This window comes from Nodosilinea sp. P-1105 (assembly GCF_012911975.1).
Taxonomy (GTDB): Bacteria; Cyanobacteriota; Cyanobacteriia; order Phormidesmidales; family Phormidesmidaceae; genus Nodosilinea.
In genome coordinates this window covers 1-57,671 of sequence record NZ_SMDQ01000033.1, presented here as the reverse complement: position 1 = coordinate 57,671, position 57,671 = coordinate 1, and the positions used below count along the sequence as shown (strand labels likewise).

The window sequence follows — 57,671 nt, the reverse complement described above, 5'->3', positions numbered from 1 at the left end:
TTCAGGCTGTTGTTCAGCAGGTGTATCATCACTTGCCGCAACCAGGCCTCGGGGCAACTCACCCGGGGTAAATCGTTGGGGATGGTGTAGGCCAGCATAATCCCCTTTTCTTGGGCCAGGGGCTGATAGGTGCTGACCAGAGGAGGGACCGCATCCGCTAAGCATAGGGGGGTAGGGGGCACCTGCCCCATGCTCGTTTCCATTTGCAGTAGGTTCAAGACACCGCTGATCAACGCACTCTGGCGATCGCATTCGAGGCTAATCATATCCATATACCGCTGCCGCTGGGGGGGCTTTAAGTGGGGCGAGTCGAGCAGGGTGAGGGCCGTTTTGATCGTGGTCAGAGGGGTGCGCAGCTCCTGGCCAACTGTGTTGAGAAAATCATCCTTCAGCCGCAGGGTACTTAGCAGCAGTTCATTTTGGGAGGACAGACTGGACATACTCATGGCCTGGCGTCGATAGCTGGAGGCCACCTGGCGCAGGTTTTCCTGTAGCCGAATCTGCCAGTTCAACCATTTATCGACTAAACCCAAAAAGCGCGGATCGGCGTTGACCCCTGGCAGGTCAAATTGCGACCAATCTAAGGGGGCGGTTGGGTGCTGTTGCTGGAGGGCTGCAAGCAAGGCGGCGATCGCCGTGAGGTTCACCGAGCAACTCACAGATAAATAGGTAGAACGCTGGGCGGGGGAGGTCTCTTCTGGGTCATCCTCCAGGTTTGCGATCGCTGACGAGGCCTGAATCCGATGGGCCACCACCATGGCTGCAAACCCCTCTCCACAGAGCACCACAAAGTAATCACCCCGCCAGGTGTCTGGCGTTTCGATCGGGACTGTGACAGCGGACAACCCGGGGCCCGGGGCCGACGGCCGACCCGGTCGACAAAACCATCCCAGCTGATGGGGTGGCGCTAGCCCCTGGCTATAGCGATAGACATCGTCAGTCCAGGCATCGCCAGTCGGCAGTTTAGCCAACAGACTAGCGGCAATTTGGTGGGTTTCTAAAAAATCCACCGTGGACTGCAGAATGGTTTTAAATCCCTTGGGCTTAACCTGAAGATAGTCAGGGGCAGCACCGCTGCCCTGCAACAGCGGATACAGGGAAGCGGTCTTGTTCCTGGAAGACGGCATGGTGCTCTTTCATGCGGAATAGCAGATAGTTTGGCTGGATACAGTTGCAATCCTCTGACATACTCCCAGAGTATCGGTATCTGCAAAGCGAATGCCACCCATGGTTGGGTGTGCTCACATCATATGGCAAAGCCGAAATCTTGGGTCATGGCTGATAGCGTTTCACCAAACCGTAACGAGCCTGCTCTCGGTCGTCGAAGTGGATCTTTTCAGTCCCCAGAATTTGATAGTCTTCATGGCCTTTACCGGCAATTAGCACCCCGTCTCCGGGTTGGGCCATGGCAATGGCGGCGGCAATGGCGGTCGCCCGATCGCCAATCACCTGGTCAGCTCCTAGCTCAGCCGGAATTCCTGCCACAATATCTTGCAGAATTTGGTCGGGGTCTTCGGTGCGCGGGTTATCGGAGGTGACCACCACCACATCGGCCAGGTCATAGGCAATGCCACCCATCTGGGGCCGCTTGGTGCGATCGCGATCGCCCCCGCAGCCAAACACACAGATCAACCGCCCCGGCACAAAGGGACGCGCTGCCTGGAGGGAGTTTTTCAAGCTGTCGGGGGTGTGGGCATAGTCCACAATCACACTGATGTCTTGGTTGGGGACCACGGTCACCTGTTCCATCCGGCCTGGTACTCCGCCAAACTGAGGCAGGGCTGTCGCCACCGTGTCCAGCGAAATCCCCAGGTGGAGTGCCGCCCCCACCGCTGCCAACAGATTTTCCAGGTTAAATTGCCCCACCAAGGGCGAGGTAAAGGCGATCGCCCCCAGCGGTGTGTGCAGGGTACCGCTCACCCCCGTCGCCTGGTAAGTCAAATCTCCGGTGTACAGGTCGGCATTGGGGTCTGCGGTGCTGTAGCGCCAGACCCGCTCGGGGGGCAGCTGCGCCACCAGCCGTTGCCCGTAGGGGTTGTCCCCATTCACCACGGCCCGCCCCACCAAATAGGTATCGCTGAATAGCAACGCCTTGGCCTGGAAATAGTCCTCCATATCCCGGTGATAATCCAAGTGATCTTGGGTCAGGTTGGTAAATACCCCCACTGCAAAGGGGCAGCCCCACACCCGCTGCTGGGCTAACGCATGGGAACTTACCTCCATCACCCCGTATCGGCAGCCAGCGGCCACCGCCTCTGCTAAATCCCGCTGCAAATCCACCGCAAAGGGGGTGGTGTACAGGGCCGTCTGTTGGTGCCCTGGCCAGCGGCGATAGAGGGTGCCCAAGAGGGCGGTCGGTTGATTAGCGGCCCTCAGCAAATGCTCGATCAGGTGGGTGGTGGTGGTTTTACCATTGGTGCCCGTCACCCCCACCAACCCCAGTTGCCGGGCCGGATAGCCGTAGAAGCGGGCTGCCACTTCGGCACAGGCGATCGCCATGTTAGCGGCCGGAATCACCCAGGGGGCACCATCGGCGGCGGGTCGCTGCTGCAGGGCCTGGGGAGATACTAAGGCTGCGATCGCCCCAGACTCCAGGGCACTGGGCCAAAATTCTCCGCCATCCACCCGCGTCCCGGGCATCCCGATAAACACATCCCCCGGCTGGCAAGCATGGGAATTGGTACACAGCCCCTTAACCTCCGTGTCTCCCCCCTGGGCGGGCAGGCTAAACCCAGCGCTGATGATCCCTGCAGGCAAGCCATCAAGCAGTTGGTGCAGTTTCATGTCAGCAACTCCTTACATCACTGAAAGTTGCCTTATTCTGCCTTACCTTGGCCCAAATAAGTCTGTATCAATTGCTCCACCTTGGCCTGAGGAGCCCGGGGAGATAGCCGAGGCAACGCGATTTCCTCAGGCCCTGAGGCGGTTTGGCGCACCTGGCACAGCACTGGAATATCGTATTGGTAGCGCTGAAACCAGTCGTCTCGGGTGGTGATATCGCGGACTTCTAAGTCAAAGGGCAAATGGCTGGCCGCCGCCAACTTTTCCGCTAGACCTTCACACAGGTGACAGCCGGGCTTGCTATACAACACAAATTTCATGATATCCGGGTTGAGGATTCTTCGGAGGGCGGTTGGGAGGCCGGGGGTAAAGACAGCGGGTCCAACCCTGACAACTGAGATTGCTCTGGGGGGCGTTCGAGCACATCCACAATCCAGGCCTCTTCAATCCAGACTTTAGAAATCACCGCCAGGGGCAGGGCTAACACCAACCCCAGGGGACCTAAGAAGGTGGCAAAAAAGATTTGGGAAATCAGGGTGGCCGCTGGCAGTAGAGACACCTTTTTCTGCATAATCATCGGCGCAAACCAATAACTCTCCAAGTTTTGGATCACCACATAAAGCAGAATCACCGCCAGAGCTTGTTGGGGCGACTGTAAGAGGGCCACAAAGACAGGGAAGACGGCACTGAGAGCCGGACCCAGATTGGGGATAAAGTTAAATAGCCCCGCCAGGACCGCATGGGCAAAGGCAAAGGGAACCCCCAGCACCACCAGCCCAGTAAAGCTGAGGGTGGCCACAAACATGGAATTCAGGGCCACTCCCCCCAGCCAAAATATCAGCACCTGCTCGCATTTAGTCAAAATTTCGTCAGCCCGACGGCGATACCCGGAGGGGAACATGCGCATCAACAGCTGCCGATAGGCCGGGGGATCCGCCAACATCATTAAGGTCAGCACCAGCAGCAGCAACACTTGCAGCAGAATCGCCACCGAACTCGAGAAAAAAGCTAAAAAGTTGCCAAAGACGGTGCTGCTAATTGTTGCCACCTGACCCAGCAAATCGGTCAGGGCCGGTAAGAACTGTAAGTCCTGCTCGGGGAACCAGGCGGGCGGGTTGGCCCGAAACGCTTCAAACCAAATGGTGAGCTGATCAAACCCCTTAGGAATGAGGGTGATTAACTCTTGAAACTGGCTAATAAACAGCGGTAGCACCAGGCCTAGGAAAATTACCCCGCCCAGTAACACCAGCGAAGCGGTCACCAAAACCGAGCGACTACGAGGCCAGCCATAGATCTGACAAAACCGACGCACCAAACTATTGAGGGCGATCGTAATCACCACAGCGGCAAAAATCAGCAGCAAAATCTGCCGAAATTGCCACAGAATTACTAAGACGATGCCGAGTAAGACTAAATTGACCCAGTCGATGAACTTCACAGCGACCTCACCCCATTGCACCTGATTTGGTCGTTTAGATTCGTCCCCTAACAGCCTGATATGCTGGAAGTTTATTGTACCTGGTTAAACCCCTATGGTAGCTCCTTCGTCTTCGTCAATTCGGGATCAACAACACCCAATGATTCGTTCCTTGGCTGATGGGATCGAAGCGACTTGGCAGCAATACCTTGACCTTTCGCCGTACCACCTGCCGGAGGATCTAGGCTATGTGGAGGGGCGCCTGGAGGGGGAGCGGCTGGTGATTGAAAACCAGTGTTACCAAACGCCCCAATTTCGTAAGCTGCACTTGGAACTCGCCCGCGTCGGCGGCAGCCTCGATATCTTGCACTGCGTGATGTTTCCCCGGCCAGACTACCCACTGCCGATGTTTGGCTGCGACCTGGTGGGCGGTCGGGGTCAAATTAGTGCGGCCATTGTTGATCTGTCACCGGTGATGGAGACTCTGCCACCGGCCTATCAAACCGGTTTGGAGGCCCTGCCCTCTCGCCAGTTTGGCCAAGAGCGAGGGTTACCAGAGTGGGGCACGATTTTCTCCCCCTACTGTCGGTTTATTCGCCCCGACGGCGCCGACGAAGAGGCGGCTTTTATCCAGCTCATTACCGACTACTTGAGGGTGCACTGTCAGCAGGCCCAGGCGGCCGCCCCCGATGCCCAGGCGGCGGCGACCATTTTGGCTGGCCAGCAGCACTACTGCCAACAACAGCAAAAAAACGACAAAACCCGCCGGGTCCTGGAAAAAGCCTTTGGCCAAGATTGGGCCGATCGCTACATGACCACTGTTCTATTTGATTTACCGACATAGCGGTTGTGGTGTAGGTCGCTCTAAGGTGATTAGAATAAAAATCTCTAATTGACTCATTGACCGATTGACCCCATTGTTGGCAGCGGTCATTTTTCCGTATCTAGTTTTTCGTTCCATTTATCGCGTTATCTGACTGGGGCACCGCCATGGCTGTAAGCTATCCTTCCACACCAACCCGCGCTGATTACACTTCCCTAACGCAGGCTGATCAGCCAGCCTCTACCCAGCCTCGTACAGGGCGGCTGATTGTGTTTACCGGCCCCAGTGGCGTCGGCAAAGGTACTTTGTTAAAAGCGCTGCGCGATCGTTATCCAGCCCTGCGGCTGTCGATCTCAGCCACTACCCGCTCACCCCGACCAGGGGAGGTGGATGGCAAGGATTATTACTTTGTTAGCCGCTGCGAATTTCAAGCCATGATCGATCGCGGCGACCTGCTGGAGTGGGCAGAATTTGCTGGTAACCTATACGGCACGCCCCGGCAGGCTGTGTTTCAGCAGGTGGAAGCCGGTGAATGGGTGATTTTGGAAATCGAACTGGAAGGGGCCCGGCAAGTCAGAGAAAGTTTTCCCAAAGCCCTGCAAGTGTTTGTGCTCCCCCCCTCCCTAGAGGAGCTAGAGCAACGGATTCGTAGCCGGGGCAAAGATGCTGACGAGGCCATTCAGCGGCGGCTCGACCGGGCCCAGGTAGAAATTGAAGCGGCCCCTGAGTTTGATCGTCAGATTGTGAATGACGACTTAGAGGTCGCCCTAGAACAACTGGAGCAGGCCATTTTTGATTAGGGCTAGGGGACAGACTCTAGGGCGGTGGGGGGTAGACCTTCTAGCACCACCAGGGACTCTGTCACTTCTTTGACCAAGGGGGCCGCCACCGTGGAACCGAAGGCGTTGGTGCCCTGGGGTTCGTCGATAATGGCCACGACCACATAGCGGGGGGCCTCCACGGGCAAAATACCGACAAAGCTCGTAATCCGTCCCCGGCCATAGCCGCCGCCTGCAGCTTTTTGGGCGGTGCCAGTTTTACCCCCAACGCGGTAGCCTGCCATCTGGGCGGCTTCGGTGCCGTCGGCTACCACGGTCTCTAGCATGGCCATCACTTGCTGGCTGGTTTGGGGTGAGAAAACTGGCTGGGGGGTGGGGCGCTTCGGTTCCCAGAGGGTATGACCATCGTTGTCCACCAGTCCTTGAATCACATGGGGCGTCACTAGCTTACCTCCATTGGCGAGGAGGGCTTGAAGCTGCAGTAGCTTCACCGGGCTGAGGGAAAATCCTTGGCCAAAAGAGGTGGTGGCCGGCTCAATCCGGCTGCGAATGAACTGCTCTCGATCTTTCATGTGGCCTGTGGCTTCGGCCGGTAGATCAATTCCAGAGGGCTGGTCCAGGGTGATTTTTTCCAGCCAATTGAGATAGGTTTCGGGGGGCATCTTTTCCATGATCCGCACCATACCGATGTTGCTGGAGTATTTCAGTACATCGGTAATGGAAATCACCCCTCGCCCTCCCCGTTGGGCAAAGTCGTGGTTACGGATGGTCCAGGGACCAATGCGCAGGCTACCGCTGTCGTTGACCTGTTCATCGGGGGCGATAACCCCCTCTTCCAGCGCGATCGCAATGTTGATTGACTTAAAGGTGGACCCTGGTTCGTAGAGGTCGCTAACGGCCCAGTTTCTAAAGGCACTGAGGTCAGCGTCGTAGTAGCGGTTGGGGTCATAGGTGGGAACGGTCGCCAGGGCTAGAATCTCCCCACTGTGGGCATCCATTGCCATCACCGTACCCCGTTTAGCCCCATGGTGCTGTACTGCCGCTTGTAGCTCCTGCTGGGCAATGCGCTGTAGGCGACTATCCAAGGTTAACTGCAACCCGGCTGTAGCGGTCTGCGTCGCGTCGTCTGGGGTATCTGCCTCAGCGATTACCGCTGGGGCCTGGGCCGACAGCAGCAGTTCGTCTTGGTAGGCCAGTTCTAGGCCAGCCTGGGCCTCCCCATCCAGGTTGACAAAACCGACAATGGGGGCAAACAGCTGCTGCTGGGGATAAAATCGCTGCTGCTGGGGAATCAGCTCTAGCCCATCAATCTGTAGCCGCTGAATTCGATTGGCGATGGATTCAGGCAGATCATTGAGGACTCGAATGCCCGTTGGCTGTTGGCCAAACTGAGCTACCAGATCTCGCTCCGGGGTTTCCAGCACAGGGCTCAGGCGAGCCGCCACCTCGCTGGGGGGCAGCTTGAACAGATCGGGGTGGGCATACAGGGTGTAGACGATCCGATCCACCGCTAAAATATTGCCCTGGCGATCGATGATCGGATGGCGCAACTGTCGCTGTACCGTCGGTATGTACCGCTGTCGCTCAGCTCGCTGGGCTAGATCGTCCCCTTGCAGCAGTTGCAACCAAGTCAATCGACCGGCGATCGCCCCCATAGCCAGCATTAACAGCACCCACACCAATAGAATTCGCAGGCGATTAGCCGCCAGGGGACGAGGGGTGGCTACAGGGGTTGATCGCTGACGTTTACGGCGACGACGGGCGCGGGCCGAAAGGGCAGAACTAGCCATGGGCAGTCAACCAATAGATCGATAATTTCAGCCTGGTTCCAGCGGCAGAGGAGGCCATGACTCAATACCCCAAGGGAGCATCTACCTGGGGCCAGATGAACCGTTCGGGGGTGGCCGTAGGCAGAGGAGGCTGGCCCCGCTGGGGGGAAGGCTGTAAAAAAATAACATGGTCAGGGCGGGGGCGCTGTAGCCCGTTTGCACCAGCTTCCACCTGCTGAGCCAAGTGGTTCTTGAGCACCTCCTGGGCCGTGGTCAATTGCTCGGATTGACGCTGCAGGTGGTGCAGCCGCCGAGTCGATTGGGTTAGCTGCCTGTCCACATACACTGAGGTGCCATACCCGACTAAGGCCAAACTAACCAAGGCCCCGGCCATCACCGCCGACACCACCTGCACCTGAGACAGCAGCTTCACTAGCGGACTCGGAGAGCGCAAAGGCACTTGCCGCACATTGGTGGAGGGCGCCGTGGGCACCACCCTGGAGGCGCTCAATCGCTGCGATCGCCGCCTTTCCCGAGCACTACCATCGGCTGCCCCAGACCCTTGGGGTACTGGACGAGGCACGTAGGATTTTAGAGCAGCAGACATAGGCAACCCACACCACACACAGAACTGAGGCTAGGATACTCCATTCTGCTAATTTTGAACGCTAGGGGGTAAAATCCGCTATAGCTTAGTGCCACAGGCGGAGCAAAAGTTACTAGTGGCGGCATTTTGATGCCCACAGCTAGCACATTCGGCATATTCTAGGCCGCTCCCTTGAACCTCGGGTAACCCTAACATTTGATGGTTGCCCTTACCCGGGGCCACCATTGGGTAACAATTTTCATCGCGGCGCACATGCACATCCATCAGCACGGGGCCGTCGTGGGCTAGCATGGCGGCAACCGCTGGTTCCAGTTGATGCCGCTGGTCAATCACGATACCTTTCAGGCCATAGGCCTGGGCCAGGATCTCGAAATCAGGCATGCCCGCCTGCATATTCGACGATGAGTACCGCTCTCCATAAAAAGCTTGCTGCCACTGACGCACCATCCCCTGCCAACCGTTATTGATGATCACGGTTTTGACTGGAATACCGTACTGCACTAGCGTACCCAGTTCTTGCAGGTTCATCTGGAAGCTGGCGTCACCGCTAATGCAAATCACGGTGTCGTCAGGCAGGGCCACCTGGACCCCCATCGCCGCTGGCATGCCAAACCCCATGGTGCCTAGGCCAGCGCTAGAAATCCAACGGCGAGGACCATTCTTCAGGAACTGGGCGGCCCACATCTGATGCTGACCCACATCTGTGGTGTAATACGCCCTTGGTGCTTGACGGTTGAGTTCAGAGATAACTTCCTGGGGAGACAGCACGTCGGCATAGGTGGGCACCACCAGGGGATAGTCACGGCGCCAGCGGTTAATGCGATCGCGCCACGCTTGGGTCTGTTTAGCCGGAGGCTGTTGGTTCTCAGTGTCGAGGCGCTGCAGCAAGTTAATCAACACCTGCTTCACATCCCCCACAATGGGCACTTGCGGGGTACGATTTTTGCCCACCTCGGCCGGATCAATGTCAATGTGAATCACCTGGGCCCGGGAGGCAAACTCATCCAGCTTGCCAGTCACCCGGTCGTCAAAGCGAGCCCCCACGGCAATCAGCAGGTCACATTCGCTCACGGCAAAGTTGGCATAGGCCGTACCATGCATGCCCAACATGCCTACTGCCAGGGGATGGTGCTCGTCAAAAGCCCCTTTCCCCATCAGGGTGGTGGTCACCGGAATTTGAAAATACTCTGCTAGCTGCAATATTTGCTGATGGGCATTGGCCGTAATCGCACCGCCCCCCACATACAGCAGGGGTCGCTCACTCTGGCGAATTAGCCGCAGGGCATGGCTAATCTGCCGAGGGTTCCCCTTGATGGTGGGCCGATAGCCGGGCAGGTTAATTTGCCCTGGTTCAACCGGATGATAGTCGAACTCCTCCAGGCCCACATCTTTAGGGATGTCGATCAGCACCGGACCAGGCCGTCCGGTGCTAGCAATGTAAAACGCTTCCGCCACAATCTGAGGAATGTGTTGGGGCTCACGGGCCACGTAGGAATGCTTCACGATGGGCAAGGTAATGCCATAGATATCCGTTTCTTGGAAGGCATCACTACCAATGGCATGGCTCGGCACTTGCCCCGTGATCACCACCATCGGGATTGAATCCATCTGAGCTGTGGCAATGCCCGTGACCAGGTTCGTTGCCCCTGGGCCGGAAGTGCCAAAGCAGACCCCCACCTTGCCAGTAGCCCGAGCATAGCCATCAGCCGCGTGGGCGGCCCCCTGTTCGTGGCGTACTAACACATGGGAAATCCCCCCGGCCGCCTCCGCTCGGTAGAGCTCGTCATAGATTGGCAGGATGGCCCCACCGGGATAGCCAAAAATATGCTCGACCCCGTGGCGGCGTAGACTGTCAATCAGGGCAAAGGCCCCGGAAGCACGGCGAACAAGCACATCACTCTGAGCGGCAACTGGAGTAGTCATGGCAACGGTGGCTTGGGTTTGGCTAGGGCTAAATGACATTAAGCAGAGGTTTGAACGATGACAGGAAGGCCTCACCGAGAGTGATTAACAGGCGCCGGGACAAAGCGCTCACCCCAATGACGTGGCCAAAGATACTGGCGTGGCCAAAGACACTGATGTGACTCAAGACACTTAATACTGTTAAATATCGTACATTTCCATCCCTTAATCTTAGCAGCAGAGTCCTGGATGTTTAATTGCTCAGGGGAAGCATTTTTGGGTTGTGGGTTATGAGCTGTTGATATGGGTCCAGCGGTCGTTGGCCATAATAGCGGGACCAACTGATTAAAACGTCGGCGGCATTCACGGCTAAGCTAGCCTCCCCCGGCGGCCCCACCTGCCACCCCGATACCTGGTGGGGGGACCGCCACAACTGTCGATGGGGCACCCCAGGATCCGCATAAAAATGGGCCGTCGGAGCGCCCCAACCGGGGGAGGTGACATGGGTGAACCAATCATGGCTGAGGCGGTGTACCGGCACCACTGGGGGGCAGGGCACCCCCCAACCATCCACCATAAACAAGGCGCGCACGGTTCCCCGGTAGCGCTGCCAATAATTTACCAGGCCAGCCGCCCCCACGCAGCCAGCGCTAAAGGCCCACACCAGCACGTCTGGGTAGGGGGGGTGGGGGGCAGAGGCTCGCTCTGTGGGGGCGGTATCTAATGGAACCAATTGAGCCAGGCTTGGGGCTAACCATTGCCTCAGGGCCTGGGCAGACAGAATCTCTGACGATGGGGTTGGTGCAAACACCAGCACCCGCTCCGGCTGAATGTCTATCTGGGGAGTAAGGGTTGCTACCATCTGGTGTGTCTCCTGGGGATCATGAAAACCGCCACACACCACTAGGGCCATATCCACCATCGGGATCATCCAACGCAACATAGAGGAGACCATCACTCAACCAATCAATTACGCTCAGTTGAGAAACGCTGCACTTTGCATCGATTCTAATTTCTCTGATGGCAGAAAAAAGCTTTTATTTGAAACTTTAGGTAGAGCTGTGCCCTAGATAGGGCCATCCCCACGTCTTGTGCGCATCTAGGCTCTTGACCACCCCAGGAGAAGTCTGAAGATGTCTCAAACCATTGTCAATCTTACGTTACCCATAGTCACGGAAAAAATCGATGCAATTCTGGCAATCTACCTCGCCCAGGGCTATTTTGTGGGCGTGGAGCACCAGGATCTGCGCCAAAAGCTAGCGGCCTATGTTCTCAGTCGACTACCCGTGGTCTATGTGGCCATGGATAGCACTGCCGCTTGCAGCTTAGAATCTCCGGCTGGGTGCTATTCCCCCGCCCAGCACGAGCAAATTAGTCGATTGATCCACCAGGGCATTGAGGTGCTGCTAGGGATGGTTACGGCCAGCTATGACCACCGCGATCGCGAGCTGGCTGATGTGGGGGCTAGCCCCTCCAGTTGGTTCGGTTGAGGATATTGCTCAGCACCCGTTCGGTTCTACCCATAGCTCAATCGCTGTTAAGGTCGTAGTCTCTATATAGATAGTCTCTATAGACGATGACTAGGACAGACAGTGATTAGGACGACAGTGACTCGGGATGTCGCCAGGGTGGCCTCTGGTCAGCTGGAGTCCATAGCAATGCAGCGGTAGGTCAACTCCTTGGTGCAACAACCCTGTTCTTTAACTCAACTGCTGGCAGAGTACAGCCCTTTGGTAGACGGGGGCTGCGGGGTTGGGCCGCAGCATGGCCCAGAAAAGACTGAGACGGAGGGCCAGACGGAGGCTTACTCCGCTGCAGCGGAACAGGAGTGGCTAGCGGCAATTGGGGCGCTGGTGAAGTTGGTGGTGCAGCGATTACCCGAGCCCCCCAGCCCCCAGGTGCAACTCCAAGCGCCCCTGGGGGTTGTCCTGTCTGGTCCGTTTCCAGTGCTGCCCGACCAACTGATGGGTCAGCGGTTGATCCATTGGCTGCTGGTGCCCGAACCCCTAGAGCGCATTTTAGCGGTGGCCCGCCCCTTATTACCGGGGGAAGGGGGGAGCAGCACCCAGTCCCTGAAGGGGGATTTACAGATGATTCCGGTGGGGACCGATGATCCCCTGACGCGGGAGCGATTTTGCCTGGTGTTGACCCAAGACTTCAGTCTGGTACTGCTGCTGGGGCAGCATCAACCGTTTCAGTTTTCGTTTGACCCTGGGGTGGCTCAGGCGGTATGGGGCCAGTTGCGCCATCGAATTGCGGCCGTGCGGCCTCCCCTGTTGCCCCTGGTCGACCAAGCGATCAGCCAGTTTCCACCTGTGGTACCCGACTACCGGCTGGTTACCCGGTACAGTCATTTGCTGATGCAGCAACTGCGCCAAATCCCGCCGCCCAGTCTATCGTCGGCGATGTCGCCAGTGCAGTTTGCCCAGTTAGACCTGCCCGATCGGCCGGCGTTGGCCGCCTTCCAACATCCAGAGCCCGAGAGATTTTCCGCCGCCGAGCGGCGGCCTTTGATGTCGGCTACAGCCAGTAGCTCGCCTGAGCTCGGTAGCGATACCGAGTTGCTGAAGGCCATGGCCCATGAAATTCGCACCCCTTTGACCACCATCCGCACCCTGACCCGATCGCTGTTGAAACGCCGGGATGTGGGCGAAGATGTGGCTAAACGACTGCGGTTGATCGATCGGGAATGTACCCAGCAAATCGATCGGTTTAACTTGATTTTTCGAGCGGTAGAGCTGGAAACCGACACCGTCAAGCGGCCTAAATCTCCCCTGTCCGCGATTTCCCTCAACCAGTTGTTTGAGGATGCGATTCCCCGCTGGCAACAGCAGGCTAGCCAGCGCAATCTGACGTTGACCGTGAATGTGCCTGCCCAGCTGCCGATGGTCCATAGCGACCCAACGATGCTGACCCAGGTCCTGACGGGCCTGATTGATCGCTTTACCCACAGCTTGCCCCCTTACAGCCACATCAAACTAGCGGTGACCTTGGCCGGACACCAACTCAAGTTGCAATTTCAGTCGCAGCCCCCTGCCGATACCCCTAGTGATACCGATGAGCTGCTGTCGTCGCCCTTTAAGGCCCTAGGGCAGCTGCTGATGTTTCAGCCCGAAACCGGTGGCCTCAGTTTGAATTTACATGCCACCAAAAACCTGTTTCAGGCCCTAGGGGGCAAGCTAATTGTGCGCCAGCGGCCCCAAACCGGGGAAGTGTTGACTGTATTTTTGCCCTTAGAAACCCGGACCCTGTAGCGTCTTGCCAGATTTTCCCTGAATCCTGACGCCTGGATTCTTTATATTAAGGGCGGTACCGTTAACCCCTGGGGCAATGGCGCTGAGTCGGGTACGGCTTTGCCCTGGACCAACACCATAAAATTGCCTAACCCCATGGGACTAATCAGCTGGTGGAGGCGATCGCGCTGTTGAATCGCCCGCTGCACCGTCACTGGATCGGTCTCCTGGGTGGCGGCCAGGGCATTGAGCCGATCGCCCAATCCTAGGGCCATCAAAAACATTCCCTGCTGAGTCACCCCCACCGTCTGCAGGCCGCATTGCTGCCCCTGCCGTTCTAGGGCCGTGAAGTTAACGTGGGCGGTAATGTCTTGGTGGCCAATGTGACTGTAGGGATCGTTGTGGTGGGCGTGCTGATAGTAGCACTGGAGGGTGCCCTGGGACCGACCCCGGCTGTAGTAGCGGCTGGCGGGATAGCCATAGTCGATGGTGATCACATAGCCCCGATGCAATTTCACGGCAATGGTTTTCATCCAGTCTAGGGCCGCCAGGTGGACTTCGGTACGGTACCCTTCCCCGTACTGGGGATCGGCCAGATCGACGCCGATAAAGTCGAAGTAGTCGGCCAGCCGTGGGTTTGAGAGATCCCCCACCACCTCCTGCAGGGGAGCAGGTTCCCCTGCCCCTAAGGTCACATACACTTCCTGGAGGCCAGCGGCGGTGAGCACCACCTGATGGACAGGCAAGGCATCCACCAGTTCATTGGAGAAGATACAGCCCGTAAGACTGTCATCGGCCAGATCCTCGAGGTTGACCCAGGTGACGCGATCGCCCCAAGTTCCCAAGTTTTGCCGCTGTACCGCTCGTAGAACCGGGGATTTTTCGACAATGGTGTAGGCGATCGCCTGGTAGCAGGCGGGGTAATGCTGGGCCAGGTAGGCCAAACCATCGGCAGCCACCAGCCCCTGACCGGCCCCCAGTTCCACCACATCGAAGCAGGTTGGGCCGCCCAACAGCTGCCACAAGTCAGCGAGCTGTACCGCCAAGAGTTCCCCAAAGTCGTGGCCCAGGTGGGCCGAGGTGACAAAGTCCCCGTCGGGGCCGAGGCCGGACCCTTTGGCGGTGTAATACCCTGCCTGGGGATGGTACAACACCAGATCCATAAAGCCGGCAAAGGGTAGCCGCTGGTGGGGCGACTGACGAATGCGATCGCAGAGCAGGTTGTAAAGCACTGGGTTATGGGCCATACCCTTATTCTGGCAGACTGTTGGGACCCTCTGGGGGATGAAAGCGAGGATGTAGCCGCGATCGCAATCGTTGCCCCTGGCCCAAATGTTGTGCCACAATTTGGGGCACGTCCTCGGGGGTAACCTGGCAATACCAGGTGTCATCGGGCATGATCCGCACGGTGGGGCCAGAACTGCACTGCCCCAAGCAACCCGTTTCCGCCACCAAAATCCACCGGGACTGATGCTGCCGAAATGCAGCCAGTACCTGCACCGAGCCATGCCGCTGACAGGAGCGGTGCCGACACACCTGGACCAACCAGCGGCGACAGGGGGCAGTGTCGGTCATAACCATTTACTGTTCTATTTAGCTAGCCATTCTTGGGTTCAGTTCACAGAACCATTAACCATAGTTCTTTCAAATGAGGATGGAGCTAAGCGGATTCGAACCGCTGACCCCTTGAATGCCATTCAAGTGCTCTACCAACTGAGCTATAGCCCCCTGCGCGCCAAGCGCGTCATTAATAATCGCCTAAAGGGTGCATAGGCGTCAACCCCAAACTTTCCCCTTTTATGGTGATGAAGGTCAGCCATCCACGCTAGAGTCAGGGAAGGGCACATTCGCATTTGTAGTTAAGCTATGACCATGGTTACCCCCGGTTCATCCCCTTCCCCTGACCCAGACCTGGTGCAGACGATTCTATTGAGCCTGCGGCGCAAGCAAGGCACTTGGGTAGCCTGGGCCCAGGGCTGCCAAACCTTGCAACAGGCAAAGCTGACACCCCAGCAGATCTTTGAAGAAACTGGGTTCGAGCCCATCCAGCAGAACCAAATTGTGGTGGCCGAGCAGGTGTATCAGTCCATCCTCAAGGCGGGGCTCAGCGACAAAGCCCAGGCCCACTTTGACCAGCGGGGCAGTGATTTGCTCTACGAGCTGCGGGTATTGTCCCAGGCGGATCGGGCTAGGGTCGCTGAGTTTACCCTGAAACATGGACTAGAGGCCGATGAGGTACGGGAGTTGGTGAAGCCAGTTAAGGAATATTCCTACCGTAAAGAAAACCCGCCGGGGTTTGGGGATGGACCGGGAGATGCGATCGCGTTTCACTTCTGGAAGTTAGCCCGCCAAAAAGACGACCTGCAAGACCGCTCACGCTTGATTGCCCAGGGGCTACGATTCGCTGACAGTGATGGGGCTCGCCAGCAGATTGAAACGTTGCTAACTGACTTTACCGTGGTCAAAGAACAACCTGCCCCCACCCTGCCCCTTTATCGTCTAGAAACCGAAACCGACCTGCCCCGGATTATTCCAGTAGTGGGGCAGATGCCGCTGACCATTGATGACCTCAAAGCGGTGCCGGTGGCTGTGCCCGAAAACCCCTTTGGCATGGTCACCTTTAGTGGGACTGGGGCCTGGATTGCGGTGCCCGGTTGGCAGGTGATTTTCCAGTCGGAAGATCCGGTGGGATTGCTGACCCGCGCGCGGCAGCTACCAAACTACCCCGCCGAAGCCGCCGATGAACCGGTCCTGGTGATTGTGGACCGGGCCAACCGGGAGTGGCAGGACGATGGCTATTTCCTGGTGGCCCAGGCAGAACAGCTGACGATGCACTGGTCACCCAGCCCCATAGACGCTCCAATTTTGGGCAAAGTGGTGCTAATTTTACGACCCAAGCGGATTTTAGACGAAGACTATAACCGTCAGCCCTGGCAGCTAGATGAATAGGAGACCCCCATGGCCTTGGAAAGACGCCTGTCTAGATCGATGTTTTTGGAAACTGAAGTGGTTGAGTTGCGGCAGATGTGCTTTACCCCCGGGCGGGTGTTTGAACCCGGCAAGTATTTAGCCGGAGAACTGCCCGACACCGCCTTTAATATGGGCCTGGTGGAAAAACTGCCCCCCGTGCGAGGCAACAGCGAAGAGGTGGGTGACCCCCCTGGGACGTAGGCATTCTCGGCGATATCTAGGGAGGCATCAGCTTCAAACTTTTAAGACAACGTGCCCTAAGCTACAGCAATCAGCACCCCTCAGCGTTGACAACAAGGGTAGCACTCTCGCAATTGCTGGCTATGGCCATGATGTCTTTAGATGATCCTCTGGTGGTGCCCCAGCCCGATCAGCCCCAGATTATTATCTGCGGCCTGGGGCGTACCGGATTACGTATCTTTACCTTGCTGCGTCAACAAGGGGCTCGCGTGGTGGGCATCAGCTACCACCCCCTGCCAGACTCGGGCGGGGAGATTGTGGTGGGGGAACTGCGATCGCCAGCGACCCTGATCCAGGCTGGCATTCACCAGGCCCACACCCTGGTATTGGCCACCTCCGACGATGCCCTGAATCTGGCCATCCTAACCCAGGCCAGGGTGTTGAATCCCCAGATTCGGATTATCAACCGGCTGTTCAACATCACCCTGGGGGAACGCCTGGACCATACCCTGCCCCACCATGTCAGCCTCAGTGCTGCCGCCCTGGCGGCGCCTTTATTTGCCTTTGCGGCCAAGGGTAATCGGGCCATTGGCCAACTGCGGCTGTTTGACCTCACCTGGCCCATGTACGAAGAAGTGATTGACACTGCCCATCCCTGGAATGGCAAGCCCCTCAAAGCCCTCTGGAATAACCGCTCTCAACTGCTCATTCACTACCATTCGCCGCAGCAGCCCCTGGATTTGGTGACGGCGGTGGTCACAGGACAGGTGCTGCAACCCGGCGATCGCCTGGTGTTAGCCACTCGTCCGCAGCAGCCGGTATTGCAAGCTCGCCAGGTGGCCCAGTTTTGGCAACGCCTGCGGGACACTTTCAACCATGGACGGCGGCGGGGGCAGGCTACCCTGCTGGTGATTTTGGCCCTGCTGATTACCATTGGCTTGGCCACCATCACCTACCTCTGGTATAGCCTCGATACCACCTGGGTGGATGCCCTCTACTTTTCGGTGGGGATGATTACCGGGGCGGGGGGCCAGGAACAGGTGGCCGAGCAATCCTCTGCCCCGGTGAAAGTGTTTACAGCGGTGATGATGCTGGTGGGGGCCGGGGTAATAGGCATTTGCTATGCCCTGCTCAATGACTTTATTTTGGGCTCCCATTTTCAGAGTCTGCTGAGCGTGGCCCGCATGCCCCGCCAACATCACTTTGTGATTTGTGGTTTAGGGGGGGTAGGCTACCGGATTGCCACCCACTTGCACAACACCGGTCACCAGGTGGTGATTGTCGAGCGCGACCCCCACAATCGGTTTTTGCCGTCGGTGCATGGTCTCAGCATTCCGGTGATTATTGCTGACGCCAGCATGACCTCTACCCTGGAGACGGTGAACGCCGCTGCGGCTGAGGCGATCTTGGTGGTAACCAGCGATGACACCGTCAACCTGGAAATTGCCCTGACTGCCCGCACGGTCAACCCCAAGGTACTGGCTGTGGTGCGCACCTACGACGCTGACTTTGCTCACCAGGTGCAGCAGGTGTTTGGCTTTGAGCAGGTGCTGAGCCCCATGGACTTGGCGGCCCCTACCTTTGCCGCCGCTGCCCTGGGAGGACGAATTTTGGGCCATGGTCTAGCGGGGGATACCCTCTGGGTGGCCCTAGCCACGTTGATTACCCCTAACCATCCGTTCCATAACCAGTCGATTCAAGCGGTAGCTCAGTCCGCCGACCTGGTGCCGTTGTACATCGAAAGCCAGCAGCGCACCCTGCATGGCTATGATCTGCTGGACGGGGTCCTGCTGGACGGGGATGTGCTTTACCTGACTATGCCCGCTAACCGGTTAGATCAGCTCAAGTCTTTTGCTACCCCGGTGGTGGAAGGCGTCAGGTAATCGGCCACGGCCTGGTTAACGGCGGCGGGCTGGACTAAATGGGGCCAGTGGTTGCCGGGAATTCTCTGAATTTGCAGGTTGGACAGGTGGGTGCGATAGGGTTTCAGCTGCCAGGCCAGGCGGTTCAGGCCTTGCTCGGGCAATAGCAACAGGGTCGGTACATCCAGGTCAGTGGTGAGCCCAGCCCGGTCCAGAATATCGTTGAACACCCCATTGCGGGCTGCGATCGCAAACTTACTACCCCAGCGGCCATCGGGCTTTTGCTCCATCGCCCCCTGGAAGACCGCTTGTTGGTGGGGGCTCCAGCCCCGATACTGCTTCAGGGAACGGGCCACTGCGGCGGCCGTCTCGTAGCTGTCAAACGGCCCCATCACCTGCAAAAACGGCAGGGTCCGATACAGCAGCGGCAAGGTGGGCCGAAACAGCCCCGGCAATTGGTTAACGAAAAAGGGATCCACCAGGATCAATTGCCGCAGCCGTTGGGGATAGTGCTGGGCCCACAGTAGGGCCAGCTTCGCCGCCCAGGAATGGGCTACCACCGCGATCGCCCCATTGTCCCCTTGGTCGTTCACCGCCAGCGCCTCTAAATCCTGCACCAGGGTGAGAGCATCGTAGGCGTCGGGGTCGTCAGGTTTGTCACTGTCCCCATGGCCGCGCAGGTCCGGGGCCAGGCAACGGTAGTGGCTCCCTAAGGCCTCCGCCAGCGGCTGCCACACCAACCCATGATCGGCCAGTCCATGCAGCAACATGACCGTTGGCCCCTGCCCCCAGGTGAGGTAGGACAGGGACACTGTCGGGGTTTGCAAGCGATGACGGCAGGGTTCCATAGGCCAGCTAGGGTTCAGTCAACACAATCACGACGGCAGATGTGACTTGGGGTTCACGGTTCACGGTAAACGGTTTAAGGCGAGCCGTTTACCGTGAACCGTAGCCCCTGTTGCCCCATCACGTCTAGTTTGACAGACCTCTAGTGGTGATGGTGGTGATGCCCGTGGTCGTGGCTGTGGCCATGGAGGTGGTGGTCATGGCTGTGACCGTGGTGGCTGTGCACCGCTGCGGCCTGGCTGGCGGCCAGGGTAGGATTCACCACCAGGGCATCTGCCTCTAGCAGGTCCGCAATCTGCGGGTCGGCCCAGCGGGCGGCCATGGCCAGGAAGGCTGGATCATCGTTGACGCAGGGCATTTGCACATAGGTGACATCCGGGCGCTTACGCCGCAGGGATTCGATGATGTGCTCCACGTCCAGTAGGGTCTCGTGGTTTTCGGTGGCAAAGCCAATGGGCATAAACACCAGGGCAGTGGCCCCCAGGTCGATCAGGTTGCGGGCCGCCAGGTGGGTATTGGGCTGGGTCCACTTGATTAGCGGCGTGTCGTGGTTCAGCCAGCCCACAGAAATCAACGGATACTTGTGGATCAGTTTGTCCCGTACTCGGTCATACAATTTCTGGCTTTCGTCAATGCCCGAGGTAAAGCCTTTGGCTTCGTGGGGGCAGCCGTGGTTCATCAGCACGATGCCGGTTTGGGAGGGCAGGTGGGCCACCGCCAGGTGATCGTTGATCTTGGCCTCCACCATGTGGGCCAGATGGTCAATATAGTCGGGCTGATCAAAAAAGGACGGAATGTAGCGGGTACCCTGCACCCAGTGCTCGCGGCCATCGGCCAACTGAGCCAGAGCCTGGTTCACCTGCTCGATGGCAATGCCGCTGGTAAAGATCGAGTCCACCACCAGCAGCGGGTAGATCAGTAGCTTATCGAACCCTTCTGCTTTGACTTGCTCGAGCACCTGGTCGGGCAGGAAGGGCTTGCAAAAATTGAAGGCTTTGAACACCTTGACGCGATCGCCCCAGCGCTCCTGTAAATTAGCCTCAATGCCAGCCCGCTGGGCCTCGAAAATGGCATTGTGGGGGGAAATAAAGTTACCGTGCTGGTGGCTCCACTCGTGCAGGTCAAAGGCAGCTAGTAATTTGGCCAGGGGGGGATACACCCAGGTGGGCACCGGGGCAAACTTGGCCGTCAGCAGGTTCAGAGCCTGCTCGTTGTAGTTGGCGAAGTCGTCGTAGCTCTCGACTTCGCCATAGCCCATCAACAGTACGGCCACCCGGCTAGCGCCAGCGGGGGAAGAGGGGGAATTCGATGCGGACGTCTGAAGGACGTCGGGAGTTGCAACCATAGTGCCTGCTTTTTGGAGATGTCAGTTGTTATAGGCTAACATCCCCTCCCTGGGGATGGTATTCCCCCGACTATCGGCTCGTGATCTGTCAAGGCTAAAAATTAGGGTAAGTGCTTTGCAAAAGCCTTTTATCGTCAGGGAGGTTGCTTCAACACATCAGAACCTTTCATCCCCTCCCACGGAGGGGTGCCCGGAGGGCGGGGTGGGTTCCCCGGGCTTGCTTGACCCACCCCTACCCACTTCGACACGCTCAGCGCAGGCCTCCAAAGGAGGGGATTTCGGACCTTGATGCCACCAAATCTCGACATCTGCTAACCCTCAGTTTAAGACTTGACGCTGCACTAGTGATCTAAGTGATCTATGGTGGCCAGGCTATGGGTGACTGAGTTGGTCTTGCAGGGTGGCGATCGCCTCATACTCCTCTGCAAACACCGTCACCAGCCGCTCAAACACGGGCAGCACCTGTTGGTAAATCGCCTGAGCCTCCGGGTTGGGGGCATGGCGATGGGTCTCACCAATCATTGTCGTCACCGCCGCCAGGTCTGAAATCTGCCCTAGGGCATACAGGCCCAGCACCGCGGCTCCCAGGCAGGAACTTTCATAATGTTCTGGAATCGTCACCTCACGGTTAAAAATATCCGCCATCATTTGTCGCCACAGGGCCGATTCTGCAAAGCCCCCGGTGGCCCGCACTTGTTGGGAGGGGCCGGCAAAATCTTCCAGAGCCTTGAGCACCAGGTAGAGGTTGTACACAATCCCCTCCAGTACTGCCCGCACCATATGGGACTTGGTGTGTTTCAGACTGAGGCCAAAGAACGAGGCCCGAGCCTGGGCATCCCACAGGGGCGATCGCTCTCCCATCAGGTACGGGTGAAACAGCAACCCCTCGGCGCCGGGGGGCACGGCCTGAGCCATCATCGTCAGCAGGGTATACACATCCTGGCCCAGGCGTTTGGCGGTGGCCACCTCTGCATCCGCCAGTTGGTCTCGCACCCAGCGCAGGGCAATGCCACCGTTATTCACCGCTCCGCCAATCACCCACTGGTGCTCGGTCAACGGGTAGCAAAACAGCCGTTCCTGGGGATCGGTCATGGGGCGATCGACCACCGCCCGCACCGCCCCGCTGGTGCCCACGGTCACCGCCACCAACCCCGGTGAAATGGCCCCCACCCCCAGATTTGACAGCACCCCATCGCTGGCCCCAATCACCAGGGGGGTATCCACCGCCAGGCCCATGGCGCTGGCCAGGGACGGTTTTAGCCCCCGCAGCACCGTCGTGGTGGGCACCAGTTCCGAGAGGGCACTGGCCTTTACCCCAGCCACGGCCAGGGCGTCCTCATCCCAGGTCAGCTGCTCCAGGTTCAACAGGCCCATGGCGGCTGCGATGGCATGATCGATCACATAGCGGCCCAGCAGCTGATAAACAACATATTCCTTGATGGAAATAAAGCGGGCGGCCCGCTGCATCAGGTCAGGTTGGTCATGGCGCAACCAGGCCAGCTTCACCAGGGGCGACATGGGGTGAATGGGGGTGCCGGTCCGGCGGTAGATGGCGTGGCCGTTCATGGTGCGCTCAATCCGCTTTTCCCAACTGGCGCTGCGGTTGTCCGCCCAGGTAATGCTGCGGGTGATGGGTTGATCGGCCCCATCCACCAAAATCAGGCTGTGCATGGCCGCACTAAAGGCCAGGGCTAGCACCTGCCCAGGGGCCAGGCTGTGGGCCTGCATCACCTGCCCCACGGTTTTAACCACGGCGGCCATAATTTCCTGGGGATCCTGTTCGGCGGTGGCTACATCCGGCGTATATAGCGGATAGGTGGCCAGGGCTTTACCCACCACCGTCCCCGTGTCTGTGAACAGCACCGCCTTGGTGTTGGTGGTGCCAATGTCGACCCCGATTATGTAGGTTTGTGCGGCCATAGGACTCAATGCCAGCGCTTACTACAGGAAAATCTCCAAAATCAGCATGACTACCACCCCCACCACTGCAATGATAGTTGCCATAGGGGGTTAGGATTTGAGGTGGGCTAAGAGCGCTTGGGTCATGGGGTGATTGGAGAGGCCATCTTCCTGGCCGTTGCTAAGCGCTTGTTGGAGGCAGCGAGCAAAGTTGGCGAGACCCTTTTGAGTATTGGGATGGCCTGCCCCTAATTGCTGGTCAAGGATTTTCACCGCTTCGAGGTAGAGGGGTTCGGCGTCGGTGTAGCGGCCTTGATTGGCGTAGAGCCCCGCCAGATTATTGAGGCTGGTGGCGACATCGGGATGCTGGTCGCCCAACAGCCGTTGTTTCATCGCCAGGGCTTGTTGGTAGAGGGGTTCGGCGTCGCTGTAGCGGCCTTGATTAGCGTAGAGCCCCGCCAGATTATTGAGGCTGGTGGCGACATCGGGATGCTGGTCGCCCAAGAGCCGTTGTTTCATCGCCAAGGCTTGTTGGACAAGGGGTTCGGCGTCGGTGTAGCGGCCTTGATTGGCGTAGAGCCCCGCCAGATTATTGAGGCTGGTGGCGACATCTGGATGCTGATCGCCCAAGAGCCGTTGTTTCATCGCCAGGGCTTGTTGGTAGAGGGGTTCGGCGTAGGCGTAGCGGCCTTGATTGGCGTAGAGCCCCGCCAGATTATTGAGGCTTTGGGCGACATCGGGATGCTCGTCGCCCAACAGCCGTCGTCGCATCGCCAGGGCTTGTTGGTAGAGGGGCTCTGCCTCGCTGTAGCGGCCTTGATTAGCGTAGAGCCCTGCCAGATTATTGAGGCTTTGGGCGACATCGGGATGCTCGTCGTCCAAGAGCCGTTGACTCATCGCCAGGGCTTGTTGGTAGAGGGGTTCGGCCTCGCTGTAGCGGCCTTGACTAGCATAGAGACCCGCCAGATTATTGAGGCTGGTGGCCACATATGGATGCTCGTCGCCCAACAGCCGTTTAGTCATCGCCAGGGCTTGTTGGTAAAGGGGTTCGGCCTCGGTGTAGCGGCCTTGATTTTTGTAGAGCCCCGCCAAATTATTGAGGCTTTGGGCGACATATGGATGCTCGTCGCCCAACAGCCGTTTATACATCGCCAGGGCTTGTTGGTAAAGGGGTTCGGCCTCGGTGTAGCGGCCTTGATTTTTGTAGAGCCCCGCCAGATTATTGAGGCTAGTGGCGACATATGAATGCTCGTCGCCCAACAGCCGTTTAGTCATCGCCAGGGCTTGTTGGTAGAGGGGTTCGGCCTTGGTGTAGCGGCCTTGATTGTCGTAGAGCCCCGCCAGGTTATTGAGGCTGGTGGCCACATATGGATGCTCGTTGCCCAAGAGCCGTTTATACATCGTCAGGGCTTGTTGGTAGAAGAGTTCGGCGTCGGTATAGCAGCCTTGATTGTCGTAGTAATAGCCGGTGCGGTTAAGCAGTAGGGCGGCTGTTTCTGAGGCTAGCCTATAATCAGCAATCAGTTGGGTAGCCGCTTGAGTCTGAGTAATCAGCCGATCGCACCGCACCCAATTCTTAAACTCAACAGGATCAGGAAACACCGCCGTTACGGCCTCGACCACCTGCTCGGCCCACTGCTGCTGGCGGTTATCGTCCATGGCTGCTCTCAGCACCTCCTGCACCAGGCGATGAATGGTCAGGGTTTTGGCCTGGGGGTTACGGCTGATTAGTGAGAACCGGGCGGCTTTGGCAATGGCTTTGGTTAGGGCCAGTTTGCTCTCTGCCAAGGCATTTAAGGGCTCTCCAAAGGCTTCGGCCCCCTCACTAAAAATCTCTTCAGGGATGTCATCAGGGGCGAGGAAGGCGCAGGCTTGCACCAGGGCGGCGGCGGTGGCACTGGCGGCGGCCACTTTCTCAAAGGCCAGGGTAAAGGTGACGGTCACGCTAGGATGATCTGGGTCCAATTGTCCCCGTTCTTGCAGCAGCTCGGCTTTTTCGGTACGAAACAGTTCCAGGTATTCATCCAGGCTCAGCACCTGCTCTTCGATGTAGGCACCGGCCTGGTCGAGGGCCAGGGGTAGGCCATCTATTTCGGTATTGAGGGCATGGGCTAGGGCTTGGTCAGTTTCTGAGGCAGCGGCCAGGTCGGCGTCATCAGCGATCACCTTAGCCCGGCGCAGCAGCAGCAGCGCACCTTCATCGGTGGCCATGCTGGTGACTTCGACCTTCTTCTCTGCCAGATCCCCCAGGGCCTGGGCGCGAGTGGTGAGTAGAATATGGCCGTTGGTGGTGGGTAAGTAGGGCCGCAACTGGCGCAGGTCGTCGGCATTGTCGAACACCAGCAGCCAGCCGTCGTGGGTAGCCAGCCATTGTTTCATCAGGGTGACGATCGCCTGCTGATCTTCTTGTTGGAGGCCAGGGATTTGCAGCGCCTTGGCCAGGGCCACGTAGCCAGTGATCAGCTCGGTTTCCTGTTCGGCCCTGACCCAAAACACATGGTCATACTCAGCCTGGTGGCGGTAGGCATATTCCACCGCCGTCTGGGTTTTGCCAATGCCCCCCAATCCCGACAGGGCAGCTCGGCCTCGGCTGGTGAGAGCCGCGTGGATGGCCTGTAGTTGGTCTTTCCTGCCGGTGAAAAAGGGGTTGGGGGGGAAGGGTAGGGTTAGCACCGGGTCTGGCCTCGGCGGTGGGGTGCTGGTTGAATCCGCAGAGGCTAGCGAGGGCGGATGATTAGGTTGTAAACGGCTTCTACTTCGCTTAGGCCGGGGCCAATGCTGGTGGCCCAATCGAGCAGATTTTTGACACGGTTGCCCTGGGGGGCTTGGGCCGAAGCCACATTGCCGGGGGGTGGGCTCAGGGCGAATAGCACCTGCTCGAACTGGGGGCCAGGGAGGCTGGCCAGGTTCTGGACGAGCGCAAGGCGTAGGGCTGTGCTGCTGTTAACAGATTGGGCGGCCTGCTCAGGTAGGTCTTGGGGGAAGGCAACAGTACCTGATGTAATCCGTTCTTGATCGGGAACCACCTGAGGAAAGCCGGGGCGGGTAGCGGGTTTTCCCCGTTCCTTGAGGGCTGCTAACAGCAGGGTTTCGGCTTCTGTCTCAGACTTACCCACCAGATCCACATAGGCGATGGAGGCCAGCAACCCCGTAGGTTTGCAGGGGCCAACGCGAACGGGCAGCAGTTTGCGATCGCTAGCGGACGGGTCTTGATTCCAAGCAGCGGCCCATTCGGGCTGGGTGTAGATGGCGTTGAGGTAATCGTCGGATAGGACAGCAATGGTGCGATCGCAGTCTTGAGTTGCGCTCTGTATATCCAAAACAAAGTTGCCACCGGGGCGAAAGTCCCAGGCTTGGATGGTGACGGTTTTGCCGTGCTGCTCCAGCACCCAGGCGATCCACTCGGCCCAGGTGGCATCGGCTTTGTTGTAGCTGATGAAAAAGTCTTTGGTCATGTTTGGGTTACCACCGCCAGTTGGATGCCCTCAGCCCACCGGGTTAGACCAGACTGGGCACACTGCACCTACTTTAGCCCGAGGGCATAATTTAGAGCCACTTAGGTCTGAGCAAAATCTTCTGACGCAGCGCCTCCATTTTGTTGAGCACAGCTGGGCTGAGCTTTTTGGCCGCTTCTCCAGCGCTGGTTTCTAGAAACTTGGTGAAGGCGAGGGCAGCAATGGCCCCGACCGTGAGGGTAATCAGGATCAGCCATAGCAAGATTGAGGATGGGGGATGTTTCTGTTATGGCATAGGGCTGCTGTTCCCCCATGAGTAGACAGGACATCTTCACACTTTGAAACGTGATGCTCTGGTGCCCAGGCTCTGCCTGGGTGCCCTCCCTGTGGCTCCGCCGTTTGAGGAGGCAGAGCCTCCCAACCCCAGCCCCAGGCAGAGCCTAGGACTGAGAGGAAATCAAAGTTATTACCTGATGTTGCATAACTTTCAAATAAATGTACTAGTACTCTGAGGCGGAAATGGCACTGCTATTTCTGGGCGGCAAAACCCCTTTCACATAAGGGATCCCCCTTCTGCCTTGTATGTTGAGTATTGGAAGCAGGAGACCGATTCTGCCTTCTGCCTTCTGCCTTCTGCCTTCTGCCTTGCTGTACTAGCGCCCTAGCCCCCGTCCAGGGCCACGGTTAGGGCCACTCCCAGGGCCACGTCCCCTGTGGGTTGATTGCAGGGCCTCCCGCAGGGCCTCCTCTGTTACCCCCAACTGGGCAGCGGCGGCGGCCAGGTCGGGACGGTTGGGAATACCCATAATCTGCCGAAATTCAGCCTCGCTAACGCCATACTGCTGGGCCAGGGTCGTGAAGTTCGGCGGGCTACCGGGGGTGCCCGGCTGACGGCTTTCGCGGTGTTCGCGTATGGCATTGCAAAGGGAGTCCCGCAGTTCGGTCTCGGTGGTGCCCAGTTGGGCGGCGGCGGTGGCCAGGTCAGGCCGCTGGGGCCGTTCGGCGGGTATCCCCAGGGCAGATCTGAGGGCGTCTTCCGTCACTCCCAGTTGGGCGGCGGCTTCAGCCAGGTGGGCACCCCGTTGACCTCTTCCCTGGGACTGGCCTGGGCCTCGACCCTGAGCTTGCCCTGGCCCGCGTCCCTGGCCACGCCCCTGACCGAGAAGGGTGCCGAGTCCCCGGCTGCACCCTGGGCCAGCCTGGGCATTGAGGGCTTGGCGATCGCCCTGGCCCAGCCGTTGTCCAATTATGGTTTCAGCCTGGGCGGGATTGAGGAAGGCGACCCCCACCAGGCCCAGCGAACCAAGCAGCAGGGATGTGGTTAAGCGACGGTGTTGTTGCGTTTTAGATTGTCGCGCCTTAGATTGTCGCGCCTTAGGTTGGTGTGCCATAGGTTCAGTGAAACCTCCACTGGGGTCTACAGCCTCCATTACGCCAAACCAAGATGACAGATGCCTTACCGCTAAATTACAACTTTGTCATTTTTCCGATGGCCGCCAGTGCTGCATCCTAGCCTAAGAGTGTTGAGGGCATGACGGGGAGTGGGGGTCGGGAAATGAATGTGCTGCTGGTGGAAGACGAGGCCAAAATTGCCAGCTTTGTGAGCATGGGGCTGCGGGAACAGGGCTTTGTGGTAGATCACTGCGCCAACGGCAACGAGGGCTATGAACGGGCCTGCGATCGCACCTACGATGTGCTGCTGCTGGACATTATGGTGCCGGGAAAGGACGGACTGGCCATCCTCAAAGACCTGCGCCAGAGGGGGCAAACGGTGCCGATTATCCTGCTCACCGCCCGCAACGAGCTGGACGATCGCATCACTGGGCTAAATCTGGGGGCCGACGACTACCTGGCCAAGCCCTTCTTTGTGGAAGAGCTGGTGGCGCGCATCCATGCGGTGGTGCGTCGGAGCCAGGGGGAGCGGCAGAATGTGCTGGCGGTGGGGGCGCTGCGGCTGGATCGCATTACCCGCGACGTGACCAGCGGCGACCAGCGGGTGGAGCTGACCAGCAAGGAATTTAACCTGCTGGAATACCTGATGCGATCGCCCGGTCGGGTCTTCACCCGCACCCAAATTTTGGAGCATGTGTGGGGCTACGACTTCAACCCCAGCACCAACGTGGTGGATGTGGCGATCCAGCGCCTCCGCAAAAAACTCGACCCCGTGGCCGCCGCCCACTGGATTGAAAGCGTGCGGGGGGTGGGCTACCGCTTTCGGCCCCCGGAGGCTGGCCCATGAGGTCTCCTTCCCTGCGGCTGCGGCTGGCGCTACTGTCCTCGGCTCTGGCGGGCGGGGTGCTGGTGGGGTTTGCCCTACTCTCGGGCTGGCTCACCTACCAGGCCAAGCTGGAACGCCTCGATGCCCAACTGGCCAACCGTCTGCCGCCCCCAGGTCGCCCCCGCAATGGCGAAACCTGGATACCGCCCGAAGCAGCCCTGGCCCAGGAGATGGGCTTTGCGGATCCTGAGGCGGTGGCCCTAGTGATGATCGATCACAGCCAAACCCTGCGCTACCAATCCCCCCACTGGCCGCCCGACCTAGCGCTGACCGTCCTGGATCCCGGCTTTGCCTGGTCGGCAGAGGCTGCCCCAGAGGAGAACTGGCCCGATGCCCTGGGGGGCCATGGCTCTCGTCCCAGGCTGCCCCCCAACGCCCAGCGATCCATGCGGCAGCGCGGCATGGCCCCAGAGCGGGAAACCCTGGGGCCGGTCACCGTGGCGGGGGCGGGTGGCCCTTGGCGGGTGGTGGGTCGGGTTGCACCCCTGGGTCGGGTGGCGATCGCGGTCAGCCTCCAGGCCGTCCACCAAGAAATGGGCACCCTGCTACGCATCTACTGGCTCACCATTCCCGGTGCCCTGGCCCTGCTGGCTGGGGGCTCCTGGTGGCTGGCGGGGCGGGCGCTGTCGCCGCTGCAAACCCTCAGCCACACCGTGACCCAGGTCACCGCCCAGGGGCTACACCAGCGGGTGCCCCAGGCCGGAGCCGATCGCGAATTTCAGCCCCTGATCGCCGCCTTCAACGCCATGCTGGAACGCCTAGAGCGCAGCTTTCACCAAGCCTCCCGCTTCAGTGGCGATGCCGCCCATGAACTGAAAACGCCCCTCGCCATCCTCCAGGGTGAACTGGAACAGGCCATGCACCAGGCCGAGGCCGGATCGCCCCTCCAGCAAACCCTGGGCCACCTGCTGGATGAGGTCAGTCGGCTGGGCGGCATTGTGCGCAAGCTGCTGCTGCTGTCCTTGGCCGATGCGGGGCAGATGGGCCTGCGGCGAGAACCGGTGGCGATGGGGGCGCTGCTGGAGGAACAGCAGGAGGATTTGTCCCTGCTGGCCCCGGATTTGACCACGACGCTGGCGGTGGAGGGCGATCTGTGGGTGCAGGGCGATCGCGATTTGCTGATTCAAGGGCTGCAAAACCTGATCAGCAATGCCATCAAATACAACCTGCCCCAGGGCTGGATTCGGATCGTGGGTCGCCAACAATCTGGCCAGGTCTGTGTCACCGTCGCCAACGCCGCCCAACCCCTCACTGCCGCCGCCCAAACCCGCCTATTTGACCGCTTCTACCGAGGCGACCCCTCCCGCACCACCGACGGCCTGGGCCTGGGCCTCAGCTTGGCCAGGGAAATTGCCCGTGCCCACGGCGGCGATCTGCGTTTGACCCAGGTCACCCCCACCGCCGTCCAGTTTGACCTCACCTTGCCAGCGGTATCCCACCCAAGCAGCGCCTAGTACAGCAAGGCAGAAGGCAGCTTCCCACTGACCCCGCTGGGGTGAGCACAAAGTGGAAGAAACAAAACTGTTTCCAGTTTGGCGACAATCAGGGTGTTTTGGCATCGATTAGGTTTTGTTTCTTAGGAGAAGGCAGAAGGCAGAAGGCAGAAGGCAGAAGGGGAATCCCTTATGTGAAAGGGGTTTTGCCGCCCAGAAATAGCAGTGCCATTTCCGTCTCAGAGTACTAGTACACCAAGGCAGAAATCAACCTACTGTTCAGGATGCTTGAAATCCTTGCGCAGCAACAATTTTCCACCTTGAACTTTGCATTTTGAATTCCGGGTAGCGGTACTAGCCCCAAACTGGACAACTCTTTCAGGGTGACTTCAAAAAGTCCTAAAATAACAAAAATTCCCTGGAGCTCTGACGGCAGATTCCAGGGAATTTTTGATTAGAATTCAAACGAACCTTTGCAGTGAAATAATTCGTTTACGACAAACCAATGCTGAACTGAGGGACTTCCTCAAAGGGGTAATGCTATTCAGAGATGCGTTGATACCGTCGTTTTAGCTTTCCCGTCTCTGGGTATCTGTGCAGTGCTCTCTAGGCGTTAGGGGAGGAAATATCAACAGCTAAGTGGAGTGCCGCTGACTTTGATGAAATAGTTTCAGACGTTAACGAGATAACAACCTCCTGTGTAACGGGAACTGAACTATTTGAAATCGAGGGAAGTTTCCTTCGCCTCTTGAGTATTAGTTTAACCCTAATGTCAGGGCATTTCTACCATTGATACCAAAGTTCATCTTTCGGTTAACTGTTACTCTCTGTTGCAGGCAGACGTCTTAGGTGACTTCTTGGAAACGTTCTACCGAGTGGTGGGCAAAGCTCACCCTACGAAAGCTGCGATCGCTGACAACAAGCGGGACTATCTTTCTCAGAAATCTCCTGAGCCTGTCATCTGGATGCTCATGGACCTATACCCAGCCCAGCTCAGAATCTGGAGTTCCCCACAGGTCGAACTCCAGGGCTGGACTGGTATTGGGTTTATAACCCATAGGCAGACAGGGGTTCTTTGATGAACCGAATGTAGAAATGCTTGAAGGTGGACCGGACCACCCGGGGCATGCCAAAGTCAATGGGCTTTAACTCGGTGGGCAACTGCCAGTCTTGCAGGCGCAACTGGTCGGGGGTCAGCAGGGGAAAGTGAATGGCCTCCATGGCCGGGCAGAGGCCCAGACGTATGGACTGGGCCACGGTGGGGACCGCCTGGGGGTCGACACCGAGAATATCAACCATCGCCCGATCCAGGGCAAAGACATGACCAGAGGCCCCTAACACCCCCAGCTCCCTGGGTTCGCCACCGCTGGGGCCGTTGCCTTCGTGGCCAATAATGCCGTCCATAATCGTCAAGGCTGGGTCGAGCAGGCGGGCGGTTTCCACCAGCATGGTGCCAAACCGCTGCACATCCTTGCCCGCTTCCATGTGCCACCAGGCCTTCATTTTGCCAGGAACACAGCCAAACAGGTTTTTCACCCCCAGGGTGACCGTCAACTGCACATGGGACTTAACCTTGGGCAAGTTAATAATCACATCGGCGGCCATGGCTTCTTTGGCTAACCGCAGGTGGTCAAAGTCGGGGCTGTCACTGGCATAGCGCTGGCCATGTAACTCCACAATCGGTAGGTTCAGGGCTTGGGCCAGGGGCAGCAGGCCATTGGCTTTGGCCACCCCATAGGCACTGCCAAAGGCGGGGCTGTCTCCCAAAAAGGGCTTGCCCCCCACCTGCTGCACCTGTTGAGCCACGGCATAGATCAGCTCTGGGCGGGTGGTGCATTCTTTGGTGGGGCGAGCCCCGGTTAGCAGGTTGGGCTTGAGCAACACGCGATCGCCCGGTTTCACAAAAGCGGCCATCCCCCCCAGCGGCTCCAGCACCTGCTCTAGTACACCAAGGCAGAAATCAACCTACTGTTCAGGACGCTTAAAATCCTTGCGCAGCAACAATTTTTCACCTTGAACTTTGCATTTTGAATTCCGCGTAGCGGTACTAGGGAGGTTTGCAAAGCCGATAGGTCATAGGACTGGGCCTGGATTAGACTAACGGAAGCTGCCATAGGAATGTCTGGGAAGAACAGGACTACTGGCTACTATACCGTCTCCTCAGAAGCTGCCCTGAGCGGTCCATCCTGGCCGGACGACTCCAGTCAACCGTAGGTAATGTTGATGGTGCTGATGTCTCCTGTGAAAACGTTGGATCGTTGAGTTGGACAGCGGAACCCCCATAGACATTCTGGACATTCTCACCCAGGATTTGGCCAATGGTGATCTCCTGGTTGATCTCGCTAGCCAACTGGCGGACTGCCTGGGCAAAGGCTTCGTCGTCCTTCATGGCCGATTCCAGGTGAGGGGTCAGCAGATTAATCTGCTGACCCCTCACCTGGCCATCCTGCAGGATCAGCCATAGCAAGATTGAGGATGGGAGATGTTTCTGTTATGGCATAGGGCTGCTGTTCCCCCATGAGTAGACAGGACATCTTCACACTTTGAAACGTGATGCTCTGGTGCCCAGGCTCTGCCTGGGACTGAGAGGAATCCCAATCACCAGGGGAATGGCGTAATACAGCAGCGATCGCCCCGCGCGCTTGCCCAAACTATAGTTTTCCCACAGGCAAAATCCAGATGTGGCCTTGGATGTGATTTAGTAGTTAATACTGTCAACCTTCTCTTGGCAGGGCTCCAATAACGCTTGCCAAACTTGTAGCAAAACGGCTGATTTCCCAGGTAGTTGCGCCTGGGGATTAAGGTAGTTCATCATGGTCTTAGCATCTGACACAGAGAGGCTATCGACAGTCTCCTCTGGCTCCAGAAAGACTTTTTCCACCCAACCATTACGCACCAGCATGGAGTAGCGTTTTGAACGCTGGCCCATCCCCTGGTTGTGCTTATCGACAATCATCCCCAACCGACGTGAAAAATCCCCGCTACCATCGGGAATCATCCCCACCCTATCAACCCCCTCGGCCTGCATCCAGGCTTCCATCACAAAGGGATCGTTCACCGCAACACACAGGACATCGTCGACCCCGTTGGCCTTAAACAGGTCAAAGTATTCTTGATACCCCAGAACTTGCAGAGAAGAATAAAGGGGGGCAAAGGCCCCAGGGACGGCAAAGACAACAATAGTTTTATCTGCGAAAAAATCTTTGGTGTTAATCGGAGTGCAATGGTGATCTTCCCAAGCACAAAATACGGCTTCGGGAAACCTAGTACCTTCCAGGGGTGAGTAGCTCAGCATTGGCTTCGCTCCCAAGCAACAACAGTGGCTTTAGTCTCGAAGAGAAAACAAGCTAGACCGAGCTTAGGGCAAGAATTAACCTGTCAAGAGCTAACACAAAAAGATAGAACGCTTTGGAATTAGCTTATCACTCTTCAAAAAAGATATTATTTATACTAAAAATAAGCGATCCTTCCCTGGACTGGCCGAAGAAAATGAGAATATGAAACAAAGGTTTACAGCTCCTGGGAATTGAGCCTTGTCGACTATGTGGTCTTTCAAATTAAAGCTGCCGGGCTGGAAGGGTACACGGTACACGGTAAGCAGGGAGCCGTTTACCGTGCACCGTAGACCGTGAACCGCAGCCCCTATTGACCCGTCACATCTGGCATGACACCCTACGCCATCACATGTTTCTGGGTCAGTTTATCCAGCTGCTTCACCAGCAGGCTGAGAAACAGGCCGACATCGGTGACCACCCCTGTAGACTCCAGAGATCCCCGGTCCGCCAGCTTGGTGACCACCGCCGGATTGATATCGACACAGACCATCTTCACCCCCGAGGGGGTCATATTGCCCACCCCGATGGCGTGCAGCATGGTAGACAGCATTAGAATCATGTCGCAGCCTTCGATCAAGCGGGCATAGTCCGCCTGGGCTTGGATTAGGTCCATCTTGGTGTCGGGTAGGGGGCCATCGTCACGAATTGACCCGGCCAGGGAGAAGGGCACGTTGTTTTTCACACATTCGTACAGTACCCCTCGGGTGAGTACGCCTTGCTCAACGGCATTGGCAATGCTGCCACAGCGGCGGATGGTGTTGATCGCCCGCAGGTGGTGGCGGTGGCCGCCGCGCACGGAGGTGCCTTGCTTCATATCTACCCCCAGGGAGGTGCCCAGCAGGGCCTGCTCGATGTCATGCACCGCGATCGCATTTCCCCCCAGCAGCGCTTGCACATAGCCCTGGCGAATCAGCCGTGACAGGTGCTCGCCCCCGCCGGTATGGATCACCACCGGGCCAGCCACCACCGCCACTTTGCCGCCGCGATCGCGCAGTCGGCGCAATTCCCAGGCCACCTGCTCCACAATCAGCTCCACCCGGCGTTCGCTGGAGACCCCGGACCCCATAAAGCTAAATTCTTCCTGCTGGCTGCGATCGCGACTGGTGGTACTGCGAACGCTGCGAATACCGTCGTAACCGACAATCACCTGGTCGCCCACCTGCAGATCGCGCAACAGCTTACAGATAGCCCTCGGCCCTTGAGGCCCCTGGTCCACCACAATCACACCGTCCATCCGCTGGGCTTGCACCCGAATCCATTGCCCCTGCACCCGCACCTCAGTGGGGTAAATGGTGGAGCTATAGAAATCATCGGGAGCCACCCCTGCCTGGGTGATGGTCACCAGCCGGGCATCCTGCTGCTCTTCTGGCAGCACCACCGCCCCCAGATCGATCAGCTGGGCCATGATCTCGTCCATCACCTCCTGGCCCGGGGCCGACACCCGAATTTCAGCGGTAGAGGTGCTTTGACGCTGTTCCCCCAGGTCAAACTTCAGTACCTGGAAGCTGCCTCCCCCTTCCACAATTAAATCCAACGCCCGATTCACCAACCCTGCATCCAGCAAATGGCCAGTCATGGTGACGGTGCGGGCCAAAATCCCACTTTCCCCCGTAGGCTCGGGATGCACGGGCTCAGTCACCCGCAGGGTGAGACACTTAGCGGCTCCCCCGGCCTTCAGGAACTCGGTCAGGGGCGTTTCTACCACCTCAAAGCCCACCGCAGCCAGTCGCCCCTTTAGGTCGTCACTGGCCTGGTTCATAATCACCGTGCGGTCAATGTTAACGGCGTTACAGGCAAAGTTAATGGCATCGGGTTCATCGATAGGAATGCGCTTTTCTGCAGGCACCCGCAGTTCAATCAGCCGATTCGAGTAAGCGTCAAAGGCAGGGGGATAGTACAGCAAATAGCCCCCCGTCAGGGGGCAAAAACAGGTATCCAGGTGGTAGAACCGTTCATCCATCAGGTGCAGGGATAGCACCTCGACATTCAGCCACTGGGCCACCAGGGCGTGGGAATCGAGCTCGGTACGGAAGCCATAGCCCGCCCATAGCCAGCGTCCTTCCCGATCAAGTAGGGCATCCCCGGCCCCTTCAAAGGGCAGATCGGCGGGCAGGGTATACACCGTATTGCCCTGGGCCTCAAACCACTGCTTAAAAAAGGGTTCTTCCCCCTGACGTTCTGGGTGCAGAAAGCGGCTCAGCACCACCTGGTCCCCCAAAATTAGCCCGGCGTTGGCGGTAAATACCATATCGGGCCAACCCGGCTGAGGTTTGACCAAATCTACCGCAGCTCGACTAGCGATAATTTGATACAGGTTTTGCCACTGCTCTTGGGCCCGCTGTTTGGAGGAGCGATGCACGTTACCCTCCATCCAGGGATTAATCACATAGTCCACATCGTAGTGGTGGGGCGAGCACATCAGGAAGCGAATAGGGGAAGTCATAGGCTGATGGAGTGGGGAACGAAGGCGAAGCTGCCATAGTAGGCGTTGTCCCAGGGAACGAGAGCCCAGAGCAACGCCGCCAAAAAAAGCGCCAGGGCAACTTTTAATTTTAGCCCCCAGCGCCTGTAGTTCAATTTTTCAGAGCGAGAAAGAAGCGTTTGTTTGTCTCAACCCCAGCCCCGACCTACTGCCCAGAAGGCAGATCAGTAAAGAAGTGAGCTTCGGTCAACCGGTTGCTCGTCATGATTGCACTGGTCAAGGTTCCGTGACGTAATCGTCGAGCAGTCGCCAATTGCTGCGCTTCTAAGGCGGGGACCTGGGCTTGGGCAGAACGCGAGCCCGACCAGCTGTCGCTCACCGAATAGCGTTCTACAGCGGCGACAGGCACAGGCAGCACTCCAGGGTTGACCAGATCGGCAGCGGCCGCAGGATTACCGCCCGAATCCAAGCCGACGGTGACTAAAAAGCCGATCAAGGCCAGCACCAGAGCCAGACGAAGATCGATGAGCTGCAAGCTTTGATAAGCCCAATCCTGAAGCAGGCTCCACAAGGTTAATGACGATTCCGACTCGTGAGACAAGGCAACAACCCTCAAAACTACGCACAACCCACAGACCATAAACCAGTTTTCCCAGGCCGTCCTGAACCTCTCTAACCCTTGGACCCAGGGAGACCTGGCTCTGACTCTATAGGATGTATTTATGTAACGTTATACCTGACTGAGGATTTAGTTACAAGTTGTTACACAGCCAGAAGCTTTCTCATAAAAGCTGTATCCATTGCTGGCCAAGGCTTAAGAGCCGCATTTGTTTTGAGGGCGGCCATTTTTACAATGCATAGATTCAGATCTATGTTTTGCCAAGGCTCAATGTTCTCAATCTCGCTCCCCGGGTGATGAAATTAGAACCCTGTAATACACTGCATTCATCCTTTTTCGGTAGTAGAGCCGTGAGCAGCATGGGCATCTTCAGGGATTGTCTGTTTCGTCTGGGTAGAACCATTGGGATTTGGCTGCTGCTAGGGGTAATGGTTTTTGGGTTGGTAACCCTACCTGCGGGGCTGGCCCAGGAAACCGCAACTCTAGGGGAAACGCCGCCAGCTGAACCTGCCCCGGTGTCTCAGACTACTGTGGGGAACGTGGTAGACGGCTTTCCGGTGGTGCTGGATGGGCAGGTTCTGTTTATGGTGCGGGAAGGCATTGAAGGGGCAACCACGGCTGAAGAACGGGCCGAAATTATTAGCCAGCGCATCTTGACGATCGCCCATACACCCGACATGACCCCAGACAGCGTGCGCTTTACCACTGAAGGTAATCACAGCGTGGTCCAGGCTGAGGACACCATTCTGTTTACGGTGCGCCCAGAGGATGAGGCCGCCTTTGGGATCGCTCATCCAGAGCTGGCGGCCACTGCTGTTGAGCGCATTCAGGCCGGCCTTTTGACCTATCGAGAGCGGCGTAGTCTGCGACGGCTGTTGACCAACCTGGTCGCTACGGTGCTGAGCACCATGGCGATTTTCTTAGTGTTGCGGGGGATATTTTTTGCCAGTTCCAAACTGCTAACGTATATTCAACAGCGCCGAGATGCAGGTACCCTGTCGATTCAAATTCAGTCGGTGCAATTGCTGGGGGCCGGGGCTACCAGCTATCTTCTGATGGCACTGGTGCGGTTGGTGCGGTTGGGGTTGACTTTAATCGGGCTATACCTCTATGTGCCCTTCGTCCTCAGCCAGTTTCCTGCTACCGAAGTGGTGGGCGATCGCCTGTTGCAAGATATTGCTGATCGCCTCAACCTGTTGGCCCAGGGCTTTGTGGCCTACTTGCCCCAACTAGCGATGCTGGCCATCTTAGTTCTGGTCACCCGCTATGTGATCGAGTTTGCCAACCAGGTGATTATCGAGCTGGGCCGCCATGATGTCTATCCCTGGTTTTATCCAGAATGGGTGCAGCCCACCGTTCGCCTGGTCTCGTTGCTGATTGCGGCGATCGCCCTAGTGGTGGCTGGCCCCTATCTCCCTGGTTTTGGCTCGCCTGCGTTTCAGGGCATTTCCCTGTTTGTGGGAGCGCTTTTGACCCTGGGGTCATCTTCGGCAGTGGCCAATGCCCTCTCGGGCATCATCCTGATTTATACCCGAGCCTTTCAACTGGGGGATTTTATCCGCATTGATGACATTGTCGGGGAAGTGGAGGACAAGTCTCTGTTTGTCACCCGAGTGCTCACCCCCAAACAAGAAACCGTGACCATTCCCAATGCCTCGGTTTTGAACAGTAACGTCACCAACTACAGTGCCATTTGTCGGGAATCCAACGGATATTTGCTACTGTACACCACCATTACCCTGGGCTATGACGTCCCCTGGCGCACAGTCCACCAGGTGTTGATTGATGCCGCCCAGGCCACCCCCCACATCCAACATGAGCCAGTCCCCTTTGTGCTGCAAACCGCCCTAAATGATTTTAATGTCAGCTACCAGCTCAATGCCTACACCGCCTATCCTGCCAAGATGCCGGTTATCTATTCAGAGCTGCACCAAAATATTCAGGACAAATGTAATCAGGTCGGAATTGAAATTCTATCCCCTACGTTTTCTGCCCTGCGAGACGGTAACCATTCCACCATCCCTGGAGACTATTTACCGGCTGACTATCAATCCCCTGGATTTGTGATGCAGCTGCCTAAGCCACCCCCGCCCACAGCGTAGCGGAAACCCAGCCCCAGGGCGGTAAGAAGGCTGGCTACGTCTGGCTAGTTGTGTGTCTTCCTACTGTGACTCCGTCTGCCTAACCCATTCGGTGACCCCTTCTGCCAGCACTTCAGCCACCTGCTGCTGGGCTTCGGCGTCCTGGATCCACTCAAACTCGAAGGGGTTAATCATAAACCCAATCTCTAGCAGCACCGAGGGGGCCACATGGGGGCGGGTGAGGGCCAGGTTGTTCCAAAACACGCCATAGGAGGGGCGATCTAACTGGTCAACCAAATAGTCGTGCAGAAACTGGGCCAGGCTGTGGGACTGGGGATGAAACCAGAAGGCCCCTACCCCAGCGGTGTTAAGGGCGTCACCGTCATCGGGCAGGGCATTGTAGTGAATACTCAGGGCCAGGGTCGGTTCATCCCGATTGATTTGGTCAGCCCGGGCACCGGGGCCACTTTCGGTATCGTCGGTGCGGGTCATGATCACTGTGGCGCCTCGGGCTTCCAGGGCGGCCTGCAACCACAGGGATAGATCCAGATTGACGGCCTTTTCAGGGGTACCATCAGGGCCTCTGGCCCCCAGTTCGTCACCACCGTGGCCTGGATCTACCAAAATTGTGGTTCCCTGCAAGGGCTGATCCTCGATCCGAGTGGGGGGATGCTTCACGGCCAGCACCAGGGTCGTCCCTTCGTAGCGCAGTTTGTAGCCCCACTGCTGGTCGCTTTGAAACCGCAGGTGATACTGGGCTTGATCGGGCAAGGTGGGGTACCAGTCAAGCCGTTCGATCACGCCGTCCCCGGTGACAAAGATGGTGTCGGTTTGGGGAATCGTGTTGTGCAGGGTGAGACTGAGGGTATCGCTGCTTTGGTTGACGGTGACTGGCACAGGTACTTGCAGGGGAAACAACACCTCGGTCCAGCCGGGAACCTGGCGGGAAGTGATGCCGCGAATCTGCGATCGCGCTGGTCCAGCCCCTGTGTACACGTCTGTTTCTGCGGCCCGAATCCAGCCGCCGTAGTCGAGGCGTAACCAGTCTCCCTCGCGCCCAGTGATGGCGGCGCGGGTGCCCTGGGGCAGGGGAGTCAGGCGCGAGTAGCTGGTGCCAGGCCCGGTGCGGGCTACCCCAGCGGTCACCGTGACCTCCGCCAGCTCAAATTGGTTGGGGTCCAGGATGCGAATCTCTCCAGGGGCCTGGGCGGTGACGGTATCGCCCTGGTAGGTGAGTTCATAAGTGGGACGCCCCAGAGACCCAGGCTGTGGGGCCTGGAAGCAGGCCTCATAGCTTTGGGGGGGCTCAGTAGAAAAGGGATCGACCCGGGAGGTGAGCACCGCATAGTTGGGGGGTAGCATTAGCCGCCCGTCCTGGGGTAGCAGGGAGTAGGTTTGACCGGCCAAGTCGGCGGTGACGGTGGCGTTGGCTGGGGCCACAGCTTCCAGGCAGACCAAATCCCCCGGTTGGCGAGCCAGGTCAGCGCCTGGCACCAGGCTACCCTCAGCAAAGCCCAGGGTGTCTGGCAGGGTAGGGCCAGGGGCAACACGGGTAATGGTCAGGGTCAGGGTCTCATCCCCCTGGCTGAGGGTGAACTGATTTGCCCCCATCTGCAGGGGCAGGCTGGGGGCAAAGTGACCGGATTCGCTACGCGGTTCGATTGGTTCGCCGTTGATCAGCACCGGTTGGTCGGGGGAGGCAGTGCCGATAAAGAAAATTTGATGGGCGGTAGTCTGGTGGTCCGCCGGGGGATAGACCAGGGTAATGCCTTCACTGGCCACAGCGGGGCTAACCACCGCGACACCCACCCCTAGCGCTAACCCCTGGAAAAACAACTTGCCCATGACAGTCCTGAACAGCTACCTTGCCAGTCTACGACGGGGCGATCGCCCCTTGGCAAGCCTGGGGCGTTAAAATCTGCTGACGGTGTCGGTCTGGCTGAGACGCCATCTCCCAGGCGACCGCCCGGGCGACCGTACAGACCCCCGCCACCGAAATCCCAGCTTTTCGCAGGGCGTGGGCCGCCGCCTGGGCGGTAGCCCCAGTGGTAAAAATGTCGTCTAGTAACCACACTGAGGTGTGTCGCAGTCGAGGCACCAGGGCGGGGTTGACGGCAAAGGCTTGGATCAAGTTGGCTTGCCGCTGCTGTCGATTCAGTCGGTGTTGAGCTTCGGTAGCCAGCACCCGTTGTAGTCCCTCGGGATAGTGGGGTAGCCGGGTCTGGCGACAAAACCCCTGGGCGATCAGGGCCGCCTGGTTGAAACCCCGCTGCTGTAACCGGGTGGCATGGAGGGGAATTGGCACCACCACCGGTTGCCGTCCCTGGGCAGGCCGGGCCAGGTGCTGTAACCAGGTGCGACCCAGCTCGTGACCCAGCATGGCCGCCAGGCCAGTCTGGTGTTCGTATTTCAAGCGGCGCAGGGCCTGGCGTAGACTGCCATCATACGAGCCCCAACTCAAGACCGGCAGACCTGCCTGGCTACTATCGAGGGGATTAGGGACTTGGCACTGACGGATCTGACGCTCACAGCTAAGACAAAGCGGGCCAGGGGCCGATCGCTGACAAAGACTACACTGTCTGGCTAAAAACAAGCCCAACAGCTGCTGTTTTCCCTGGCCTATGGCCCTATGGGCTACCCCGAATTTCTCCACTGTATGCCCCCTGATGACGGTTAATCGGTTCCATTCTGGAAAGAGTTAGCGGCTATGGACAGGGGGAAACTATGGAAGTTTTGCGCTAAACCTAGGGAATAGAGGTATGCGATCGCAGGAATTAAGTTTAGAGTTAAGGTAATTATGATTTGTTTACCCAAGCCTACCCTCAGAGCTGAGATCAGACAGGGGTAACCTGGTGGGGTTATCGGCTGGCTGTGCATCTCATCGTCTGTGCCCATAAGATTCAGATAATTTTTGACTACTTTTCTATCTAAAAAACGACGTTAAGGCTTCTATGGCCCACTATCATGCCTGGCAACCCTTAACCTGATTAATAACCATCACTTAGTTAAACCTTGGGGTTTTCCTGGTCACTCTTCATTCCCTTGGTATGGAACGGTTTCGACACCTGGATCAGCTCTGCCGGGCTGATCTGCCTATGGTAGGCCTCAAGGCGTTTAACTTGGGGCAGCTGAAGCAAGCTGGCTTACCTGTAGCCGAGGGTTGGGTGTTACCAGCCACAGCCTGGTGGGACTACCTCAAACAAGTGACCTGGCCAGCAGAAGCCCTGCCTAACCAACTGGCGCAGCTGGATGTCCGTGCGTCTCAACAACTGCAACAGCTGAGTCAGGCTTGGCGAGTGGCCTTCAAAGCGACGGCCCCGCCAGCGGTGGCTGGTCCAACTGGGGAGTTGGCCGCCCAGGGTTGGATGTTGCGGGCTTCGTTGGGGTTAAAGACAAGCCCGCCGCCGCCGTTAGGCCAAGGGGCGATGCCAGCGGTGATGGCAGCGGCTACGCAAAATTTTGCCCGGTCACTGCAACAGTTTTGGGCCCAAGCCTTGACCGCCCACAATGTATTGATCTGGCAACGTTACTGCCAACAGTTGGGGGAGCTGGAGTTGGCGACCCTGGTGATGCCGATTTATCCGGCCTTGGCCGCTGGTACCCTAGAGCTTGGGCCTAAAACAGCTGATATTGCGGTCGTGCAGGGGCTGGGTCTGGCCCTCAGCCGGGGCGAAGCGACGCCAGCCCTGGGCCGGATTCAGTTTCCCCATCAGGACCAGGTGCAGTGGCAGACGGGCTACCAAGATCAGTACTATGGCTGGGAGGCAACGTCCGTTGGCGGGGCGATCGCCCAGGCCCTGACGGTCACCAAACGGCAAGACAGTATGCTGATGGCTAAGGCCCTGATCACCCCAGACCAAATTGCGATGTTGCTGGCCCTGGGCGAACAGGCCCAACAGGTTTTGGGCTACCCGGCCATTCGCCTGGAATGGCTCCTGTGTCCTGGCTTAGCTGGGCAGCCAGCCACCTTGCTGTTGACCCAGGCAGATCCCATTTCAGCCACCCCCGCCCCACCCCCATCCCTGCCGACCCTGGAGAAACCTCAGCTCCCCATGGTTAGGACAGTGGTGCAGGGGATAGGTGCTTCGTCGGGACGGATCCAGGGGAGAGCCATTGTGGCGTCACGGCCCCAGGATCTGCCAGACCCACTACCACCGGGCAGCATTGTGGTGTTACCTGATTTGCAGCCCGATGTCTTTCTGCGATTGCAAGCGGTGGCTGGGATTGTCACCGAACAGGGCGGGGCTACCTGCCATGCGGCTATTCTGGCCCGGGAAATGGGAGTGCCCGCTGTGGTGGGGGCACCCCAGGCAACCCAAATTTTGGAGCACCAAGCCCAGCTTTGGCTGGATGGCGATCGCGGCATTGTCTATGGCCTAGAGGCGATCGCGCCCCAAACTGCTCAAGCTGCACTCAACCTAGCGACCCCCACCACCCTGCCCCTAGGTCCCACAGAGCGGTATGCCGACTTGCGAACCAAGGTGATGGTCAACCTCAGCCAGACCCAGCGGCTATCGGCCCTGGCCATTGACTCGATTGACGGGGTGGGATTACTGCGATCGGAGTGGTTATTGCTGGACGTGCTGGAAGGGCGACACCCCTGGCACTGGGTGAATCAGGGGCAAGAAGCGGAACTGCAAGATCGGATTCAGCAAAAGTTGGAGCCGATTTTACAAGCCCTGGGGGCAAAGCCCGTGCGCTACCGGACCATGGATCTGCGATCCCATGAGTGGCAAGCCCTAGAAGGCAGTCCTCCGGCAGAGCCCAATCCCATGCTAGGGCTGCGAGGCAGCCTCAGCTATAACCTTGACCCTCGCCTGTTTCAAGTGGAGCTGTCGGCCCTCGCTCACTTACAACGGGCTGGCTACAGTAACCTACAGCTGATTCTGCCCTTTGTGCGCACCGTGGAAGAAGTCATGGCCTGCCGCCAACTGATTACGCAAACGGGGTTAACGGATGGTCCCGGCTTTGCCCTGTGGATGATGGCTGAAGTCCCATCAGTACTGTTTTTGCTACCGGCCTACGCCCAGGCCGGGGTGCAAGGCATCGCCATTGGCTCTAACGACCTTACCCAGCTACTACTAGCCGTCGATCGCGACCAACCCACCCTAGCGTCAGCCTATGACGAGCGTCATCCAGTGGTGCGCATGGCCATGGCCCACCTGATCGAATCGGCCCGCCGCTGTGGCATGGTGTGCTCCATCTGTGGTCAGGCCCCTGTACGCCATCCCGAACTAATTGCCGATCTGGTGGCTTGGGGAATTAACTCCATTTCCGTAGAAGCCACAGCCCTGCCGTTCACCCTGGAAGCGATATGGCACGCAGAGCATACACCTAAGGGGTAGCGGCAGAATCTGGCCGTCGTAGCCAGATCCCTCGCAGCCCTGCCGCCCGCGCCCCTTCAACATCGTCTGTACGGCTATCCCCCACATGCCAGGCTTGGGCACTATCACAGTGGTGCTTTTGTAAAGCCGTCGCAAAAATGAGCGGGTCCGGCTTTGCCACACCAGCCTCTGACGAAATGGTAATAGAGCTGAAATAGTCTCCCAGGTTCAGTTCTACCAAAACCCGATAGAGACGAGAATCAAAGTTTGAGATAATTCCCAGGTCAATCCCCTGTTGCTGCCACCGCTTCAAAGCTGCCAAGACATCGGGGTAAACCACCCACGGGGCTGCCGTAGCGAAGTGAGCGTATAAGTCTGCAAAAAATCCATCAAAATCGACAAACTGATCGATTACCCCAGCACTGCTAAAGGTTTGCTGGGCGATGACTCGCCACCAATCATATTCTTGTTGAGGTACCATCAGCGGATCAACCCCTGGGAAAGCCATCTCCGGAGCGGCTTGAAAAGCTCTAAAAAAAGCCTGATTCAGGGCGGCAGGCTCGGCATCAATCCCATGCTGTCGGGCAATATCGCTGTAGATCTCCCCAACGCTACCAGCCACCCCAAACAAAGTACCAACGGCATCTAGAAAAATGACTTGGGGCTTTTGTTCGGGGGGCATGGTGAAATGGAAAGGCGTCAATAGCTCTAGCTTACGGGCAAATGGAGCTTAGGGCTACAGCTTCGAGATGCGACGATGATAGCGTCGCTTACGGTGGGCCCGTTGTCCTAGGGGTAAACCGACGCCAGCTAACCCTAGAATCCCCAGGGGAGTTCTGGTGGCTTGTCGAGGATTGATTGACGCTGGTCGCTGAGTATTAGTCGGGGTATGGGGTTGGGTAGGGTGGCGATATTCCATCCCAGCCAACGAGAGTAAACCCGCCACAATGAAAGCACTCAAATGACTTAACGAGCTATCCACCGGGGGGACATCGTAGTGGGTTGTAAAGGTCCTCACTAAAAACCAAATAAACAAGGCCACACAAATCAGCAGGGCAATGGCATTGATGGCAGGGGCATTGGCAAAGGTATAAATGGCTCCCTCTGTCGGGCCATCCAGGGCGGCCTCGAACTCTTCAAACGTGGAAAAAGGGCTGGACATTTGAAATGGCTCCTCAATGTTTCCAAAGCGATCTGACTCGCGTTCACTGACAAAACTTATGACGACGACCTTTGCTAAGGGTGTCAGGTTTTAGGAGTCAGGTAACAGGAGTCAGGTAACAGTGTCAGAGGTCAGAAATGACTGGCTGACTGATGCCGCAGTGTCCTAGTACTGGCGTTAGGGCTTAGCATTGGCCTGGGCCATGGGGATTGGAGCAGGCCCTGATTGGCCGTTCTGATCTGACAGAATTGAATATTCTGGATATCCCTCGATGCCAAAGTCGGCCAAGTCTAAACCGGCAATTTCTTCCGCCTCAGAAACCCGCAATAGACCGAATTTCTTCAGCACAAAGCTGATGCCATAGCCCGGAATAAAGCCCAAGAGCACCGCACAAATGATGGCACCCACCAGTTGAGCGCCGAGATTAATCGCAGGGATGCCATCTGGCTGGGGATAGCCCGCCGCCACAATGCCCACCATCACAGAACCAAACACCCCGCAATAACCATGGACAGCAAAGGCTCCTACGGCATCGTCAATGCCCGCTTTTTCAATCGCATTACCCACAAAAGGCATGGTGTAAGCGCCCACAAAAGCAAGCAAGATGACGATCGCGGGACTATAGATATCCATCGCCGCCGCCGCCGAAATGATTCCAGCCAGACCGCCAGAAATGGTGTAGAACGGATCGGCCTTAGACCCCATGTAGGCCCCCACTAGACCAGCGGAGAGGGCCAAGGTGGTGTTAACCCCAATCGAGGCTAGCGTCATCGGGGTGCCATAGATGGTGATTTCACCCGTTTGCCCTGGGGTAAAGATCACACAGGCGGCTAGAAAGGCGTAGAAGCCGACAAAAATCAGCATCAGACCCACCATGGTTAGGGGCAGGTTATGGGGCATAATCACCCGTGGTTTACCCTGGGCATCAAATTTGCCGATGCGAGGACCGAGGTTGATCAACACCCCCAAAGCAAAGAAGCCCGCCACCGCGTGGAGCAGAGCCGAGCAGCCAAAATCGTGGTAGCCCATCTGGGTGAAGAACCAGCCATAGGGGTTCCAACCCCAGGAGGCAGCTACCACCCAGGTAAAGGAGCCCAAAACAATGGCCAGAATGGCATAAGCACCAATTTTGATGCGCTCAATCACCGCTCCAGATAGGATAGAGGCGGTGGTCATAGCAAACAGGGCAAAGGCGAACCAAAATACCCCAGTCAGGTTGTCGGCAATGTTGGGGCCAAGGGCGGGAGACCAAGGGTAGGAGGCTTCCACCAGCTCCAAAACTTCCCCCACCGTGCCATCGGCAGCGGCATCAGTCCACGGTCCAACAATGCCGCCCTGGAGGGGAAACAGCGGGAAGGCATTGTAGACCCACCAGCCAAAGAAGAAGAAAGTTAGCCCCACCAGGGATAGGGTCATCAGGTTTTTGACCATGGTGGCCAAAACGTTCTTAGAGCGGGCTGCACCTCCCTCATACGCTAAAAAGCCCACGTGAATTAGCAACATCAGCACAGAGGCCCAGTAGTAGTAAGACTCTGCAACAAACGTGGCTAAAAATTCTTGGGATTCAGGAGACATAGATCACTCCTAGCTGTCAGTTAAGTTGTACAGAGAACCTGAAAAAGTAGAACGACCAACCTGCGAAGACAGCAAGCGGTTACAAGCGAACTAAAACATCGATAAAGTCAACCCATTCGAGCAAACAAACTGGGTCTGGGCAAAATATTTCGGCTGATCGAAACACAAATCCAAAATCTTAGGCTAAGCCTAGGATTAATAATCAAGTTGTTTGAGTACTCTCGATTAACTTGTTATGTCAAGAGTGTGCAATGCAATCTAGGGATGGGCTGTAGCCAGCGATACTGAACCACCGTTCAAGCGGACAGGGGTTCTTTAATAAACCGAATATAGAGGTGCTTGAAGGTGGACCGGACCACCCGGGGCATGCCAAAGTCAATGGGCTTTAACTTAGAGGGCAGCTGCCAGTCTGCCAGGCGCAAAGGGTCGGGGGTCAGCAGCGGAAAGTGGATTGTCTCGATGGCCGGGCAAACCCCTAGGCGCATAGATTGGGTCACGGTGGGTACCGCCTGGGGGTCAACACCGAGAATATCAACCATGGCCCGGTCTAGGGCAAAGACATTACCTGAGGCTCCTAGCACCCCCAGTGCTCTGGGTTCGCCGCCGCTGGGGCCATTTCCCTCGTGGCCGACAATGCCATCCATAATCGTCAAGGCTGGGTCGAGCAGCCGTGCCGTTTCCACCAGCATGGTGCCAAACCGCTGCACATCTTTGCCAGCTTCCATGTGCCACCAGGCTTTCATTTTGCCAGGTACACAGCCAAACAGGTTTTTCACCCCCAGGGTGACTGTCAGCTGCACATGGGATTTGACCTTGGGCAAGTTAATAATCACATCTGCGGCCATGGCTTCTTTGGCTAACCGTAGGTGGTCAAAGTCGGGGCTGTCACTGGCATAGCGCTGGCCATGTAACTCCACAATCGGCAGATCCAGGGCTGTGGCCAGGGGCAGCAGGCCATTGGCTTTGGCCACCCCATAGGCGCTGCCAAAGGCGGGGCTGTCTCCCAAAAAGGGCTTACCCCCCACCTGTCGCACCTGTTGAGCGACGGCATAGATCAGCTCTGGGCGGGTGGTGCATTCTTTGGTGGGGCGAGCCCCGGTTAGCAGGTTAGGCTTGAGCAACACGCGATCGCCCGGTTTCACAAAAGCAGCCATCCCGCCCAGAGGCTCCAGAACCTGCTCTAGGGACGTTTGCAAAGCCGGTAGGTCATAGGACTGGGCCCGGATCAGACTAACGGAGGCTGTCATAGGAATGTCTGGGAAGAACAGTACTACTTGCCACTATACCGTCTCGCCAGAAGGTGCACTGAGCGGCACGTTTAGTCTTGATGCTCCACTAGTACTGGAAGGCAGAAGTCAGAAGGATGTAGGGCGCAGCCCGTGCGAAGCAGGCAGAAAGGGAACCCTAAACCCATCAAGGCTTTCCAAAGGAACCAGTGGTAGGTTTATTTCCGCCCTAGAGTACTAGTGCTCTGTTAACTCTAAATTTGTAGGTTGGGTGGCGCGCTAGCAGAACCCAACAAGGCTGACTGCTGTTGGGTGAAACGCAGGATCACCCAACCTACGGGACTCTAATTTTTAGTCTTGACGCTGCACTCCACTAATCGGTCTATGGCTTAGAGGTAGATTGGCCCAGGCGGGGTTCGGTACCAGCCAGAAGACGATCGATGTTGCTGCGGTGGCGCAAAATCACATAGACCCCACCCAACAGCGCTAACACCCCATAGGCCAGGGGTTGCCCCGTTGCCACCATCAGTACGATGGTCACTAATGCGGCTGCGATCGAGCTGAGGGAGACAATTCGGCTGACAGCTAGAGTTGCCGCAAAGGCCACCACCGCCCCTAGGGCCACTGGCCAGGCTAAGCCCAACAACACCCCCAACCCCGAGGCGGCGGACTTACCACCGGTAAAGTTAATCCAGATGGAGCGGCTGTGGCCAATCAGGGCCATAAGCGCGGCTAGGGTCATCACCCAGGGTTGCCAGTCTGCGGTGAGGCCACTGCCCGCCAAGGTGGTTTCTAGAAACGGCCAAGCTGCCCTCACCAACAGCACGGCGCTTAGGCCTTTGACCATATCGATCAGCAGCACGGCGATCGCGGCTGCTTTACCCACCGTCCGCAGCACATTGGTGGCCCCGGTTCCCCCAGAGCCATACTCCCGAATGTCAATGCCTTTGACCGCTCTGGCGACCAAATACCCTGTCGGAATCGATCCTAAAAGATAGGCTGCTATGGCGAGCAGCACAATTGCAAAAACCACCAATGCCCTAAGTCCTTAACCGGTAACGAACCATTTACTAAGCTCCCATGCGGCGTTTTGCCCCAAAGACCTGTAGCCCCTAGGTGGCACCTGGGACTTTGTTAGCTTGGAACCATAGGTTTGTCAGTAACAGTTTAAAGGGATGAGGGGATGAGTTTAAGCCTTCATCTCCCAAGGTTTACATAAGTTGGCGATTCAGTGAACAGAGGTGTTCAATTACCTGCTCGGCTGTGATCAGTCGCTTCAGCACCACCTGACCAATGGGCAACTGCGCCTGGTTCTCGGGCTTGACTTCAACCATCAGTACCGTTTCTTCCACCTGATACAGCCACAGGGTTTCTCCCTGTTCGGTAATTGATAAATTCAGCCGTCGGATGTGGGGCTTACGCTGCCAGGCCAGCTCGTTCCATAGACCGCCGAACTCCCACACCCTGCCGGTGGTCCAACCCTCGGAAAGAAAAAAATATTTCACAACTCACTCTGCCACACCATGTCTATGGCATTATCCACCGTCTGCTCCCAATGGCGCCAATTTGGCCAACTTTCTGCAAACCTGTCCGGATGGCTCGGCTTAACCCCGTATTAAAGAAAGGTAGATGCACCCTGATTGTTAAGCCCTGGGAGACCTGGAGGGATCCCGGGGCTTTTCTTGTCAACTGTCTGTGATACCCTATGCCCAATTATCAGCTTATCAGCGCAATCCATGGGCACGAGGGAGGTATGGGATGGCACAGGTGACAGTGGGGCTTGTCTTTGGAGGGTGTTCGGGGGAGCACGACGTCTCTATTCGGTCGGCCCAGGCCATTGCCCGAGGGTTAAGCAGTGGCGCTAACGCTAGCAAGTATCGGGTGCTGCCAGTGTACATCAGTAAAGCGGGGGCCTGGTCGGTGGGAGAACCGGCTCAGACGATGCTCGATCAGGGGGTGGCCCCGGCAGAGACCAATGGCGACACCCTATCGGCCATCGATCGCCTACCAGTGTTTGACCTGGTCAATACGGTCGATGTTTGGTTCCCTGTTCTGCATGGGCCGAATGGAGAAGACGGCACGATTCAGGGGTTGTTTACCCTGATGCACCAGCCGTTTGTAGGCTCGGGGGTGCTGGGGTCTGCCCTGGGGATGGATAAAATTGCGATGAAAATGGCCTTTGCCCAGGTTGGCTTGCCCCAGGTGAACTACTTGGCGGTCAGTCGGGCCGAGGTCTGGTCGAATCCTTGTGTGTTTCCGAAACTCTGCGATCGCATCGAAGCAGACCTGGGCTACCCCTGCTTTGTCAAACCCGCCAACTTGGGGTCATCGGTGGGAATCACCAAGGCCACTGGCCGCAGCGAATTGGAAGCCGCCCTAGACAGCGCCGCCAGCTACGATCGCCGGATTATTGTCGAAGCGGGGGTGGTGGCCCGAGAAATTGAATGTGCTGTGCTCGGCAACGATAACCCCAAGGCTGCGGCGTTGGGGGAAATCAGCTTCCATAGCGACTTTTACGACTACGAGACTAAATACGCCAACGGCCAGTCCCAGCACACCATTCCAGCGGATCTACCGCCTCAGGTCAGCCGCCAAATTCAAGAGATGGCCGTTACCGCCTTTCAGGCTGTTGATGCGGCGGGTATTTCCCGGGTGGACTTTTTCTATGTGGAGGCTACTGGCGAAGTGCTGATTAACGAAATCAACACCATGCCAGGGTTCACAGCCACCAGCATGTACCCGATGATGTGGGAGGCCAGTGGTGTACCGTTTGAGGAACTGGTGGATCGACTGGTGCAGCTGGGGTTGGAGCGAGGAGGGGCGTGGGGGTGATGAGGTGTAGACGCGGAGCGGCTTCCCGTAGGATAGGGGTGATGGGGTGGGGAAGGTGGCGTAGGGGCGGACCTGTGTGTCCGCCCTGGGAGGGACTGGGAAGACAGGGAATTTTGGATTTTGGATTTTGGATTCGTAGCGTGGGTTAGGCGGTTGGGGTTAGGGCGATCGCCAGGTCTCTTCAATGCCGTCGTCACCCACAGATAAACGACAGAGCTCATGCAAGGAAAAACGAGAGAGAGAAGGTTTTCGTTCTTCCCTTTTCTTTTTTCGTTCTTCCAATGCCCGGGTGATCAACCGCGATTTTTAATGGTCAACACCTGCACGATCTGCCGGGCCATGGCTTCAGGGATATCTAAAATCTGGTAAAGATCATCTAAAAATGCTTGCTCTTGGGGGGTGACCGTGCGGTCTGACAACACCAGGTCCGTTGCAATGGCAAAGGCTGTTTCCCGCAGATCCGCTGGCAAGTAGACCTTGGCCTGGGTTACCAACTCTCCGGGGCCATGCCGCTTCAGCCGATCCAGCAGTTGATCCAGCAGGCGATGCAGCCCGTCTCCAGGCAGCTCGCTAAATAATTCCATCCGCGACAGCAACATCGCCATATCTTCCCCTTCTTGGTCAGAGAGGTAGCCATCTGCCGCGATCGCGACTAGGGCAATACTGGCAAAGGCTGCGGCTGGGGTCATGGTGGCGTGGTTCATGGCATGGTAGTTATAGACAAGATTCAGAGGGTCATGCTGGCGCTGCTTTTGGAGGGGGGTGAGGGGTGACAGACCCCAGACAAATCAGATGTTGTCTTTTATAGTGATGGCAAGTAATAACCCAAAAAACTAATAATTATCTATTGTGCCCAGGTTTGTGATCAAACTCACCTCTGGGTGTGATAAATGCGCTAGTCTTTCAGGAACTTTCTATAGATACTAAAGGTGACTCAACTTTAGCCGAGTCATCTACAGGGAACACACAACCGGCCGACAGCTCGTAAGGGTATGTCGGTTTTTTGTGGCTTAGGTACCCAGTCTGCCGGTTGTCCCCCCTTATAATCTGACTGTTGTCTTCCGGCTTGCCGATGATCAGTGTGCCCTCGCCCATTGCGCCCCTGCCCCTGCCCCGGGTGCAGACCGACCTATCGCGTCGAGAGCGCCATCGCGCTGGCAAGGCGCTGCGTAAGCAGGTGCCCCGGTCTGCCCATGGTGTCTGGCAGCCCAGGGGCGATCGCCCTGACCCGGTGACCCTGATTGAGCAATCTAACCAGGGTCGAGAGCCCCACCTGGTGCCCCTGCGCCACTGGCGAATGATGCAGTCCCCCTTCACCTTTTTTCGGGGCAGTGCCTTGATCATGGCCACCGACATGGCCACTACCCCCACCACCGGCCTACGGGTCGAGGCCTGCGGCGACGGTCACCTGATGAACTTCGGCGGCTTTGCCACCCCAGAGCGCAATCTGATTTTTGATCTGAACGATTTTGACGAAACCCTACCGGGTCCCTGGGAGTGGGACATCAAGCGACTGGCCACCAGCCTGGTGGTGGCCGCGGCTGATCTGGGCCTATCGGAGTCAGCGGGGCGTGAGGCCGTGCAAGGGGCCGCAGCCGCCTACAGGTTGGCCCTGCGGGAGTTTGGTCAGCAGCCTGCCCTGGAGGTGTGGTACTCTCGCCAGGACGTGAAGATGGTGCTCGAACACGCTCCCAACCAGGCCATCCTGGACCATTGGGAATGGATGCTGAACCGGGCCTACAAACGCACCGCCGATCAGGCCCTAGAGCGCTTGACCGAGCGAGTTGATGGCCAGCGCCGGTTTCGCGAAGAACCACCGCTGATGTACCATCCAGCCAATTTTGAGGCCTACTTTCACACCCTCAGGACCGTGTTTAAGACGTCGTTGCAGGGGTTGCAAGCCGATGTTCAGTTTTTGTTGAGCCGCTATCGCATGGTCGATGCTGCCGTGCGGATTGTGGGGGTGGGCAGTGTGGGCACCCGCTGCGGAGTCCTGCTACTGAAAGCCAGCGACGATGACTATCTCGTTTTGCAGTACAAGGAAGCCCGCCCCTCAGTGCTGGAGCCCTTTGCCGGGAAAAGCACCTACAACCACGAGGGGCAGCGGGTGGTGAGTGGGCAGCGGTTGGTGCAGGCAGCTAGTGATCTCTTTTTGGGTTGGGCCAGCGATGCCGATGGCCATGACTTTTACTTTCGCCAACTGCGGGACATGAAAACCTCGATTCGCCTGAAGGGGATGTCGGCGGAGGGGTTAGCCGCCTATGGTGCCATTTGTGGCACAGCTTTGGCTCGGGCCCATGCCCGATCAGGCGATGCCACCATGATCGGCGGCTACTTGGGCAAAGGCACCCGCTTCGATCGGGCCATGGCAGATTTTGCGATCGCCTATGCCCAGCAAAACCAAGCTGACTATGAGGCCATGGGAGCCGCCGTAGCGTCTGGCCGCTTAGCGGCGGCCCCTGAAGACCAGGTGACCCTGCCAGGCCAGGTCTAGGGGCTTGTCAAGTTAGCAGTAACGGATCAGCGGTGCACGGTCTACGGTAAACGGTACACGGCTCCCCTGAAACCGCTTACCGTGCACCGTGAACCCTAAGTCACATCTTCCGTCATTATTTTTTCGACTGAACACTAGTACTCTAGGGCGGAAATAAACCTACCACTGGTTCCTTTGGAAAGCCTTGATGGGCTTAGGGTTCCCTTTCTGCCTTCATCCTTCTGACTTCTGCCTTCCAGTACTAGTTGCTTGTCAAGGCTAAAAATTAGGGTAAGTGCTTTGCAAAAGCCTTTTAATCCTCAGGGAGGTTGCTTCAACACATCAGGACCTTTCATCCCCTCCCACGGAGGGGTGCCCGGAGGGCGGGGTGGGTTCCCCGGGCTTGCTTGACCCACCCCTACCTACTTCGACAGGCTCAGCACAGGCCTCCAAAGGAGGGGATTTCGGACCTTAATGCTACCAAATCTCTACATCTGGAAACCCTAAGTTCAAGACTTGACGCTGCACTAGTGGCTTGTCAAGCTAGCAGTAACGGGTCAACAGGGTCTGCGGTGCACCGTGTACTTAACGCAAGTCGCGACCAAACGGCAGCAGGGCCAGGGGAATCAGCTTGATGTGTTGTTTGGCAAAAGGTAAACCAATGATCGTGATCGCCAAGATCACGGCGTGCACCAGGTGGGTGACGGCAATTTCCCAGCCCACCACCAACAGCCACAGCACATTCAAAATAATATTGACGGTGCTGTTGGGGTTGGGATCTTCAATGATTTTGCGGCCAAACGGGGTCATGGTGGCCCAACCCAGCTTGATGGCTTGCAGTCCAAAGGGAATGCCGATGATGGTAATGCACAACAAAAGACCGCCGATGATGTAACCGAGACCGGTGAGCAAGCCACCAAAAATTAGCCAAATAATATTGCCCAGCAAACTCATGGGGGTTCTCCTTGGGGAATTGGCACTATGGCAATTACGTTTATCTTACTGCCCTCTCCCCTAGGCGATCGCCAAGCTGGCCAGGGCAATGGTTTAGAATCATCCCATAACTGCAGTTCACTCCGACCCCTTTGGCATGGCTCAGTCTTCATTACCGGCCCGCACCGTTGCCACCCCCTGGGATAAGCTGGTGGCTTTTGTCAGCAGCGAAACCGCATTGTATGTACTCAAGCGGATTTTGCAGGCTTTGCTGACCCTGCTGCTGGCCTCTGCCCTGAGCTTTTTTGTAATTCAGCTGGCCCCCGGCGACTTTTTAGACCAGTACCGCCAAAGCCCGCAGTTTTCGGCTGAAACGATTCAGCAGTTAGAAACCCAGTTTGGCCTAGACCAACCGGCCTGGCGGCAGTACCTCAGCTGGCTTTACCAGGTGGTGTTCCACGGTAATTTTGGCCTTAGCTTTGCCTACCAACGCCCCGTGGTCGATATTTTGTGGGAGCGGGTACCCAATACTCTGCTGCTGTCGTTCGCGTCGATTGTGGTCACCTGGTTGATTGCCATTCCCCTGGGCATCGTGGGGGCTGTGAACCAAAATCGATTTGCCGATCGTGCTCTGCGGGTCCTGAGCTATTTGGGCCAGGGAATGCCCACCATTGTCACCGGTCTGCTGCTGTTATTTTTTGCCCAGTTAACGGCCCCCCTGTTCCCCATCGGCGGTCGCACCAGCATCATCCACGACGACCTCAACTGGTTTGGTCAGATGTTGGATGTGGGCTGGCACCTGATTCTGCCCACCGTTGCCCTCAGCATTACTAGCTTTGCCGGGCTGCAGCGGATTACCCGGGGCCAAATGCTGGATGTGATGCGGCAAAATTACATCCAAACCGCCCGGGCCAAGGGCCTGCCCGAAGACCGGGTGGTTTATGTGCATGCCCTGCGCAATGCTGTGAACCCCCTGATTACCCTGCTCGGGTTTGAGTTTGCCAGCCTGCTGGGGGGGGCCTTTATTACCGAGACCTACTTTAACTGGCCAGGGCTAGGGAAGTTGATTTTAGAAGCGGTACAGTCCCAAGATTTGTACCTGGTGATGGCCAGTCTGATGATGGGTGCCGTGATGTTGATCATTGGTAACCTACTGGCGGATCTACTGCTCAGCTTCGTGGATCCCCGCATTCGCCTGTCAGAGATGAATTGACGCCTATGATCTCTCAGCTCTACTACCTGCTGCGATCGCGGCTTGATGGCAGCTACCTGGTGGCCCACCCCCAGGGTCGCCCTCCCGTCGCTGAGGGTCAGCCCCCTCCCACTGGCTTTTTGCTGGTGTTTACCGCTGACTATGATGCCCTCAGCTACCTCAATACCCATGCCCCCGACGTCAAAGACAAATTTGGGGTGGAAACCGTCACCCCCAGCAGCCTCAAACCGCTGATCAGCCGCTGGGACTTTCAAGGCCTCGGTATGGTGCAAGACCCTCAGTTACCCCAGGTAGACTTTTTTAACCGCAGCTAGCAGAAGCATCGACTTTCCAAAGGGGGTCGGTTACGATTACGCTGGCTGAAGGAGCGCTGCGGACATGATAGAACCCTCCCCCCTACCGATCAGTAAGTATGTCTTGTCCTTGGAGGAAAGCCTGGAGCTGACGGCCATCTTAAATCGGCTGCCCCTCTCCCAATTGTTGCAGCTAGAGCTAGTGGCCGGAGTTACCAATGAAGCCATGCCCACCTCAAGCGAAGCCATTGGCTTACGGAATGCCGAGTTGCTGCGGTGGGTGGGTGGGTCCACGGGCATCGGCTGGGAAAAGTTTTTTGTGCTGCTCAAAGATGTGACCGGCTGTGCCTTGACCCACCAACTTAAACGGCTGGAATTAGTCATCGAGGTGAACTTTAACGCCACCGATGTCAGCCTGTTACTGCTACTGCTGCAAGAGCTGCAAGACAAAGCCGATGCCCCCCTGCTAAAGATCACCAGCATTCAGCGGGGTAGTGCCAGACTGAACTTGCAAAGCTCCTTAGAAGAGCTAGAGCGGGTCAAGCATCTGGTTGACTCTGGTACGTTGACCCAGGTGGCAGGCCAACGGATTCTCTCGACCAAGATTTTTTTTGACCTGTCCAATACCAACCTGAGTGGGGCCTATCTAAAACGGGCCAATCTGAAACGAGCCAATCTGAAACGCACCGATTTAATCCGAGTCGATCTCAGTGGTGCAGATTTGCGGGGGGCCAACTTGTTTCGGGCTAACCTATTTCGGGCCAACCTCAGCCGCATCAATCTCAGCCGCGCCTACCTGATAGAGGCGCACTTCAATAAGGCCAACCTGAGCGAAGCTAACCTGGAGCAGGCCAACCTGATTGGGGCTGACCTAATTCGAGCTGATTTGATTGGGGTCACCCTGCGAGACGCCCGACTCAACCGAGCCAACCTCAGTAAAGCCCATCTAAACCGAGCCGATATGGTGGGCTCTGACTTAATTGGGGCTGACCTAATCTGCGCTAACCTGATTGGGGCTAACCTGAACCGGGCCGATTTAATTGGCGCCAACCTGAGTGGGGCCAACCTGAGTGGGGCTGACCTCAGCTGGGCCGACCTCAGTCGCGCTAACCTGAACCGGGCCGACCTCAGTGGGGCCAACCTCAACCAGGCTAACCTTAGCCGGGCCAACCTCTGCCGGGCCGATCTGACGGGGGCCAGCCTGAATGAGGTGATTTTAAGCCGGGCGACGGTCAGCCAGGCGATTTTTGGTAACAACCCTGGCCTCCAAGCCGAGGATAAAATTAACCTGGGGCGTCGAGGGGCGATCGTGCAAGACTTGCCGGGGGCAGAGGCCGTGTCTCTATGGCTAAAACCCTAGATTAGCTAGTATCCTGCGGCACAAGTAGGCCCACCATTCCTGATACCTGGCACCTAGAACCTGACCCCCTTAGCAGCGGTGGTCATATTTCTGCCAGGCAGTACTAGCAGCCAGCACGAGGATTGTTGTGAAACGGCTGACTGGCTTGCCTGAGTTTGCTATACTCATAACTTGGATGATATGGCGACATAGCCAAGTGGTAAGGCAGAGGTCTGCAAAACCTCCATTCCCCGGTTCGAATCCGGGTGTCGCCTTTGTGAAGAGTCAGTAGACTCAGCCCCTAGAATCCCTTTCAGACGATGAGTGCAGCACTTCGTGCAGCGATCGCCGTTTTTGTTTTGGACATGTTTGGCCATGTTGGGACATGTTATTAGGGTAAAAATCGCGGTACCATGCCCAATTAGTCGATGTTTCACCACCTCCTGTTCGATGAGTGATCAGTGGGTAAAAACACGGGAGGTAGAAACCCAGTTTCGTTAAAAAACGGGTTTCTGGGGAGCATCGTGCGAGGTAACGAAGCTATGCTAGCCATACCAACCAATCGATTGCCTTCGTTGGTCATGGAGGGCAGGTAATCGCCATGCCGCGTCAACCTCGTCAGCTTACCCCAGGTCATTGCTACCACATCACCATTCGCTGCAATAACCGGGAGTTTCGGTAGCGGCCAGTATGCCTCTGCCAGTGAGGTGTTCCTGGCAGGCATCAAACTCCTACAAGACATCGAGCAGACCTACCAAGGCCGCTACCAGGCCCTGCGTGATGCAGTCAACATCGGCGTCGAAGCCAGCGATCGCGGGGACGTGGTGGATGCCGAAAGCGCGATGAGCTAGCCGCCGGAGTGAGAAGCCTACCTGTAGACGCTTGCCTAATTTTTGATCGCTTGATTGAAGATGGTGTAGAAATTCTTCGAGTTGTCAGCGGTTACCAGGATTTAGCAGCCCTGTTTGACGATGACGAGCCATAGGCAGCCAATAGGATGGCTTTCCTCGGTTGATCTCAACGCTTACGCACCAGGAGATGTGCTGGTGCCGATGCAGGATTATCGGAAGCAGGGGTTGATCCGGGGGGAGCAGTACCGGGTGGTGGGAGCACTACTCAGCGGGGTTACCGGCAGCCAGTTTGGAGTTGCGGATGGCGCAGCGAGCGTTGCGGGATGGGTGCTCCGCGAAGGAGGTAACGCTGATTCTAGTGGCGGGGAGCGAGGTGGTGAGGCAACTTTACGAGGTGCAAGGGAAGAAGCAGGC

At 57.4% G+C, this 57,671-nt stretch carries 49 protein-coding genes, 2 tRNA genes and 1 pseudogene (1 of these 52 running past the window's edge); 19 read left to right on the top strand and 33 right to left on the bottom strand.

Annotated elements, in window-relative coordinates; genetic code table 11:
* The 4 genes from E1H13_RS14905 to E1H13_RS14890 form a co-directional block, all read right to left on the bottom strand.
* Nucleotides 1-1,127 carry the 5' portion of an ATP-binding protein gene (locus tag E1H13_RS14905; RefSeq protein ID WP_169614206.1) on the bottom strand. Its footprint begins 292 nt before the window's first position, so only the first 1,127 of its 1,419 coding nucleotides appear in the window; it begins with the start codon at nt 1,125-1,127; the stop codon falls past the left edge of the window.
* A 145-nt stretch (nt 1,128-1,272) separates the two neighbouring features.
* Nucleotides 1,273-2,784: a UDP-N-acetylmuramoyl-L-alanyl-D-glutamate--2,6-diaminopimelate ligase gene (locus E1H13_RS14900; RefSeq protein WP_169614205.1), complete on the bottom strand. Its 1,512-nt coding sequence runs from the start codon at nt 2,782-2,784 to the stop codon at nt 1,273-1,275.
* 32 nt (nt 2,785-2,816) lie between these two features.
* Nucleotides 2,817-3,101 (bottom strand): glutaredoxin family protein, encoded by a 285-nt coding sequence (locus E1H13_RS14895; protein ID WP_169614204.1) that lies wholly within the window; start codon nt 3,099-3,101, stop codon nt 2,817-2,819.
* Nucleotides 3,098-4,219: an AI-2E family transporter gene (locus E1H13_RS14890; RefSeq protein WP_169614203.1), complete on the bottom strand. Its 1,122-nt coding sequence runs from the start codon at nt 4,217-4,219 to the stop codon at nt 3,098-3,100. The genes E1H13_RS14895 and E1H13_RS14890 overlap by 4 nt, the downstream gene beginning before the upstream one ends.
* Before the next feature lie 94 nt (nt 4,220-4,313).
* Here E1H13_RS14890 and E1H13_RS14885 point away from each other — a divergent pair, with 94 nt between their 5' ends.
* Both E1H13_RS14885 and gmk read left to right on the top strand, forming a co-directional pair.
* Nucleotides 4,314-5,042 carry a phycocyanobilin:ferredoxin oxidoreductase gene (locus E1H13_RS14885; RefSeq protein WP_169614202.1) on the top strand — a complete coding sequence of 243 codons (729 nt, stop codon included), beginning with the start codon at nt 4,314-4,316 and terminating at the stop codon, nt 5,040-5,042.
* A gap of 146 nt (nt 5,043-5,188) precedes the next feature.
* Nucleotides 5,189-5,821: a guanylate kinase gene (gene gmk / locus E1H13_RS14880; RefSeq protein ID WP_169614201.1), complete on the top strand. Its 633-nt coding sequence runs from the start codon at nt 5,189-5,191 to the stop codon at nt 5,819-5,821.
* 2 nt (nt 5,822-5,823) lie between these two features.
* Here the strand turns inward: gmk and E1H13_RS14875 are convergent, their stop codons facing one another.
* The 4 genes from E1H13_RS14875 to E1H13_RS14860 form a co-directional block, all read right to left on the bottom strand.
* Nucleotides 5,824-7,590: a penicillin-binding protein 2 gene (locus E1H13_RS14875; RefSeq protein ID WP_169614200.1), complete on the bottom strand. Its 1,767-nt coding sequence runs from the start codon at nt 7,588-7,590 to the stop codon at nt 5,824-5,826.
* Nucleotides 7,591-7,651: 61 nt separating this feature from the next.
* Nucleotides 7,652-8,176 (bottom strand): hypothetical protein, encoded by a 525-nt coding sequence (locus E1H13_RS14870; protein ID WP_169614199.1) that lies wholly within the window; start codon nt 8,174-8,176, stop codon nt 7,652-7,654.
* A 78-nt stretch (nt 8,177-8,254) separates the two neighbouring features.
* Complete coding sequence (gene ilvB / locus E1H13_RS14865; protein WP_169614198.1) at nt 8,255-10,099, bottom strand: biosynthetic-type acetolactate synthase large subunit; 1,845 nt, start codon at nt 10,097-10,099, stop codon at nt 8,255-8,257.
* Nucleotides 10,100-10,331: 232 nt separating this feature from the next.
* Nucleotides 10,332-11,033 carry a hypothetical protein gene (locus E1H13_RS14860; RefSeq protein WP_169614197.1) on the bottom strand — a complete coding sequence of 234 codons (702 nt, stop codon included), beginning with the start codon at nt 11,031-11,033 and terminating at the stop codon, nt 10,332-10,334.
* Nucleotides 11,034-11,211: 178 nt separating this feature from the next.
* Between E1H13_RS14860 and E1H13_RS14855 the strand changes: the two genes are divergently transcribed.
* Nucleotides 11,212-11,568: a hypothetical protein gene (locus E1H13_RS14855; RefSeq protein WP_169614196.1), complete on the top strand. Its 357-nt coding sequence runs from the start codon at nt 11,212-11,214 to the stop codon at nt 11,566-11,568.
* A gap of 192 nt (nt 11,569-11,760) precedes the next feature.
* Nucleotides 11,761-13,332, top strand: coding sequence for a HAMP domain-containing sensor histidine kinase (locus tag E1H13_RS14850; RefSeq protein ID WP_347404165.1), 1,572 nt, complete (start codon nt 11,761-11,763; stop codon nt 13,330-13,332).
* 41 nt (nt 13,333-13,373) lie between these two features.
* Here the strand turns inward: E1H13_RS14850 and E1H13_RS14845 are convergent, their stop codons facing one another.
* From E1H13_RS14845 to E1H13_RS14835, 3 genes are all read right to left on the bottom strand, one after another.
* A complete protein-coding gene (locus E1H13_RS14845) occupies nt 13,374-14,558 on the bottom strand; it encodes a class I SAM-dependent methyltransferase (protein ID WP_169614195.1) in 1,185 nt (394 codons plus the stop codon).
* 4 nt (nt 14,559-14,562) lie between these two features.
* Nucleotides 14,563-14,886 (bottom strand): (2Fe-2S) ferredoxin domain-containing protein, encoded by a 324-nt coding sequence (locus tag E1H13_RS14840; RefSeq protein WP_240966648.1) that lies wholly within the window; start codon nt 14,884-14,886, stop codon nt 14,563-14,565.
* An 80-nt stretch (nt 14,887-14,966) separates the two neighbouring features.
* Nucleotides 14,967-15,039: transfer RNA gene (locus E1H13_RS14835), tRNA-Ala, on the bottom strand.
* A gap of 138 nt (nt 15,040-15,177) precedes the next feature.
* Between E1H13_RS14835 and E1H13_RS14830 the strand changes: the two genes are divergently transcribed.
* The 3 genes from E1H13_RS14830 to E1H13_RS14820 all read left to right on the top strand — a co-directional run bounded on the left by E1H13_RS14830 (nt 15,178) and on the right by E1H13_RS14820 (nt 18,344).
* Nucleotides 15,178-16,260, top strand: coding sequence for a RuBisCO accumulation factor 1 (locus E1H13_RS14830; protein ID WP_240966647.1), 1,083 nt, complete (start codon nt 15,178-15,180; stop codon nt 16,258-16,260).
* A gap of 9 nt (nt 16,261-16,269) precedes the next feature.
* The gene (locus tag E1H13_RS14825) at nt 16,270-16,482 is read left to right on the top strand and encodes a hypothetical protein (protein ID WP_169614193.1); all 213 of its coding nucleotides are present in this window, start codon (nt 16,270-16,272) and stop codon (nt 16,480-16,482) included.
* A 128-nt stretch (nt 16,483-16,610) separates the two neighbouring features.
* Complete coding sequence (locus E1H13_RS14820) at nt 16,611-18,344, top strand: NAD(P)-binding protein (protein WP_240966646.1); 1,734 nt, start codon at nt 16,611-16,613, stop codon at nt 18,342-18,344.
* Here the strand turns inward: E1H13_RS14820 and E1H13_RS14815 are convergent.
* The 7 genes from E1H13_RS14815 to E1H13_RS14785 all read right to left on the bottom strand — a co-directional run bounded on the left by E1H13_RS14815 (nt 18,299) and on the right by E1H13_RS14785 (nt 27,259).
* Complete coding sequence (locus E1H13_RS14815) at nt 18,299-19,171, bottom strand: alpha/beta hydrolase (protein ID WP_169614192.1); 873 nt, start codon at nt 19,169-19,171, stop codon at nt 18,299-18,301. The genes E1H13_RS14820 and E1H13_RS14815 overlap by 46 nt on opposite strands.
* Nucleotides 19,172-19,311: 140 nt before the next feature.
* Complete coding sequence (locus E1H13_RS14810) at nt 19,312-20,514, bottom strand: ferrochelatase (protein ID WP_169614191.1); 1,203 nt, start codon at nt 20,512-20,514, stop codon at nt 19,312-19,314.
* Nucleotides 20,515-20,886: 372 nt separating this feature from the next.
* Complete coding sequence (gntK, locus tag E1H13_RS14805) at nt 20,887-22,434, bottom strand: gluconokinase (RefSeq protein WP_169614190.1); 1,548 nt, start codon at nt 22,432-22,434, stop codon at nt 20,887-20,889.
* A gap of 90 nt (nt 22,435-22,524) precedes the next feature.
* Complete coding sequence (fxsT, locus tag E1H13_RS14800) at nt 22,525-25,086, bottom strand: FxSxx-COOH system tetratricopeptide repeat protein (protein WP_169614189.1); 2,562 nt, start codon at nt 25,084-25,086, stop codon at nt 22,525-22,527.
* A gap of 44 nt (nt 25,087-25,130) precedes the next feature.
* The gene (locus E1H13_RS14795) at nt 25,131-25,868 is read right to left on the bottom strand and encodes a toll/interleukin-1 receptor domain-containing protein (RefSeq protein ID WP_169614188.1); all 738 of its coding nucleotides are present in this window, start codon (nt 25,866-25,868) and stop codon (nt 25,131-25,133) included.
* Between the two features lie 91 nt (nt 25,869-25,959).
* A complete protein-coding gene (locus E1H13_RS14790) occupies nt 25,960-26,130 on the bottom strand; it encodes a hypothetical protein (RefSeq protein ID WP_169614187.1) in 171 nt (56 codons plus the stop codon).
* Between the two features lie 391 nt (nt 26,131-26,521).
* Complete coding sequence (locus tag E1H13_RS14785; protein WP_169614164.1) at nt 26,522-27,259, bottom strand: hypothetical protein; 738 nt, start codon at nt 27,257-27,259, stop codon at nt 26,522-26,524.
* A gap of 164 nt (nt 27,260-27,423) precedes the next feature.
* Here E1H13_RS14785 and E1H13_RS14780 point away from each other — a divergent pair, with 164 nt between their 5' ends.
* Complete coding sequence (locus tag E1H13_RS14780) at nt 27,424-28,107, top strand: response regulator transcription factor (RefSeq protein ID WP_169614211.1); 684 nt, start codon at nt 27,424-27,426, stop codon at nt 28,105-28,107.
* A complete protein-coding gene (locus tag E1H13_RS14775) occupies nt 28,104-29,600 on the top strand; it encodes an ATP-binding protein (protein WP_169614186.1) in 1,497 nt (498 codons plus the stop codon). Before E1H13_RS14780 ends, E1H13_RS14775 begins: the two co-directional genes overlap by 4 nt.
* A gap of 1,026 nt (nt 29,601-30,626) precedes the next feature.
* Here E1H13_RS14775 and E1H13_RS14770 read toward each other — a convergent pair.
* The 5 genes and pseudogenes from E1H13_RS14770 to E1H13_RS14750 form a co-directional block, all read right to left on the bottom strand.
* Nucleotides 30,627-31,523, bottom strand: a pseudogene (locus tag E1H13_RS14770) (DUF362 domain-containing protein); the annotation flags it as partial.
* A 193-nt stretch (nt 31,524-31,716) separates the two neighbouring features.
* Nucleotides 31,717-32,046 (bottom strand): hypothetical protein, encoded by a 330-nt coding sequence (locus E1H13_RS14765; RefSeq protein ID WP_169614184.1) that lies wholly within the window; start codon nt 32,044-32,046, stop codon nt 31,717-31,719.
* A 231-nt stretch (nt 32,047-32,277) separates the two neighbouring features.
* Nucleotides 32,278-32,874: a redoxin family protein gene (locus tag E1H13_RS14760; protein ID WP_169614183.1), complete on the bottom strand. Its 597-nt coding sequence runs from the start codon at nt 32,872-32,874 to the stop codon at nt 32,278-32,280.
* A gap of 377 nt (nt 32,875-33,251) precedes the next feature.
* The gene (locus E1H13_RS14755; protein ID WP_169614182.1) at nt 33,252-35,357 is read right to left on the bottom strand and encodes a TIGR00300 family protein; all 2,106 of its coding nucleotides are present in this window, start codon (nt 35,355-35,357) and stop codon (nt 33,252-33,254) included.
* A 184-nt stretch (nt 35,358-35,541) separates the two neighbouring features.
* Entirely contained in the window at nt 35,542-35,937 is a 396-nt protein-coding gene (locus E1H13_RS14750; protein ID WP_206070528.1) for a hypothetical protein, read from the bottom strand.
* A gap of 377 nt (nt 35,938-36,314) precedes the next feature.
* Here E1H13_RS14750 and E1H13_RS14745 point away from each other — a divergent pair, with 377 nt between their 5' ends.
* The gene (locus E1H13_RS14745) at nt 36,315-38,057 is read left to right on the top strand and encodes a mechanosensitive ion channel family protein (RefSeq protein ID WP_240966643.1); all 1,743 of its coding nucleotides are present in this window, start codon (nt 36,315-36,317) and stop codon (nt 38,055-38,057) included.
* Nucleotides 38,058-38,117: 60 nt separating this feature from the next.
* Here the strand turns inward: E1H13_RS14745 and E1H13_RS14740 are convergent, their stop codons facing one another.
* Nucleotides 38,118-39,881, bottom strand: a complete 1,764-nt coding sequence (locus E1H13_RS14740; RefSeq protein WP_169614180.1) for an N-acetylmuramoyl-L-alanine amidase — start codon at nt 39,879-39,881, stop codon at nt 38,118-38,120.
* 28 nt (nt 39,882-39,909) lie between these two features.
* A complete protein-coding gene (locus E1H13_RS14735; RefSeq protein ID WP_169614179.1) occupies nt 39,910-40,497 on the bottom strand; it encodes a ComF family protein in 588 nt (195 codons plus the stop codon).
* 586 nt (nt 40,498-41,083) lie between these two features.
* Between E1H13_RS14735 and E1H13_RS14730 the strand changes: the two genes are divergently transcribed.
* Complete coding sequence (locus tag E1H13_RS14730; protein WP_169614178.1) at nt 41,084-43,381, top strand: putative PEP-binding protein; 2,298 nt, start codon at nt 41,084-41,086, stop codon at nt 43,379-43,381.
* On the opposite strand, the gene E1H13_RS14725 is transcribed toward E1H13_RS14730, so the two are convergent.
* The 6 genes from E1H13_RS14725 to E1H13_RS14700 form a co-directional block, all read right to left on the bottom strand.
* Nucleotides 43,371-44,042, bottom strand: a complete 672-nt coding sequence (locus E1H13_RS14725; protein ID WP_169614177.1) for an HAD family hydrolase — start codon at nt 44,040-44,042, stop codon at nt 43,371-43,373. The genes E1H13_RS14730 and E1H13_RS14725 overlap by 11 nt on opposite strands.
* Nucleotides 44,043-44,096: 54 nt before the next feature.
* Nucleotides 44,097-44,522 (bottom strand): hypothetical protein, encoded by a 426-nt coding sequence (locus E1H13_RS14720; protein ID WP_169614176.1) that lies wholly within the window; start codon nt 44,520-44,522, stop codon nt 44,097-44,099.
* A gap of 177 nt (nt 44,523-44,699) precedes the next feature.
* Entirely contained in the window at nt 44,700-46,097 is a 1,398-nt protein-coding gene (locus tag E1H13_RS14715) for an ammonium transporter (protein WP_169614175.1), read from the bottom strand.
* A 296-nt stretch (nt 46,098-46,393) separates the two neighbouring features.
* Complete coding sequence (locus E1H13_RS14710; RefSeq protein ID WP_169614174.1) at nt 46,394-47,344, bottom strand: DUF362 domain-containing protein; 951 nt, start codon at nt 47,342-47,344, stop codon at nt 46,394-46,396.
* Between the two features lie 361 nt (nt 47,345-47,705).
* The gene (gene plsY / locus E1H13_RS14705) at nt 47,706-48,359 is read right to left on the bottom strand and encodes a glycerol-3-phosphate 1-O-acyltransferase PlsY (RefSeq protein WP_169614173.1); all 654 of its coding nucleotides are present in this window, start codon (nt 48,357-48,359) and stop codon (nt 47,706-47,708) included.
* Between the two features lie 175 nt (nt 48,360-48,534).
* Nucleotides 48,535-48,828: a hypothetical protein gene (locus tag E1H13_RS14700; RefSeq protein WP_169614172.1), complete on the bottom strand. Its 294-nt coding sequence runs from the start codon at nt 48,826-48,828 to the stop codon at nt 48,535-48,537.
* Nucleotides 48,829-49,081: 253 nt separating this feature from the next.
* On the opposite strand from E1H13_RS14700, the gene E1H13_RS14695 reads away from it, so the two are divergent.
* Entirely contained in the window at nt 49,082-50,155 is a 1,074-nt protein-coding gene (locus E1H13_RS14695; RefSeq protein WP_169614171.1) for a D-alanine--D-alanine ligase family protein, read from the top strand.
* Nucleotides 50,156-50,448: 293 nt separating this feature from the next.
* Here E1H13_RS14695 and E1H13_RS14690 read toward each other — a convergent pair whose 3' ends face one another.
* A complete protein-coding gene (locus tag E1H13_RS14690; RefSeq protein WP_169614170.1) occupies nt 50,449-50,859 on the bottom strand; it encodes a tellurite resistance TerB family protein in 411 nt (136 codons plus the stop codon).
* A gap of 368 nt (nt 50,860-51,227) precedes the next feature.
* Here E1H13_RS14690 and E1H13_RS14685 point away from each other — a divergent pair, with 368 nt between their 5' ends.
* Nucleotides 51,228-52,649, top strand: coding sequence for a DUF2252 domain-containing protein (locus E1H13_RS14685; protein WP_169614169.1), 1,422 nt, complete (start codon nt 51,228-51,230; stop codon nt 52,647-52,649).
* A 564-nt stretch (nt 52,650-53,213) separates the two neighbouring features.
* Here the strand turns inward: E1H13_RS14685 and E1H13_RS14680 are convergent.
* Nucleotides 53,214-53,582, bottom strand: a complete 369-nt coding sequence (locus E1H13_RS14680) for a YccF domain-containing protein (protein ID WP_169614168.1) — start codon at nt 53,580-53,582, stop codon at nt 53,214-53,216.
* Between the two features lie 136 nt (nt 53,583-53,718).
* Here E1H13_RS14680 and E1H13_RS14675 point away from each other — a divergent pair, with 136 nt between their 5' ends.
* The 6 genes from E1H13_RS14675 (at nt 53,719) to E1H13_RS27685 (ending at nt 57,391) form a co-directional block, all read left to right on the top strand.
* The gene (locus E1H13_RS14675; protein ID WP_169614167.1) at nt 53,719-54,774 is read left to right on the top strand and encodes an ABC transporter permease; all 1,056 of its coding nucleotides are present in this window, start codon (nt 53,719-53,721) and stop codon (nt 54,772-54,774) included.
* A gap of 5 nt (nt 54,775-54,779) precedes the next feature.
* Nucleotides 54,780-55,088: a hypothetical protein gene (locus E1H13_RS14670; RefSeq protein WP_169614166.1), complete on the top strand. Its 309-nt coding sequence runs from the start codon at nt 54,780-54,782 to the stop codon at nt 55,086-55,088.
* Nucleotides 55,089-55,152: 64 nt separating this feature from the next.
* On the top strand, nt 55,153-56,427 hold the full coding sequence (locus E1H13_RS14665) for a pentapeptide repeat-containing protein (RefSeq protein WP_169614165.1): 1,275 nt from the start codon (nt 55,153-55,155) through the stop codon (nt 56,425-56,427).
* Between the two features lie 182 nt (nt 56,428-56,609).
* Nucleotides 56,610-56,681, top strand: a tRNA-Cys gene (locus tag E1H13_RS14660).
* 432 nt (nt 56,682-57,113) lie between these two features.
* Nucleotides 57,114-57,257 (top strand): hypothetical protein, encoded by a 144-nt coding sequence (locus E1H13_RS14655; RefSeq protein WP_347404164.1) that lies wholly within the window; start codon nt 57,114-57,116, stop codon nt 57,255-57,257.
* A gap of 8 nt (nt 57,258-57,265) precedes the next feature.
* Complete coding sequence (locus tag E1H13_RS27685) at nt 57,266-57,391, top strand: hypothetical protein (protein ID WP_256378525.1); 126 nt, start codon at nt 57,266-57,268, stop codon at nt 57,389-57,391.
* Nucleotides 57,392-57,671: the final 280 nt, after the last annotated feature.

Coding starts and splice junctions, on each gene's coding strand:
- E1H13_RS14855 (WP_169614196.1), top strand. CDS start 11,212: ATGTCTCAAACCATTGTCAATCTTACGTTACCCATAGTCACGGAAAAA.
- E1H13_RS14820 (WP_240966646.1), top strand. CDS start 16,611: ATGATGTCTTTAGATGATCCTCTGGTGGTGCCCCAGCCCGATCAGCCC.
- E1H13_RS14810 (WP_169614191.1), bottom strand. CDS start 20,514: ATGGTTGCAACTCCCGACGTCCTTCAGACGTCCGCATCGAATTCCCCC.
- E1H13_RS14840 (WP_240966648.1), bottom strand. CDS start 14,886: ATGACCGACACTGCCCCCTGTCGCCGCTGGTTGGTCCAGGTGTGTCGG.
- E1H13_RS14725 (WP_169614177.1), bottom strand. CDS start 44,042: ATGCCCCCCGAACAAAAGCCCCAAGTCATTTTTCTAGATGCCGTTGGT.
- E1H13_RS14715 (WP_169614175.1), bottom strand. CDS start 46,097: ATGTCTCCTGAATCCCAAGAATTTTTAGCCACGTTTGTTGCAGAGTCT.
- E1H13_RS14685 (WP_169614169.1), top strand. CDS start 51,228: ATGATCAGTGTGCCCTCGCCCATTGCGCCCCTGCCCCTGCCCCGGGTG.
- E1H13_RS14720 (WP_169614176.1), bottom strand. CDS start 44,522: ATGTCCAGCCCTTTTTCCACGTTTGAAGAGTTCGAGGCCGCCCTGGAT.
- E1H13_RS14885 (WP_169614202.1), top strand. CDS start 4,314: ATGGTAGCTCCTTCGTCTTCGTCAATTCGGGATCAACAACACCCAATG.
- E1H13_RS14870 (WP_169614199.1), bottom strand. CDS start 8,176: ATGTCTGCTGCTCTAAAATCCTACGTGCCTCGTCCAGTACCCCAAGGG.
- E1H13_RS14710 (WP_169614174.1), bottom strand. CDS start 47,344: ATGACAGCCTCCGTTAGTCTGATCCGGGCCCAGTCCTATGACCTACCG.
- ilvB (WP_169614198.1), bottom strand. CDS start 10,099: ATGACTACTCCAGTTGCCGCTCAGAGTGATGTGCTTGTTCGCCGTGCT.
- E1H13_RS14675 (WP_169614167.1), top strand. CDS start 53,719: ATGGCTCAGTCTTCATTACCGGCCCGCACCGTTGCCACCCCCTGGGAT.
- E1H13_RS14695 (WP_169614171.1), top strand. CDS start 49,082: ATGGCACAGGTGACAGTGGGGCTTGTCTTTGGAGGGTGTTCGGGGGAG.
- E1H13_RS14875 (WP_169614200.1), bottom strand. CDS start 7,590: ATGGCTAGTTCTGCCCTTTCGGCCCGCGCCCGTCGTCGCCGTAAACGT.
- E1H13_RS14830 (WP_240966647.1), top strand. CDS start 15,178: ATGACCATGGTTACCCCCGGTTCATCCCCTTCCCCTGACCCAGACCTG.
- E1H13_RS14815 (WP_169614192.1), bottom strand. CDS start 19,171: ATGGAACCCTGCCGTCATCGCTTGCAAACCCCGACAGTGTCCCTGTCC.
- E1H13_RS14785 (WP_169614164.1), bottom strand. CDS start 27,259: ATGGCACACCAACCTAAGGCGCGACAATCTAAGGCGCGACAATCTAAA.
- E1H13_RS14760 (WP_169614183.1), bottom strand. CDS start 32,874: ATGCTGAGCTACTCACCCCTGGAAGGTACTAGGTTTCCCGAAGCCGTA.
- E1H13_RS14755 (WP_169614182.1), bottom strand. CDS start 35,357: ATGACTTCCCCTATTCGCTTCCTGATGTGCTCGCCCCACCACTACGAT.
- gntK (WP_169614190.1), bottom strand. CDS start 22,434: ATGGCCGCACAAACCTACATAATCGGGGTCGACATTGGCACCACCAAC.
- E1H13_RS14795 (WP_169614188.1), bottom strand. CDS start 25,868: ATGACCAAAGACTTTTTCATCAGCTACAACAAAGCCGATGCCACCTGG.
- E1H13_RS14730 (WP_169614178.1), top strand. CDS start 41,084: ATGGAACGGTTTCGACACCTGGATCAGCTCTGCCGGGCTGATCTGCCT.
- E1H13_RS14680 (WP_169614168.1), bottom strand. CDS start 53,582: ATGAGTTTGCTGGGCAATATTATTTGGCTAATTTTTGGTGGCTTGCTC.
- E1H13_RS14780 (WP_169614211.1), top strand. CDS start 27,424: ATGAATGTGCTGCTGGTGGAAGACGAGGCCAAAATTGCCAGCTTTGTG.
- E1H13_RS14775 (WP_169614186.1), top strand. CDS start 28,104: ATGAGGTCTCCTTCCCTGCGGCTGCGGCTGGCGCTACTGTCCTCGGCT.
- E1H13_RS14895 (WP_169614204.1), bottom strand. CDS start 3,101: ATGAAATTTGTGTTGTATAGCAAGCCCGGCTGTCACCTGTGTGAAGGT.
- E1H13_RS14825 (WP_169614193.1), top strand. CDS start 16,270: ATGGCCTTGGAAAGACGCCTGTCTAGATCGATGTTTTTGGAAACTGAA.
- E1H13_RS14745 (WP_240966643.1), top strand. CDS start 36,315: ATGGGCATCTTCAGGGATTGTCTGTTTCGTCTGGGTAGAACCATTGGG.
- E1H13_RS14665 (WP_169614165.1), top strand. CDS start 55,153: ATGATAGAACCCTCCCCCCTACCGATCAGTAAGTATGTCTTGTCCTTG.
- E1H13_RS14860 (WP_169614197.1), bottom strand. CDS start 11,033: ATGGTCTCCTCTATGTTGCGTTGGATGATCCCGATGGTGGATATGGCC.
- E1H13_RS14690 (WP_169614170.1), bottom strand. CDS start 50,859: ATGAACCACGCCACCATGACCCCAGCCGCAGCCTTTGCCAGTATTGCC.
- gmk (WP_169614201.1), top strand. CDS start 5,189: ATGGCTGTAAGCTATCCTTCCACACCAACCCGCGCTGATTACACTTCC.
- E1H13_RS14900 (WP_169614205.1), bottom strand. CDS start 2,784: ATGAAACTGCACCAACTGCTTGATGGCTTGCCTGCAGGGATCATCAGC.
- E1H13_RS14845 (WP_169614195.1), bottom strand. CDS start 14,558: ATGGCCCATAACCCAGTGCTTTACAACCTGCTCTGCGATCGCATTCGT.
- E1H13_RS14740 (WP_169614180.1), bottom strand. CDS start 39,881: ATGGGCAAGTTGTTTTTCCAGGGGTTAGCGCTAGGGGTGGGTGTCGCG.
- E1H13_RS14670 (WP_169614166.1), top strand. CDS start 54,780: ATGATCTCTCAGCTCTACTACCTGCTGCGATCGCGGCTTGATGGCAGC.